Source organism: Pseudoalteromonas sp. NSLLW218, assembly GCF_015864775.1.
In the GTDB taxonomy this organism is placed as follows: Bacteria; Pseudomonadota; Gammaproteobacteria; order Enterobacterales; family Alteromonadaceae; genus Pseudoalteromonas.
On record NZ_JADYWO010000009.1, the window covers coordinates 1 to 57,671 of the forward strand.

General features: G+C 40.1%; 58 protein-coding genes (1 of these 58 running past the window's edge). 34 read left to right on the forward strand and 24 right to left on the reverse strand.

Going from position 1 to position 57,671, the window contains the following annotated elements; genetic code table 11:
- Positions 1–353: 353 nt before the first annotated feature.
- The 24 genes from rimP (at position 354) to I6E80_RS14610 (ending at position 25,095) form a co-directional block, all read left to right on the forward strand.
- Positions 354–809: a ribosome maturation factor RimP gene (gene rimP, locus I6E80_RS14495; protein ID WP_024598198.1), complete on the forward strand. Its 456-nt coding sequence runs from the start codon at positions 354–356 to the stop codon at positions 807–809.
- 39 nt (positions 810–848) lie between these two features.
- Positions 849–2,348 carry a transcription termination factor NusA gene (gene nusA / locus I6E80_RS14500; protein ID WP_007585502.1) on the forward strand — a complete coding sequence of 500 codons (1,500 nt, stop codon included), beginning with the start codon at positions 849–851 and terminating at the stop codon, positions 2,346–2,348.
- Between the two features lie 25 nt (positions 2,349–2,373).
- A complete protein-coding gene (infB, locus tag I6E80_RS14505) occupies positions 2,374–5,034 on the forward strand; it encodes a translation initiation factor IF-2 (RefSeq protein ID WP_024598199.1) in 2,661 nt (886 codons plus the stop codon).
- A gap of 157 nt (positions 5,035–5,191) precedes the next feature.
- Positions 5,192–5,677 (forward strand): 30S ribosome-binding factor RbfA, encoded by a 486-nt coding sequence (gene rbfA / locus I6E80_RS14510; RefSeq protein WP_024598200.1) that lies wholly within the window; start codon positions 5,192–5,194, stop codon positions 5,675–5,677.
- The gene (gene truB / locus I6E80_RS14515; RefSeq protein ID WP_076924798.1) at positions 5,661–6,620 is read left to right on the forward strand and encodes a tRNA pseudouridine(55) synthase TruB; all 960 of its coding nucleotides are present in this window, start codon (positions 5,661–5,663) and stop codon (positions 6,618–6,620) included. Before rbfA ends, truB begins: the two co-directional genes overlap by 17 nt.
- Positions 6,621–6,773: 153 nt before the next feature.
- Complete coding sequence (rpsO, locus tag I6E80_RS14520) at positions 6,774–7,043, forward strand: 30S ribosomal protein S15 (protein WP_002958490.1); 270 nt, start codon at positions 6,774–6,776, stop codon at positions 7,041–7,043.
- Positions 7,044–7,438: 395 nt separating this feature from the next.
- Positions 7,439–9,565, forward strand: a complete 2,127-nt coding sequence (pnp, locus tag I6E80_RS14525; protein ID WP_197185852.1) for a polyribonucleotide nucleotidyltransferase — start codon at positions 7,439–7,441, stop codon at positions 9,563–9,565.
- Between the two features lie 141 nt (positions 9,566–9,706).
- Positions 9,707–10,585 (forward strand): lipoprotein NlpI, encoded by an 879-nt coding sequence (gene nlpI, locus I6E80_RS14530; protein ID WP_024598203.1) that lies wholly within the window; start codon positions 9,707–9,709, stop codon positions 10,583–10,585.
- The gene (locus tag I6E80_RS14535; protein ID WP_197185853.1) at positions 10,572–11,747 is read left to right on the forward strand and encodes a hypothetical protein; all 1,176 of its coding nucleotides are present in this window, start codon (positions 10,572–10,574) and stop codon (positions 11,745–11,747) included. Before nlpI ends, I6E80_RS14535 begins: the two co-directional genes overlap by 14 nt.
- Positions 11,748–11,963: 216 nt before the next feature.
- Positions 11,964–14,756, forward strand: a complete 2,793-nt coding sequence (locus tag I6E80_RS14540) for a monovalent cation/H+ antiporter subunit A (protein WP_024598205.1) — start codon at positions 11,964–11,966, stop codon at positions 14,754–14,756.
- Entirely contained in the window at positions 14,756–15,109 is a 354-nt protein-coding gene (locus tag I6E80_RS14545; protein WP_024598206.1) for a Na+/H+ antiporter subunit C, read from the forward strand. Before I6E80_RS14540 ends, I6E80_RS14545 begins: the two co-directional genes overlap by 1 nt.
- Entirely contained in the window at positions 15,106–16,623 is a 1,518-nt protein-coding gene (locus I6E80_RS14550) for a monovalent cation/H+ antiporter subunit D (protein ID WP_170072132.1), read from the forward strand. The genes I6E80_RS14545 and I6E80_RS14550 overlap by 4 nt, the downstream gene beginning before the upstream one ends.
- Complete coding sequence (locus I6E80_RS14555; protein ID WP_024598208.1) at positions 16,623–17,159, forward strand: Na+/H+ antiporter subunit E; 537 nt, start codon at positions 16,623–16,625, stop codon at positions 17,157–17,159. The genes I6E80_RS14550 and I6E80_RS14555 overlap by 1 nt, the downstream gene beginning before the upstream one ends.
- Positions 17,153–17,422 carry a K+/H+ antiporter subunit F gene (locus I6E80_RS14560; protein WP_007378493.1) on the forward strand — a complete coding sequence of 90 codons (270 nt, stop codon included), beginning with the start codon at positions 17,153–17,155 and terminating at the stop codon, positions 17,420–17,422. The genes I6E80_RS14555 and I6E80_RS14560 overlap by 7 nt, the downstream gene beginning before the upstream one ends.
- 9 nt (positions 17,423–17,431) lie before the next feature.
- Positions 17,432–17,764: a Na+/H+ antiporter subunit G gene (locus tag I6E80_RS14565; protein ID WP_182712231.1), complete on the forward strand. Its 333-nt coding sequence runs from the start codon at positions 17,432–17,434 to the stop codon at positions 17,762–17,764.
- A 129-nt stretch (positions 17,765–17,893) separates the two neighbouring features.
- The gene (locus I6E80_RS14570; protein WP_197185854.1) at positions 17,894–18,391 is read left to right on the forward strand and encodes a DUF2059 domain-containing protein; all 498 of its coding nucleotides are present in this window, start codon (positions 17,894–17,896) and stop codon (positions 18,389–18,391) included.
- A 682-nt stretch (positions 18,392–19,073) separates the two neighbouring features.
- Entirely contained in the window at positions 19,074–19,517 is a 444-nt protein-coding gene (locus I6E80_RS14575; protein WP_076924803.1) for a MerR family transcriptional regulator, read from the forward strand.
- Positions 19,507–21,753: a heavy metal translocating P-type ATPase gene (locus I6E80_RS14580; RefSeq protein ID WP_197185855.1), complete on the forward strand. Its 2,247-nt coding sequence runs from the start codon at positions 19,507–19,509 to the stop codon at positions 21,751–21,753. Before I6E80_RS14575 ends, I6E80_RS14580 begins: the two co-directional genes overlap by 11 nt.
- Positions 21,754–21,773: 20 nt before the next feature.
- Complete coding sequence (locus I6E80_RS14585) at positions 21,774–22,127, forward strand: cupredoxin domain-containing protein (protein WP_197185856.1); 354 nt, start codon at positions 21,774–21,776, stop codon at positions 22,125–22,127.
- A gap of 70 nt (positions 22,128–22,197) precedes the next feature.
- Positions 22,198–22,413 carry a TIGR02450 family Trp-rich protein gene (locus I6E80_RS14590; RefSeq protein WP_007585532.1) on the forward strand — a complete coding sequence of 72 codons (216 nt, stop codon included), beginning with the start codon at positions 22,198–22,200 and terminating at the stop codon, positions 22,411–22,413.
- 616 nt (positions 22,414–23,029) lie between these two features.
- Positions 23,030–23,242: a calmodulin gene (locus I6E80_RS14595; RefSeq protein WP_024605574.1), complete on the forward strand. Its 213-nt coding sequence runs from the start codon at positions 23,030–23,032 to the stop codon at positions 23,240–23,242.
- A 170-nt stretch (positions 23,243–23,412) separates the two neighbouring features.
- Positions 23,413–23,619, forward strand: coding sequence for a calmodulin (locus I6E80_RS14600; protein ID WP_076924806.1), 207 nt, complete (start codon positions 23,413–23,415; stop codon positions 23,617–23,619).
- A gap of 80 nt (positions 23,620–23,699) precedes the next feature.
- A complete protein-coding gene (locus I6E80_RS14605; RefSeq protein WP_076924807.1) occupies positions 23,700–23,915 on the forward strand; it encodes an EF-hand domain-containing protein in 216 nt (71 codons plus the stop codon).
- Between the two features lie 232 nt (positions 23,916–24,147).
- Positions 24,148–25,095: a PDC sensor domain-containing protein gene (locus tag I6E80_RS14610; protein WP_197185857.1), complete on the forward strand. Its 948-nt coding sequence runs from the start codon at positions 24,148–24,150 to the stop codon at positions 25,093–25,095.
- 35 nt (positions 25,096–25,130) lie between these two features.
- Here the strand turns inward: I6E80_RS14610 and I6E80_RS14615 are convergent, their stop codons facing one another.
- Complete coding sequence (locus I6E80_RS14615) at positions 25,131–26,750, reverse strand: M28 family metallopeptidase (protein ID WP_197185858.1); 1,620 nt, start codon at positions 26,748–26,750, stop codon at positions 25,131–25,133.
- A 142-nt stretch (positions 26,751–26,892) separates the two neighbouring features.
- Here I6E80_RS14615 and I6E80_RS14620 point away from each other — a divergent pair, with 142 nt between their 5' ends.
- Complete coding sequence (locus I6E80_RS14620) at positions 26,893–27,042, forward strand: hypothetical protein (RefSeq protein ID WP_007585545.1); 150 nt, start codon at positions 26,893–26,895, stop codon at positions 27,040–27,042.
- A gap of 106 nt (positions 27,043–27,148) precedes the next feature.
- Here the strand turns inward: I6E80_RS14620 and I6E80_RS14625 are convergent, their stop codons facing one another.
- A complete protein-coding gene (locus I6E80_RS14625) occupies positions 27,149–27,388 on the reverse strand; it encodes an RNA-binding protein (RefSeq protein WP_007585551.1) in 240 nt (79 codons plus the stop codon).
- A 256-nt stretch (positions 27,389–27,644) separates the two neighbouring features.
- Here I6E80_RS14625 and I6E80_RS14630 point away from each other — a divergent pair, with 256 nt between their 5' ends.
- A complete protein-coding gene (locus I6E80_RS14630; RefSeq protein WP_197185859.1) occupies positions 27,645–28,931 on the forward strand; it encodes a VCBS domain-containing protein in 1,287 nt (428 codons plus the stop codon).
- A gap of 80 nt (positions 28,932–29,011) precedes the next feature.
- On the opposite strand, the gene lipA is transcribed toward I6E80_RS14630, so the two are convergent.
- From lipA to leuS, 13 genes are all read right to left on the reverse strand, one after another.
- Positions 29,012–29,977 carry a lipoyl synthase gene (lipA, locus tag I6E80_RS14635; RefSeq protein WP_002958515.1) on the reverse strand — a complete coding sequence of 322 codons (966 nt, stop codon included), beginning with the start codon at positions 29,975–29,977 and terminating at the stop codon, positions 29,012–29,014.
- Complete coding sequence (gene lipB / locus I6E80_RS14640; RefSeq protein ID WP_010554695.1) at positions 29,974–30,627, reverse strand: lipoyl(octanoyl) transferase LipB; 654 nt, start codon at positions 30,625–30,627, stop codon at positions 29,974–29,976. Before lipB ends, lipA begins: the two co-directional genes overlap by 4 nt.
- A gap of 19 nt (positions 30,628–30,646) precedes the next feature.
- A complete protein-coding gene (ybeD, locus tag I6E80_RS14645; RefSeq protein WP_002958517.1) occupies positions 30,647–30,925 on the reverse strand; it encodes a DUF493 family protein YbeD in 279 nt (92 codons plus the stop codon).
- Positions 30,926–31,100: 175 nt separating this feature from the next.
- Positions 31,101–32,264 carry a serine hydrolase gene (locus I6E80_RS14650; RefSeq protein WP_024598218.1) on the reverse strand — a complete coding sequence of 388 codons (1,164 nt, stop codon included), beginning with the start codon at positions 32,262–32,264 and terminating at the stop codon, positions 31,101–31,103.
- A gap of 53 nt (positions 32,265–32,317) precedes the next feature.
- Positions 32,318–33,082, reverse strand: a complete 765-nt coding sequence (locus I6E80_RS14655; RefSeq protein WP_197185860.1) for a septal ring lytic transglycosylase RlpA family protein — start codon at positions 33,080–33,082, stop codon at positions 32,318–32,320.
- On the reverse strand, positions 33,082–34,188 hold the full coding sequence (rodA, locus tag I6E80_RS14660; RefSeq protein ID WP_076924810.1) for a rod shape-determining protein RodA: 1,107 nt from the start codon (positions 34,186–34,188) through the stop codon (positions 33,082–33,084). The genes I6E80_RS14655 and rodA overlap by 1 nt, the downstream gene beginning before the upstream one ends.
- Entirely contained in the window at positions 34,185–36,053 is a 1,869-nt protein-coding gene (mrdA, locus tag I6E80_RS14665) for a penicillin-binding protein 2 (protein WP_197185861.1), read from the reverse strand. The genes rodA and mrdA overlap by 4 nt, the downstream gene beginning before the upstream one ends.
- A 9-nt stretch (positions 36,054–36,062) precedes the next feature.
- A complete protein-coding gene (gene rlmH / locus I6E80_RS14670) occupies positions 36,063–36,533 on the reverse strand; it encodes a 23S rRNA (pseudouridine(1915)-N(3))-methyltransferase RlmH (protein ID WP_007585562.1) in 471 nt (156 codons plus the stop codon).
- Positions 36,534–36,570: 37 nt separating this feature from the next.
- Entirely contained in the window at positions 36,571–36,888 is a 318-nt protein-coding gene (gene rsfS / locus I6E80_RS14675; protein ID WP_007585564.1) for a ribosome silencing factor, read from the reverse strand.
- Positions 36,889–36,943: 55 nt separating this feature from the next.
- Positions 36,944–37,579, reverse strand: a complete 636-nt coding sequence (gene nadD, locus I6E80_RS14680) for a nicotinate-nucleotide adenylyltransferase (protein ID WP_197185862.1) — start codon at positions 37,577–37,579, stop codon at positions 36,944–36,946.
- A 21-nt stretch (positions 37,580–37,600) separates the two neighbouring features.
- Positions 37,601–38,638: a DNA polymerase III subunit delta gene (gene holA / locus I6E80_RS14685; RefSeq protein WP_024598223.1), complete on the reverse strand. Its 1,038-nt coding sequence runs from the start codon at positions 38,636–38,638 to the stop codon at positions 37,601–37,603.
- Positions 38,638–39,129 (reverse strand): LPS assembly lipoprotein LptE, encoded by a 492-nt coding sequence (gene lptE / locus I6E80_RS14690; protein WP_010554703.1) that lies wholly within the window; start codon positions 39,127–39,129, stop codon positions 38,638–38,640. The genes holA and lptE overlap by 1 nt, the downstream gene beginning before the upstream one ends.
- 1 nt (position 39,130) lies before the next feature.
- Positions 39,131–41,719 (reverse strand): leucine--tRNA ligase, encoded by a 2,589-nt coding sequence (gene leuS / locus I6E80_RS14695; RefSeq protein ID WP_197185863.1) that lies wholly within the window; start codon positions 41,717–41,719, stop codon positions 39,131–39,133.
- A gap of 175 nt (positions 41,720–41,894) precedes the next feature.
- Here leuS and I6E80_RS14700 point away from each other — a divergent pair, with 175 nt between their 5' ends.
- From I6E80_RS14700 to I6E80_RS14720, 5 genes are all read left to right on the forward strand, one after another.
- The gene (locus tag I6E80_RS14700; protein WP_024598225.1) at positions 41,895–42,353 is read left to right on the forward strand and encodes a hypothetical protein; all 459 of its coding nucleotides are present in this window, start codon (positions 41,895–41,897) and stop codon (positions 42,351–42,353) included.
- A gap of 77 nt (positions 42,354–42,430) precedes the next feature.
- On the forward strand, positions 42,431–44,866 hold the full coding sequence (locus I6E80_RS14705; protein ID WP_231616802.1) for a Lon protease family protein: 2,436 nt from the start codon (positions 42,431–42,433) through the stop codon (positions 44,864–44,866).
- Between the two features lie 2 nt (positions 44,867–44,868).
- Positions 44,869–45,348, forward strand: coding sequence for an FKBP-type peptidyl-prolyl cis-trans isomerase (locus tag I6E80_RS14710; protein ID WP_024598227.1), 480 nt, complete (start codon positions 44,869–44,871; stop codon positions 45,346–45,348).
- A 27-nt stretch (positions 45,349–45,375) separates the two neighbouring features.
- A complete protein-coding gene (locus I6E80_RS14715; protein ID WP_076924816.1) occupies positions 45,376–45,630 on the forward strand; it encodes a hypothetical protein in 255 nt (84 codons plus the stop codon).
- 146 nt (positions 45,631–45,776) lie between these two features.
- Positions 45,777–46,226 carry a hypothetical protein gene (locus I6E80_RS14720; RefSeq protein ID WP_231616803.1) on the forward strand — a complete coding sequence of 150 codons (450 nt, stop codon included), beginning with the start codon at positions 45,777–45,779 and terminating at the stop codon, positions 46,224–46,226.
- 374 nt (positions 46,227–46,600) lie between these two features.
- On the opposite strand, the gene I6E80_RS14725 is transcribed toward I6E80_RS14720, so the two are convergent.
- Positions 46,601–47,125, reverse strand: a complete 525-nt coding sequence (locus tag I6E80_RS14725) for a CIA30 family protein (RefSeq protein ID WP_197185865.1) — start codon at positions 47,123–47,125, stop codon at positions 46,601–46,603.
- Positions 47,126–47,207: 82 nt separating this feature from the next.
- Positions 47,208–47,975, reverse strand: a complete 768-nt coding sequence (locus I6E80_RS14730; protein WP_197185866.1) for a hypothetical protein — start codon at positions 47,973–47,975, stop codon at positions 47,208–47,210.
- Positions 47,976–48,155: 180 nt separating this feature from the next.
- On the opposite strand from I6E80_RS14730, the gene I6E80_RS14735 reads away from it, so the two are divergent.
- Entirely contained in the window at positions 48,156–49,244 is a 1,089-nt protein-coding gene (locus I6E80_RS14735) for an alkene reductase (RefSeq protein ID WP_197185867.1), read from the forward strand.
- Positions 49,245–49,309: 65 nt separating this feature from the next.
- Here I6E80_RS14735 and I6E80_RS14740 read toward each other — a convergent pair whose 3' ends face one another.
- Positions 49,310–49,858, reverse strand: a complete 549-nt coding sequence (locus tag I6E80_RS14740; RefSeq protein ID WP_170072155.1) for a hypothetical protein — start codon at positions 49,856–49,858, stop codon at positions 49,310–49,312.
- 17 nt (positions 49,859–49,875) lie between these two features.
- Positions 49,876–50,451, reverse strand: coding sequence for a hypothetical protein (locus I6E80_RS14745; RefSeq protein ID WP_101164097.1), 576 nt, complete (start codon positions 50,449–50,451; stop codon positions 49,876–49,878).
- Positions 50,452–50,675: 224 nt separating this feature from the next.
- Here I6E80_RS14745 and I6E80_RS14750 point away from each other — a divergent pair, with 224 nt between their 5' ends.
- Together I6E80_RS14750 and I6E80_RS14755 are read left to right on the forward strand one after the other, a co-directional pair.
- Positions 50,676–51,686 carry an RDD family protein gene (locus I6E80_RS14750; RefSeq protein ID WP_197185868.1) on the forward strand — a complete coding sequence of 337 codons (1,011 nt, stop codon included), beginning with the start codon at positions 50,676–50,678 and terminating at the stop codon, positions 51,684–51,686.
- A 41-nt stretch (positions 51,687–51,727) separates the two neighbouring features.
- Positions 51,728–52,993: a hypothetical protein gene (locus tag I6E80_RS14755; protein WP_197185869.1), complete on the forward strand. Its 1,266-nt coding sequence runs from the start codon at positions 51,728–51,730 to the stop codon at positions 52,991–52,993.
- Positions 52,994–53,048: 55 nt separating this feature from the next.
- On the opposite strand, the gene lnt is transcribed toward I6E80_RS14755, so the two are convergent.
- The 5 genes in view from lnt to miaB are tightly spaced (at most 51 nt apart) and all read right to left on the reverse strand, a layout consistent with a single transcriptional unit that may run on beyond the window.
- Positions 53,049–54,599 (reverse strand): apolipoprotein N-acyltransferase, encoded by a 1,551-nt coding sequence (gene lnt, locus I6E80_RS14760; protein WP_197185870.1) that lies wholly within the window; start codon positions 54,597–54,599, stop codon positions 53,049–53,051.
- Positions 54,580–55,464: a CNNM family magnesium/cobalt transport protein CorC gene (gene corC, locus I6E80_RS14765; protein ID WP_007585597.1), complete on the reverse strand. Its 885-nt coding sequence runs from the start codon at positions 55,462–55,464 to the stop codon at positions 54,580–54,582. Before corC ends, lnt begins: the two co-directional genes overlap by 20 nt.
- Before the next feature lie 22 nt (positions 55,465–55,486).
- Complete coding sequence (gene ybeY, locus I6E80_RS14770; RefSeq protein ID WP_002958542.1) at positions 55,487–55,945, reverse strand: rRNA maturation RNase YbeY; 459 nt, start codon at positions 55,943–55,945, stop codon at positions 55,487–55,489.
- A 4-nt stretch (positions 55,946–55,949) separates the two neighbouring features.
- Entirely contained in the window at positions 55,950–57,008 is a 1,059-nt protein-coding gene (locus tag I6E80_RS14775) for a PhoH family protein (RefSeq protein ID WP_197185871.1), read from the reverse strand.
- Between the two features lie 51 nt (positions 57,009–57,059).
- A protein-coding gene (gene miaB, locus I6E80_RS14780) for a tRNA (N6-isopentenyl adenosine(37)-C2)-methylthiotransferase MiaB (RefSeq protein WP_024598305.1) crosses the window boundary here: on the reverse strand, positions 57,060–57,671 show its 3' end. It continues 837 nt past the right edge of the window; the window shows 612 of its 1,449 coding nt (coding positions 838–1,449); its start codon lies beyond the right edge, outside the window — the gene reads right to left on this strand; the stop codon is at positions 57,060–57,062.

Sequence of the window (57,671 nt, forward strand, 5' to 3'; positions counted from 1 at the left end):
GATGGAGCAGTCTGGTAGCTCGTCGGGCTCATAACCCGAAGGTCGTCGGTTCAAATCCGGCTCCCGCAACCAATTCTACTAGTAGGTATTACCTTACTAATTTATATCGCGCATTCTAAGTAATGCGCGTTTTGCGTTTTAGGCTATGTAGTTTAATTAGGTCAGTTTACTGACTCGCAACCAAGCTTGGCCCTAGGCCACACAGTTTTATGCTTTATTGGTGTGACGCCCCGCTTGGTTCGGGGCGTTGTTGTATCTGCACCTTATGATTTGTGGCAATTGTCATCAAATTAAAATTTAAACTCAGTATTTTAGGGCTATAAGCCCTTTTTTTGTTTGTATGGAGGATTTTCGTGACAAAACTTGAACAAGATTTAGTAACCATGTTAACGCCTGCGGTAGAAATGTTAGGCTTTGAGTTGCATGGTCTTGAATTTGTGCAAGCGGGTCGCCATTCTACCTTAAGAGTATATATTGCTCATGAGGATGGGATCTCAGTTGATAACTGTGCGGATGCAAGTCGCCAAATTAGTGCGATTTTAGACGTCGAAGACCCAATTACAAATGAATATGATTTGGAAGTATCGTCTCCTGGTGTTGATCGTCTATTATTCAAACAAGATCACTACGAGCAGGCGCAAGGAGAGGAAGTACGCGTGCGTACCAAACTTCCACAGGATGGTCGTCGTAATTTTAAAGGCGACTTAGTAGCAGTTAGCAGCGATATGATCACACTATCTAGCGATGGTGAAGAGCATCTGATCATGCTTAGTAACATCGAACGTGCGAATTTAATCGCGAAGTTTTAAATTCGAGTGCGAAGGAATAGGGCAAGCGAGGCATTACCCATGGCAAAAGAGATATTATTGGTTGCTGAAGCCGTTTCCAATGAGAAAGCGGTTCCAAAAGAAAAGATTTTTGAAGCTCTAGAGTTCGCTTTAGCGACAGCGACAAAGAAAAAACACGATGGCGAAATTGAAGTGCGTGTAGCAATTGACCGTAAAACCGGTGATTACGACACGTTCCGTCGTTGGCAGATTGCCGCTGTATTAGAAGACGGTTCTTTAGAGAATCCTTACAGCGAAATCACTCTAGAAGCAGCGCAGGTTGAAGAACCTGATTTGCAAATGGGTGATTATGTTGAAGAGCAAATCGACTCAATCAAATTTGACCGTATTACAACACAAATGGCCAAGCAAGTTATCGTACAGAAAGTACGTGAAGCTGAGCGCGCTTTAGTTGTTGAAGCATACAAAGATCAAGAAGGCGAGCTAGTAACGGGTGTTGTTAAAAAAGCAACTCGCGATGCAATCGTACTTGATTTAGGTAACAACGCAGAAGCGGTAATTTACCGTGATGACATGTTACCACGTGAAAACTTCCGCCCGGGTGACCGTATCCGTGGTCTTTTATATGAAGTTAAGCCAGAAGCACGCGGTGCACAATTATTTGTAACGCGCTCTAAACCTGAAATGCTAATGGAATTATTCCGCATTGAGGTGCCAGAAATTGGCGAAGAGATGATTGAATTACGTGCCGCTGCACGTGATCCAGGTTCACGCGCTAAAATTGCCGTTAAATCTAACGACAAACGCATTGATCCAATTGGTGCATGTGTTGGTATGCGTGGCGCACGAGTTCAGGCTGTATCGTCAGAGCTTGGTGGTGAACGTGTTGATATCGTACTTTACGATGACAACCCAGCACAATTTGTTATTAACGCAATGGCACCAGCAGAAGTTGCTTCAATCGTAATGGATGAAGACACTCACTCAATGGATATCGCTGTAGAAGCTGATAACCTAGCGCAAGCAATTGGTCGTAATGGTCAAAACGTTCGTTTAGCAAGCCAGTTAACTGGCTGGGAACTAAACGTAATGACTGTTGAAGACATGCGTACTAAAAATGAAGCTGAATCTGATAAGTTACTTAACTTATTCACTGAAAATTTAGAAATTGATGATGAGTTTGCATCATTACTTATCAACGAAGGTTTCTCGACACTTGAAGAAGTGGCGTATGTGCCAGCGTCTGAATTTTTAGAAATTGATGGTCTTGATGAAGAGACTGTGGATTTACTGCGCTCACGCGCAAAAGATGCATTGACAACTAAAGCACTTAAAACGGAAGAAAGCTTAGATGGCGCAGAGCCAGCTGAAGACTTACTTGCGCTTGAAGGCTTAGAACGTCACTTAGCATTTGTTATGGCAAGCAAGGGTGTTGTTACACTTGAAGACTTGGCAGAGCAAGGTATTGACGAATTAGTTGATATCACAGAACTTTCATCTGAAAAAGCAGGTGAACTGATTATGGCTGCACGAAACATTTGTTGGTTTGCAGACGAGTAATTTATTAACGGAGGTATTACACACTATGGCAGAAGTAAATGTTGAAAAACTAGCCGGCGATATAGGTACAACTGTTGATAAATTGCTACAGCAGTTTTCACAAGCAGGTATCACTAAGCAAGCAACTGATAACGTAACAGAAGCTGAAAAAGCAACGTTACTTGATCATTTAAGCAAGCATCATGGCGGCGCAGGTTCAGATGGCCCAGCGCGCATGACTTTGCAACGTAAGAGCAAAAGCACTTTAAGTGTAACGGGTTCTACGGGTAAAGCTAAAGACGTTCAAGTTGAAGTTCGCAAAACACGTACATACGTGAAAAAAAGCGCAATGGAACAAGAACAAGAGCAAGCACGCTTAGCTGCAGAAGAAAAAGTGCGTCTTGAACAGCAGCAAAAAGCTGACCAAGAAGCTGCAGAATTAAAGGCGAAACAAGAGGCAGAGCGCAAAGCGAAAGAAGAAGCTGACCGTAAAGCCAAAGAAGAAGCTAAACGCAAAGCTGATGCAGAGCGTAAAGCGAAACAAAAGCAGATGACCCCAGAGCAAAGTGCTAAGTCTGAGAAAGATCGCATAGAAGCTGAGCGTCTGCAAAAAGAAGCAGAAGAGGCCGCATTGAAGAAAGCTGAAGAAGAAGCGAAACGTCAAGCAGAAGAAGCAAGAAAGCTAGCTGAAGAGAACTCGGCACGCTGGAAGAAAGAAGAAGAAGAACGTAAGAAACGCGAAGAAACAGCGGATCACCATCTTACGACTTCTACTTATGCACGTGAAGCAGAAGATGTTGCCGATGCTCGTGATGAGCAAGGTACTCGCCGTGCTAAGAAAAAGAAGAAAGCGCCAGCAAAAGATAAATTTGCAGCGTCAAGAGGCCGTAACAAGTCTAAGTTAAAAGCACCAGCATCATTACAACATGGTTTCCAAAAACCAACTGTTGATGTTAAAAATGAAGTGCGTATTAGCGAAACAATTACAGTAGCTGAGCTTGCATCACGCATGGCAGTTAAAGGCGCTGAAGTTGTTAAAACAATGATGAAAATGGGTGACATGGTTACTATTAACCAAGTGATCGACCAAGAAGCTGCACAACTAGTTGCAGAAGAAATGGGTCACAAGGTTATCATTGTTAAAGAAAACGAATTAGAGCAAACAGTACTTAATGACCGCCATGAAGATGGTAAGTCAGAGCCGCGTGCTCCAGTAGTAACTGTAATGGGTCACGTTGACCACGGTAAAACATCGACTCTTGATTACATTCGTTCTGCGAAAGTTGCTTCTGGCGAAGCTGGTGGTATTACACAGCATATTGGTGCATACCACGTAGACGTAAATGGTCACATGATCACGTTTTTAGACACACCAGGACATGCTGCATTTACTTCAATGCGTGCTCGTGGTGCTAAAGCGACAGATATTGTAATCCTAGTGGTTGCAGCAGATGATGGTGTAATGCCACAAACTAAAGAAGCGGTACAGCACGCACGTGCAGCTGGCGTTCCTTTAATCATTGCTGTAAACAAAATGGATAAAGAAGGCGCAGATCCAGATCGCGTTAAAAACGAACTTGCTGTACTTGACGTTATTCCAGAAGAATGGGGCGGCGATACGCAGTACGTTCATATCTCAGCTAAAACTGGCTTAGGTATTGATGACCTTCTTGAAGCAGTATTGAACCAATCTGAACTTTTAGAACTTTCTGCACCTACTGAAGGTATGGCTGCGGGTGTTGTTATTGAATCTCGTCTTGATAAAGGCCGTGGTCCAGTAGCATCAGTACTTGTTCAATCTGGTACGCTTAACCAAGGTGACATTGTATTATGTGGTCTTGAGTATGGCCGTGTTCGTGCAATGCGCGATGAAAACGGTAAAGACATTAAGTCAGCTGGTCCATCTATTCCAGTTGAGATTTTAGGTCTTTCTGGTATTCCAGCTGCAGGCGACGAAGCGACTGTAGTTAAAGATGAGCGTAAAGCGCGTGAAGTTGCTTTATACCGTCAAGGTAAGTTCCGCGATGTTAAACTAGCACGTCAACAAAAAGCTAAGCTTGAAAACATGTTTACTAACATGACTGAAGGCGATGTTTCTGAAGTTAACGTGGTACTTAAAGCAGACGTTCAAGGTTCTATCGAAGCAATCTCTGATTCACTAACTAAACTTTCTACTGATGAAGTGAAAGTGAAGATTGTTGGTTCAGGTGTTGGTGGTATTACCGAAACTGATGCAACACTAGCTGCAGCGTCTAACGCAATTGTAGTTGGCTTTAACGTTCGTGCTGATGCTTCAGCTCGTAAAGTTATTGAGACTGAAAACTTAGACCTACGTTACTACAGCGTAATCTACAGCTTGATTGACGAAGTTAAACAAGCAATGTCAGGTATGTTAGCGCCAGAGTTTAAGCAAGAAATTATTGGTCTTGCTCAAGTTCGTGACGTATTCAAGTCTCCAAAAATTGGCGCAATCGCTGGTTGTATGGTTACTGAAGGTGTTATCAAACGTAGCGCTCCAATCCGTGTATTACGTGAAAACGTTGTTATCTATGAAGGTGAACTTGAGTCACTTCGTCGCTTTAAAGACGATGTTGCTGATGTTCGTAACGGCATGGAATGTGGTATCGGCGTTAAGAACTACAATGACGTACGTGTTGGTGACCAAATCGAAGTATTTGAAACAGTTGAAGTACAACGTACTCTATAATTGTTACTAGGGAGTATTGAACGCTCAGGTTAACGCCCGAACGTTCTACACACCCTACGCTAAGATTTTAAATGGGGGCTTAGCCCCCATTTGCATATCCATTATTTAGTTAACTTATTATTTAATTTCAATAAGTTATTATTTTAGGACAAGTATAATGAGAGAATTTTCTCGCACTGATCGTGTTGCACAGCAAATCCAAAAAGAGATTGCTGTAATTTTACAACGCGAAATTAAAGATCCACGCTTAGGTATGGTGACAGTGTCAGCGGTAGAAGTATCGCGCGATTTATCTTATGCCAAGATTTTCATCACGGTGTTTAACACGCAAGATGAAGATGCAGCAAAGCAAAGCGCAAAAGTACTTAATGAAGCAACGGGCTATATTCGCTCGTTACTTGGTAAGCGTATTCGTGCACGTATAATGCCTGAGTTAAAGTTTGTCGTTGATAACTCATTAATGGAAGGTATGCGTATTTCTAACTTAGTGGATTCTATTATCCGCGAAGATAACGCAAAGCATGTTGATGAAGACGTAGAAAGTGTTGATGCTGCTGATATTTCAGATAGCGAAGAAGGTACTGAGCACGTAGACGATACAGATAGCGAAGAAGGCACTGATACAGATGGCAAAGCGCAGTAAAGGCCGTGCAGTTGACGGTATTTTGTTGTTAAACAAACCTGAAGGCATTTCATCAAATAAAGCATTACAGCAAGCAAAGAGCGTCTATTTTGCGCAAAAAGCAGGGCATACAGGTGCTTTAGATCCACTTGCTACAGGTATGCTGCCAATTTGCTTTGGTGAGGCGACTAAGTTTACGCAGTTTCTACTTGATACAGATAAAACTTATATCGTTCGTGCACAACTGGGTGAGCGTACAACAACATCAGATTCTGATGGCGAAATTGTTAGTACTAAAGATGTGAACGTAACGCGTGAACAGCTAACAAAAGAAATAGCTGCTTTTGTTGGTGAGTCTGATCAATATCCGTCAATGTACTCGGCACTTAAGTACCAAGGTAGACCGTTATATAAGTACGCACGCGAAGGTATTGAAGTACCTCGAAAATGCAGAAAAATAAACGTGTTTAGCTTATCGTTTGACGAATTTGATGAAGAAAGTAACGTATTACAGATGACGGCCCATGTATCTAAAGGGACGTACATTCGTACAATCGTTGATGATTTAGGCGAAAACCTAGGGTGTGGCGCACACGTTATAATGCTTCACAGAACTGCTGTTGGTCAGTACCCGGCAGATAAAATGGTCTCGCTTGATGAAATTGAAGCATTACTTGCTAAAGCGAAAGAAGAAGAGCTTGCACCTTCTACTTATTTAGACTCGCTGCTACTACCAATTGATACTGCTTTAACTGACTTACCTGTCATTGAAATTTCAAAAGACGAAGGCTGGGTATTTAGCCACGGACAAGCAGTTGAGTTACCAAAACCTTTGCCTGAAGGTGCTATTAAAGTAGTTGCTGATGGTGTGTTTATTGGAACCGGTGAGCGTAACTCAAATGGTCATTTAAAGGTTAAACGTGGTCTTGCTAGTCAGCAAGACGATTACGTGAAACCGGAATAAGCAACTAATGTGCCTAACAATGGCTTAATAGTTGTAGATGGGGATAATTAACTTGTAGTTATTCCCACAGTTGGTAGAATACGCCCGCTTAATCGTTTTGGCTGAATTAGTGATCGGCTAAGACACCTTTTAAATTTAATTTTTGGAGTTACTATGTCACTAAGCAATCAAGAAAAAATCGATATCATTGCTAAATTTGCACGTGCAGAAGGCGATACAGGTTCATCAGAAGTACAAGTAGCATTACTTACTTATGATATCAACAAGCTTCAAGGTCACTTTGCTGATCACAAGCATGACTTCCACTCACGTCGTGGTCTGCTTCGTAAAGTAAGCACTCGCCGTAAACTACTTGATTACCTTAAAGGTAAAGACATCACTAGTTATACTGCGTTAATCAAAGAACTTGGCCTACGTCGCTAAGAACTAGATTATAGAAAAAGGAGCTTTTTAGCTCCTTTTTTTGTGCCTAAAATTTGTGTTTTCAAATTAAGAAAATTCTTAAACCTATTGAATTGCAATATAAAACCCCCATTTCATAGCTTACCAAGAGCTTTTGTATTTAACCGCTAAATAAGCCCAGCTGAAATCTAGTCGTTAGATTGAACAAATTTCAACCCGCAAAGATCAACACACCCTAGACTCGCATTTTGAAGTAGCTTTGGTATATACTATGCGCGTAGATAAAAAGGTTTATCTACGCTTATTCACATCATTGCCAATTGTAGTACTTAATTGATTTCCAACTGAATACAATTATGTACTGTAATTGGTACTTTGATGACAACTTATTAGAATACATTTAAGGAATATTTTAAGTGCAAGCAATTATTAAAGAATTCAAACTAGGTCAACATACAGTGACTCTAGAAACTGGTGCAATCGCTCGTCAAGCAGACGGCGCTGTACTTGCAAGCATTGGCGACACTTCAGTTTTAGTAACTGTTGTTGGTAAGCGTGAAGCACAACCTGGTCAAGACTTTTTCCCACTAACAGTTAACTACCAAGAGCGTATGTACGCTGCTGGTCGTATCCCAGGTGGTTTCTTAAAGCGTGAAGGTCGTCCTAACGATGGCGAAACTCTTATTGCACGTCTTATTGACCGTCCAATTCGTCCACTTTTCCCAAGCGGTTTTGTAAACGAAGTACAAGTTATTGCGACTGTTGTTTCTGTTAACCCTGAAATCCAACCTGATATGGTTGCAATGATTGGTACTTCAGCAGCACTTGCTATCTCAGGTATCCCGTTCAGTGGTCCAATTGGTGCATCTCGCGTTGGTTACATCAACGGCGAATACGTACTTAACCCTACATTGAAAGAGCTTGAAGAAAGCCAACTTGATTTAGTAGTAGCCGGTACTGATAAAGCGGTACTTATGGTTGAATCAGAAGCTAACGTACTTGCAGAAGACGTAATGCTTGGCGCTGTTGTATATGGTCATGAGCAATCTCAAGCGATCATCACTGCAATCGAAGAATTTAAAGCAGAAGCAGGCAAGCCTACTTGGGATTGGACTGCACCAGCTAAAAACGTTGCACTAGAAGATAAAGTAGCAGCAATTGCTGCTGATAAAGTAGGCACAGCTTACTTAATCACTGATAAAGTAGCGCGTAAAGAAGCACTTGGCGAAGCGAAGGACGAAGTTGTTGCAGTATTAACAGCTGAACTTGCTGAAGGCGAGTCTTTAGACAAGCAAGAAGTTGGTAAAATCTTCGGTTCACTTGAGAAGAAAATCGTTCGTGGCCGTATCGCTGCTGGCGAAAAACGTATCGATGGTCGTGAACCAGATATGATTCGTGCACTAGATGTAATGACTGGCGTATTACCGCGTACTCACGGTTCTGCTATATTTACTCGTGGCGAAACTCAAGCGTTAGTAACAGCTACTCTTGGTACAGAACGTGATTCACAGTTAATCGACGATTTAACTGGTACTCATAAAAACCACTTTATGCTTAACTATAACTTCCCTCCATTCTGTGTAGGTGAAACTGGTTTTGTTGGTTCTCCTAAGCGTCGTGAAATCGGCCATGGTAACCTTGCTAAGCGTGGTATTGCTGCTGTAATGCCAACACTGACTGAATTCCCATATTCAATCCGTGTAGTATCGGAAATTACTGAATCAAACGGTTCATCTTCAATGGCTTCTGTGTGTGGTACTTCACTTGCACTTATGAATGCTGGCGTTCCAATTAAAGCATCTGTTGCGGGTATTGCGATGGGTCTAGTTAAAGAAGACGAAAAATTCGTTGTTCTTTCTGACATCTTAGGTGATGAAGATCACTTAGGTGACATGGACTTTAAAGTTGCGGGTACTGCTGCGGGTATTACTGCACTTCAAATGGATATCAAAATTGAAGGTATCACTCAAGAAATCATGCAAATTGCGCTTAAACAAGCTAAAGCTGCACGTTTACACATTCTAGAAGTGATGGACGAAGCGATTTCTGCTCCTTCTGAAGAGCTATCAATGTTTGCTCCTCGTATCTACACGATGAAAATCCCACAGAAGAAAATCGCTGAAGTTATTGGTAAAGGTGGCGCAACTATTCGTCAACTTACTGAAGAAACTGGTACAACGATTGAAATCGGTGACGACGGTACAATTAAAATTGCCGCTACAGATGGCGAAAGTGCAGCTAATGCCATTAGCCGTATTGAGCAATTAACAGCTGAACTAGAAGTAGGTACTATCTACGAAGGTAAAGTTGTACGTATTGTTGACTTCGGTGCATTTGTAAACATTCTTCCAGGTAAAGATGGTCTAGTACATATTTCTCAAATTAGTACTGAGCGCGTTAACAACGTGGCTGATCACCTTTCTGAAGGTCAAGAAGTTAAAGTTAAAGTACTAGAAGTAGATCGCCAAGGCCGTGTACGTCTAAGTATTAAAGAAGCAATGGAATCTGCAGCACCAGCTGTTGACGCGCCAACTGACGCGTAATTGCTAACTTATTAATCTAGTTATATTAGCTAGATGATAAAAAAGGGGCTGTTTAGCCCCTTTTTTTATGCTTTAATGAAACCTTATTGGACAAGGTCTGTCTTATATTAATCGCGATATATCTTGGTATTAAGGATTTTAATGATACTCAAACATTTAGCTTTGGCATCTTTTGCTATTTTGTCTTTAAGCGCTTGCCAAACTACAACCGAATCAGAACCAACCCCGATTGTTAATGTGCCATTTACTGCACCTTTAGCTTCTGACTTTAGAAGTGAAATTGCCATTGCACGCTACTCAGAGTTATTGAATAGAGCTGACTTAAGCGAAGAGCAACAAGCTAAGCTTTATTATGACCGTGGTGTACTTTTTGATAGTTTAGGTATGACCACTCTTTCGCGTATTGATTTTAACCGCGCAGTAAAGCTTAAACCTGATTTAGCTGAAGTATATAACTTTCTAGGTATTCAACATACGCTTATGCAGCAATACGAAAAAGCCTATGAGTTTTTTGATTCAGCCCTTGAGCTTGATGAAGAGCATGAATATGCTTATTTAAATAGAGGCATAGCCCTTTATTACGGTGATAGAGCAGGTCTTGCTAAAAACGACTTTGATGAGTTTTTAGCCCGCTCTCCAAATGATCCATACCGTGTTTTATGGGTTTACTTAGCCAGTGCACAAGAAGATAAAGCAGCAGCGCTTGAATCACTTAAAACTAATGCAACAGCACTTGATGAATCGCAATGGGCGTATCAGTTAATTTCTCTTTATACGGGGGATATGACTGAGTATGCATTTTTATCTGGCATTAGTGATGGTGTTAGAACCGAGCAAGAATATGCGCAGCGTTTATGTGAAGCTTATTTTTACTTAGCCAAAATGCATCAAGCAGCTGGTGAGCTGTATTTAGCATCAGACTATTTTAGGCTTGCGCTAGCAACCAATGTACACGAGTTTATTGAGTACAAGTATGCGCGTTTAGAACTTGAGTTGATGGAAGGTGTTGACGCAAGTTAAGCGTTTTAAGTTAATAGGTGTATTACTATGTTGTTTGTTAATTACAGGCTCGAGTAATCACCTTGGCGCTATTGGCTTTTGGCATGTTTTAAATACAAAAGCCAATGTTCTACAAAGTTATTGGAATTCACCTGCTTACTTTTCTGACCACCTAGAGCAGTTACCAAAGACCTCTTTAGCTATACTCGCTCGCAATCAAATTTCTTCAGCGCAATATATGTATTCTCTTAAGCTTATTAAAAGCAGTCAGAGTGATACTGCAAAACCATTTTGGCTCTCAGCTATAAATGGCTTAACAATCCCAGAGCGTAAAATATTAGCAACAAAGTTACTTGAGAAATTACGTTGGAGCGATTTAGAGTTACTCGCTAGTAAAAACAAATTACCAGCAGGGGATGTGCTAAATCATCTAAAACTTCAGTTAAAAACACCACAGAGTAAAGTATCTACAGCGTTTATCCATAATCTTGGTTTTTCATCTTTAAGAAATATAAGCAAACCTAATAAGCAATGTATGTTTAACGTACTGACTATGAGCGATCATCGTAGTGGCTTATATAAACTTATAGAGTTTATTAATACTTATAATAAACAGCCAGAGCCCCGTGAAAATATTTTTTGCTTTTCAAAACCAGTTTACGTTGCGGGTATGCTTGAGTGCAAAAGTAGCACTAGTAAAATAGCAAACTGTGACTGGCAATTATCTAAACTTAATAACCAGCTTCCTAACAATTATGATTTTATAGTGATGATGCCTAAAGACGGTACGGCTAATGTCACGAAGGGAACAATGCTAATAAACTCAAAAGCAAAATACAGTGTATTTTTGCACGAGCTGATGCATTTTAACGGTTTTGAGGATGAATACGCTTTGCCTAAAACTAAGCAAGCATGGTTGTGTGCAAAAACAGGTTTTGTTGCGCCTAACCTATTTATTTCTCATGGTGAGCCGCCGCCAACAGATTGGCATAAGGCAAAGAGTTGTCAGCAAGGAGGCATTGCTTATAAGCCCAGTGAAAATTGGTCCATTATGCAATATCAGCAGTTAGGTCTCTCAGCGCAGTATAGGCAACTTTGGTTGAAACATTTAGATACGACCAATGGTAAGTTTCATCGTCACTCTAGCGCGCTTACATTTGCAAATAAGACTATATTAAACTAACAATTATCACTATTAATTAATTGTTTTTTTAGGCTTAATAAATTGTTAGTTATTGTTTGAAAAATGTCCATATAGAACCGCTTTTTATAGACAAAATAAGTGTTTTTCAGTATAACTATAGTCATTAATGTCGTTTAAAAACAGGCAGTAAAAGCATCACTTAGTATTAAAAAAGAGATGCCCTGATAAACTTATGATTATAAAAGGCCCTACATTATGACTTTGCTCTGGATACCCTTGTTATCCTTAATTGGCAGTGTTATTTCTGCATGCACAGGTAAGTTATCCCGTAATTTAAGCACTAGTTTAACGGCTCTTGCGCCTTTGACTGCTTTGGGGATTACTCTATACCATGCACCTGCAGTTTTAGCGGGCGAAACAATTCGTTATTCTTTAGCTTGGATCCCGTCAATAGGACTCGACTTATCTCTGCGGTTAGACGGTCTTAGTTTATTGTTTATGTTTATGATTTTAGGCATAGGCCTGCTCGTTATCCTCTACACGCGTTACTACCTCAGTGCTAACGATTCAATGGCTAAGTTATATAGTTACTTAATGCTATTTATGACCGCAATGCTTGGCATTGTTATGTCTAATAATGTTATCCAATTGTGGCTGTTTTGGGAATTAACGAGTATAAGTTCATTTTTATTAATTAGTTTTTGGTGGCATAAGTCAGAAGCGCGTAAGGGCGCACGCATGGCGCTTGCAGTAACAGGGGCGGGTGGCTTAGCACTACTTGCTGGCTTAATGTTATTAGGAGACATTGTTGGTAGTTACGACCTAGATGTTATTTTAGCAAGCAAAGCAATCATTCAATCTCACGATTTATACGAAGTAGCATTGGTATTGGTACTATTAGGTGCGTTTACCAAATCGGCACAATTTCCATTTCATTTTTGGCTTCCTCATGCAATGGCAGCACCTACTCCAGTAAGTGCGTATTTACATTCTGCAACTATGGTAAAAGCCGGTATATTTTTGTTAGCGCGTTTTCATCCTGCTTTAGCTGGCACGGATACTTGGTTTTTACTTGTAGGGTTAACAGGTTTAGCAACGCTATTGTTTGGTGCATACATAGCATTATTCAAACACGATTTAAAAGGATTGTTAGCCTATTCAACAATAAGCCACTTAGGTTTAATAACGCTGCTATTAGGACTTGATACTGAGCTTGCGACCGTTGCTGCTATTTTCCATATAATTAATCATGCAACCTTTAAGGCATCGTTATTTATGGCAGTTGGTATTATTGATCATGAAACGGGCACGCGTGATATGCGTAAATTAAATGGCATGTGGCGATACTTACCTTACACAGCAACACTTGCAATGGTCGCGGCAGCGGCAATGGCTGGCGTTCCGCTACTTAATGGTTTCTTATCGAAAGAAATGTTCTTTGCAGAAACACTGCATCAACAAGTGCTTGGTTCTATGTCGTGGTTAATTCCAGTATTGGCAACTGTTGCAGGTGCTTTCGCTGTAGCGTACTCAGCCCGCTTTATTCACGACGTATTTTTTAATGGCGACCCGATTGATTTACCTCGAACGCCTCATGAACCACCACGTTATATGCGTGTACCAATAGAAATACTCGTTGTGATTTGTTTATTAGTGGGCATGTTCCCGCACTTTACAATTGACGGTATTTTATCTGCGGCATCTTTAGCTGTACTTGGAAAAGAAATGCCAGTGTACGAATTAGCTATCTGGCATGGGTTTAACTTACCTCTACTTATGAGTGCAATGGCGATTGCTGGCGGCTTATTTATTTACATTAATCGTAAATATCTATTTCAATTTCAAGCATCACTACCACCTCTCAATGCTAAAAAAACCTTTGAACGTGTAATTTTAAGTATCGTTGCTTGGTGTCAATCAAAGGTAAATAGTACAGAAAATGGTTCCCTACAGCGCTATCTTGTAATTATGTTAGCAGTAGTACTACTGTGTGCGGGTTGGCCATTATTTGAAATGCAACAGCTTGCCGGTAGCATGCCACTTACGCCGGTTGATGTGCACAATGCAATTGGAGCTGGCTTGTTGATTATTGGTGCACTTGCTACCGTTATTTGGCATCGCTCTCGAATGGTATCGTTGTTAATGCTCTCAATTGTAGGGTTAATGGTGTCGGTTGTATTTACACGTTTTTCTGCACCTGATTTAGCACTTACACAACTAACCGTTGAGGTTGTTACTATTATTTTACTTATGCTGGCATTGTTTTTTTTACCGCAGCATACGCCAAAAGAATCAAGTTCGTTACGCGTACTTCGAGACTTAGGCATAGCCTCTACGCTAGGTGTAGTTATAGCGAGTATTTGTTATGCATTACTTACACGTCCATTAGATTCAATTTCAGACTTCTTTATTGCTAACGCTAAGATTGGTGGCGGTGGTACTAACGTAGTTAACGTTATTTTGGTCGACTTTAGGGGCTTTGATACGCTTGGCGAAATTACCGTATTAGGTATTGCCGCATTAGGTATATTTAAAGTACTTTCTCGAATCCCATTATTTATGCCTGCAAGTGACAGTGAAGGGCGCCCATGGGCTAAAGAGCGTCACCCAATATTACTGGCGAGTATTTCACAAAGTTTATTGCCGCTTGCCTTATTGGTTTCTGCGTATATTTTCTTACGTGGGCATAACTTACCTGGTGGTGGTTTTATTGCTGGGTTAGTAACATCAATCGCGTTTATTTTGCAATACATGGCGCATGGTACGGCATGGATTAACGAACGTTTTGATGTTAATTATCGCAAAATTATAGCTTCAGGCATTGGTATTTCTTTGTTTACAGGTGTGGGTAGTTGGTTCTTTGATAAGCCATTTTTAACAACTTGGTTTGACTACTTTGATATTCCGTTTGTCGGTAAAACAGAGCTTGCCAGCGCGATTGCATTTGACCTAGGTGTTTACTTAACAGTTGTAGGCGCTACGTTAATGATTTTAGCAAGCTTAGGTAATATGACAGCAGATACCCAGAAAAAAGAGGTAAATATTTAATGGAATTATTGTACGCATCTTGCGTTGGAGTATTGGTCAGTTGCGGTGTGTTTTTATTGCTGAGAGCTCGTACATTCCCTGTAGTACTTGGGCTTACTATGATTTCATACGCTGTTAACTTATTTTTGTTTTCAGCAGGTCGTCTCACTATTAATAAAGCAGTAGTGCTTGGCACAGGATCAGATTATGCAGATCCTCTACCTCAAGCTTTAGTGCTTACCGCTATTGTAATCGGCTTTGCGATGACCGCATTTGTGGTTATTTTGGCAATACGTGGGCGCGCCGATTTAGGTAGTGACCATGTTGATGGTTATGTGCCTAATACCTCTGCAGATAATAAGGAGCAAAAATGATCCAACATTTAGCTTCGCTACCTATTTTATTACCTATGCTGACGGCAGTTATTTTATTACTGCCGCCGTGTGGTAAAAGCGTCAAAATTCGCCGCTTAGTTTCAATTGTAATGGCAATAGCTACTTTTGCCATTAGTGTGCTTTTACTGGTACATATTAATAATACGGGTATTAATGTTTACGCTATTGGTAATTGGTCTGCACCATTTGGGATAGTCTTAGTTGCTGATATGTTATCTACCTTATTAGTTACGTTAACTTCACTTTTAGGTTTGGGCGCTATTTTATATGGTAGTGCTGGCGATGATGAAAAGGGCAGCTTTTATCATCCACTTGTCCACTTTTTAATATTGGGTGTAAATGGCGCGTTTTTAACGGGCGATTTATTTAACCTATTTGTATTTTTTGAAGTGTTACTGATTGCATCCTATGCATTGTTAATGCATGCAGGTGATAAACAAAACACTCGTGCTGCACTGCAATATGTAATATTGAATTTAGTTGGCTCAAGCGTGTTTTTAATCGGTTTGGGTATCTTGTACGGTGTACTTGGTACGCTTAATATTGCAGATATGGCGCAAAAAGTATCCGAGCTTACGGGCGATGATGTATACCTAGCAAAGGCTGGTGGTTTATTACTACTCATTGTATTTGCATTAAAGGGCGCATTATTACCTCTGCATTTATGGCTTCCAAATACGTATTCAAGCGCTAAACCTGTGGTTGCTGCATTATTTGCGATTATGACCAAAGTAGGCGTTTACGCTATGCTTCGTGTTTACACTGTGATATTTGGCGAACAAGCAGGGGCGCTTGAACATATGGCGCAGCCTTGGCTTTGGGGCTTAGCAATTGCCACGATTATAGTGGGTGCTATTGGTGTTATGGCAGCGCAAGACTTACGTAAACTCACTTCTAACTTAGTATTGGTATCAGTGGGAACGTTGGTTGCGCTAATCGCATTACAAAATGTAAATGCCACTGCTGCACTTTTATATTATTTAGTTCATTCAACACTTGTTAGTGCCGCACTATTTTTATTAGCAGATTTAGTTTCAATCCAGCGCGGTAAAGTTGGCGACAGGCTAGTAGCAGGTCGCTGCGTTAAACAACCATTTTTATTAGGTGTGTGCTTTATTGTTGCGGCTTTAACAGTAGTTGGTATGCCGCCACTATCAGGCTTTGTAGGTAAAATTTGGATACTTAAAGCCACATTAAATAGTGAGCAAGCTTTACTATTTTGGCCTGTATATTTAGTAACAAGCTTTGCGTTATTAGTAGCGCTTTCGCGTGCTGGCACGACCTTATTTTGGGAGCATAAAAGTAAAAAAAGCGAAAACGCAGATAGTGCAAATGCACACCCGTTGCAGGTAACTGTAATTATAGGTTTACTTGCTTGTTCGCCATTGCTAGTTATTTTTGGCGGGCCAATAAGTGACTACATGCTAGGTGCTGCTACTCAGTTACATGATATAAGCGGCGGTATTAATGCTGTACTTAAAGGAGGCATGTGATGAGATTACAAGCCCGTTTTCGTTGGTTACCAACACCATTTCGTAGCCTGTTTTTGTTTATGGTATGGTTATTGTTAAATAATAGCGTGTCGGTAGGACACTTAGTGCTAGCGACTATTTTTGCTATATTTATACCCCTATTAAGCTTTTCACTTCGCGAACCTCAACCGCTTATTTTAAGGCCTGGACTAGCATTAAAGCAGTTACTTATAGTGCTTTACGATATTATTGTTGCGAATCTACAGGTGGCTTTGCTTATACTTGGGCCATCTAAAAACTTACGCCCGGCCTTTATAAAAGTACCGATTGATTTAACTCATGATATGCCAATTACTATATTGGCCAGTAGTGTATCGCTTACACCCGGTACAGTGAGCGCAGAGGTTTATCCAATTGCAGAATCGTTACCTGAAGGTGAAGAGCCAACACAACGTTACTTACTAATACATGTGCTTGACCTTAAAGATGAAGAAGCACTTATCAAACAAATAAAACAACGCTACGAAGCTCCACTGAAGGAGATATTTCAATGTTAGACACCGTATTACTCATTGTTTTTTCGATGATTGGCTTATCATTATTGCTTAATTTATGGCGATTGATTATTGGTCCGTCAGTGCCTGACCGTGTTTTAGCGCTCGATACAATGTACATAAATGTTATTGCACTGATTATTTTATACAGTATAAGTATGGACACAGGGCTTTACTTTGAAGCAGCACTGCTTATTGCCATGCTTGGTTTTATAAGTACAGTTGCAGTGTGTAAGTATTTACTACGCGGCGATATAATTGAATAAGGTGAAAACATGATCAGCGAATGGGTTGTATCAATACTATTGTTATTTGGTGGTACGTTTATTTTAATTGGCTCGATAGGCTTAATTAAACTGCCTGACTTTTTTATGCGTTTGCATGGACCAACGAAGGCAACAACGTTGGGTATGGCAAGTATGTTAATCGCAGCTATGGTTTATTTTGTAAATTCAGGCCATGGACTCAGTGTTAGAGAAATACTCATTACTATATTTTTACTAATTACGGCGCCGATTAGTGGTTACATGCTAATAAAATCAGCTATTCATCATAAGCTAAAAGCTAAAGAAGGCACTAAAGGTCTCGGTAATGTAGAGGACGATTAACGCAAATGCGCACTAATAAAAGGCCGAATAAACGCGATTTATTCGGCTTTTTAATGATTACCTGTCCCCTTTACAATACTAATTAATCATGTGACTATAAAACAATTATTTATATTAAAGGATATTATTATGGGTAAGGTACTACTTTTATCATTACTGATTTTTTCTAGCAGTTTATATGCTGAGAAAAATACAAAACAGCAAAAAATAGATGAACTTATTAGTGTAATGAACTTAGATTCAATGGTTGATTCTATGTACGGCCAGGTTGAAGGTATGATGAAAGGTATGTCTGATCAAATGGGTGTTAAGCCTTCTGAACAGGCAATTTTTGATAAATACTATGGTGACATGACGACGGTATTAAAAACCGAAATGAGCTGGGCCAAAATGCAGCCGATGATGATTAGCGTGTACGACAAACATTTTAGTGAGCAAGAGATTGCTGATATGTTAGCATTTTATAAGACAGATACCGGGCAAAAAATACTTGAAAAAATGCCTGTTGTAATGCAAGAGTCTATGCAAATGTCTCAAAGCTTAATGAAAGATGCCATGCCTAAAATACAAACTTTAGCGCAGCAGCTAAGCGACGAATTAGAGCAAAGCCGTAGCGAATCAAACTAGGGCATGTAGATCTTTGTGGATTGAATTTATTCAATCCAAGGAAGATTAAATTGCGGCGCGAGGTTTGTAACCTAGTGGGCTCGGTAACTGCTCCTGCGTTATACATCCATGTAAGAATAAGCAAAAACCGAGCAAAGCTTCCGCGTCCTGCTCACGCCCCTGATCTTCATCCATGTAGGCAACAAAGAGTTAATCGTCCCTAGAGGGAACCCAAAGGGCAGCGCATGTTTGGTATTAATGCTGCGTTATCGCCTACTTATGGGGAATAACCACATAAATAGGCTCTGCCTTGCCTAAAGACCAAACAGTCTGCTGTAAGTTAAACCACTAATGTTCAACAGGCCCTTAGATTAATACGCGCCTTACTTAGGCGCTTCTCTCCTGAATTCACCCCTCCTGATAATACGCGCCGGTATCAGCTTAAGTTAATTCTGTTTGTGTCATTATGCCGATGATCAATAATACTTAATCATTTTGATATACGAGTGCGTGGAAGCAAGGCAATTAGTGATAACAACTAAATAATAAAATCTTTGCCTTGTTATCAACACGATTTTATTCTCTCAAACAGGTCACTTAATTAAGTGAATTGGTATTATTTTATTAGCTTTAAAATAGTCATTGACCTATGTGTTGCACCTAGGTTTATTATGAAGCCACTGAAACACGACGGAGCCAAATTATGTATGTTAAACAACTCGCCAAGTTAATGGGCGTGACTGCCGATACTGTTCGTCATTACACGCGTGTTGGGTTACTTAATCCAATACGCAGTGAAGAAAATGGCTATCAAGAATATACAAAGCAAGACCAGCAGCGTTTAAAGTTTATTATTAGCTCTCGTCAACTTGGTTTTTCACTCAAAGATATTCAACACATTATAGGCGAGTCAGAGCAGGGAAATTGTCCTTGTCCTTTAACACGCAAACTCATTACTAAACGCCTAGAAGAAACCGAAGCACTATTTCAAGAAACATTAAAGCTACGAAACAGAATGCATGCAGCCCTTGAGCAATGGGATACATCAGCCGATGGTGCAAATGCCAGTGACGTGTGTAGTTTAATAGAATCTTTTGTTGATCCAATAAACGATTCCGTAAATAAGGAGCAGCGTAATGACGACTAATACAAAAGACACCGCGCAAAACTTTATTATTGAAGGCGCTAATTGCGGCAGTTGTGTAGCCAAAATTGAAAAAGCCCTTAATAGCGTGCAAGGTGCGCAAAACGTGGAAATGAACTTTGCTGAGCGTACTGTACGCGTAGAAGGTAAAGCCGACGAAAGTACGCTTATTAAAGCAGTCGAAAACATTGGTTATTCAGCCAAACCGATGAGTAACGAGTCTGATCAAGATGCACTTGATGAAAAAGCAAAGTCGGACGATGCACATTACAAAAAGCTAATGCGTAATATGATATTAGCGTTAGGAGTCGGTGCGCCGTTAATGATATACGGGCTTATTTTTGACATGAGTGTGACCACCGACACACAACGAATAGCATGGTTTTTAGTGGGTATAGTCACGCTTGTGGTTATGGCTATATCAGGTAAACAATTTTACAACGGTGCATGGCAGGCATTCAAAAACCATGCTGCCAATATGGATACATTAATAGCGCTTGGTACAGGTACTGCGTGGTTGTATTCAATGTTTGTGGTAATAGCACCAAACTTATTACCACAAGTCGCAAGACACGTATATTTTGAAGCATCATCGATGATCATCGGTTTAATTAGTTTAGGGCTCGCTTTTGAAGTAAAAGCACGTGGGCGCACCTCACAAGCAATTAAACGCTTAATTGGCCTGCAACCAAAAACTGCACGCGTAATTCGTGGTGGCGAAGAGCAAGACATCGACATTAGTGATGTTGTAAAAAATGATGAAGTACGCGTACGCCCGGGTGAAAAAATCCCTGTGGATGGCGATGTTATTGAAGGCAGTAGTACAGTTGATGAGTCAATGCTTACTGGTGAGCCAATGGCCGTCCGCAAAAAAACGGGCGATAAAGTTGTTGCCGGAAGTATAAATAAAAGTGGTACTTTATTATTTAAAGCCACTCACATTGGTAGCGAAACCACACTTGCCAATATTATCAATATGGTAAAGCGTGCACAAAACTCTAAGCCATCAATAGGGCGCTTAGCTGATGTTATATCAGGAATATTTGTACCAACAGTTATGATTATTGCGGTACTTGCAGGGCTTGCATGGTTAAACTTTGGACCTGAGCCATCAATTGCTTATGCCGTTGTTGCAGTAACTACGGTACTTATTATTGCTTGTCCTTGTGCGTTAGGACTCGCAACCCCTATGTCGGTTATGGTGGGGATTGGTAAAGCCGCTGAGTCAGGAATATTAATTCGAAATGGTGAGTCGCTACAAACGACATCTAAAATCACCACCATGATTTTAGATAAAACAGGCACCATTACTCAAGGCACACCGCAAGTTACCGATGTAGTTACCTTTAACAACAGTGATGAAAATACAGTCATGCAACTTGTTGCAAGCCTGGAAAGTAGCTCAGAGCATCCACTGGCTGAAGCAATTACTGCATACGCTAAAAAGCAGGGCTTAACTTTAAGTAAAGTAGCCGATTTTGATGCAATTACAGGTAAAGGTGTAATTGGCAGTGTTGACGGGCAAACATTGTTGTTTGGTAATAAAGCGCTAATGGATAAATACGATGTAGCCGTTGATGATGCAACCGAGCAAGCTCAAACACTTGCCAGTGATGCTAAAACGCCCATGTATTTTGCAGGTAATAATAAGCTCCAAGCTATTATTGCAGTAGCAGATCCTATCAAGGAGGATTCAGTTGAAGCTATTAAACGCCTGCAAGATAAAGGAATCCACTTAGTTATGCTAACAGGTGACAACAAAGCCACTGCACAAGCCGTTGCTAAGCAAGTTGGTATTGATGACTTTATTGCAGAAGTAATGCCCGGTGACAAAGTAAACGAAGTAACAAAGCGCCAAGCAAACGGTGAAATAGTGGGTATGACAGGTGACGGTATTAACGATGCCCCCGCACTTGCGCAAGCCGATGTAGGGTTTGCAATTGGCACAGGTACCGATGTTGCAATAGAAAGTGCAGACATTACCTTAATGCGTGGTTCGTTACATGGTCTTGCTGATGCAATTGCAGTGAGTAATGCAACTATTTCAAATATTAAACAAAACCTATTTGGTGCCTTTATTTATAACGTGGCGGGTATTCCTATTGCAGCCGGCGTGTTGTATCCATTTTTTGGAATACTACTAAACCCTGTTGTTGCAGGTGCAGCTATGGCACTTTCATCGCTTACAGTGGTAAGTAACGCTAATCGCTTACGTTTTTTCAAACCAAATAAATCGTAATTTAAGCTAAGGAGTACATTATGTTGATGATTAATATAGGTGGTGCACTGTTAATAGCCGCAATTATTTATTGGTTTTGGCTATACAAACCAGAGCAAACACAAAGTGATGACAACAAAGTAACGATAGTTGTTGATAACGGTGTTTATAAGCCAGGACACATTAAAGTGGCAGTCAACAAAGAGGTTGTACTTACCTTTGATAGAAAAGACAGCGCACCGTGCGCCGAAACAGTGGTATTTCCCCAGCTTGATATAAGTAAAACTCTAGCAATGGGTGATGGCAATACAGTTAAACTACCTGCGCTTGAAGCCGGTGAGTATGACTTTCATTGCCAAATGCAAATGTATAAGGGCAAGCTAGTTGCTCAGTAACCTGAACTAAGTGGGTGTTGGGGTCGTATAGTTGCCTTATAAAAGTTACTAGTAAGAGTCGCTATATTAAATGAATAAATTAAACCCTAAAAAATTATTGAATAGTAAATGGACCGCAACACCTTCTATAAATAAAGAAAAACACTTCATTATTGTTGAGGTGGAATTTGATGAAGACGGTAATGTAATTGAATGTATTACTGAGGCTGTTATGTCAAAAAATCAATATCCAATTAGTTGGCGAGATTTAAAAGATAACCAAAAGTGGCTACAAGGGTGGAAGTAGTTTAAATCTATGTAATTTTACCTCTCTCTAATAGCGGCACTTTTGCAGATAGCTGATACACGATGTAGGTTTGCTTAACTCAAGCGAACCTATATTTTACGGCGCATTAAGTTATGAACTCAATGCTATAACTTAGCTCATATGGCACATTCTTCCTGAGAAATTCGCCATTTGGCAACAAAACAGTTAATTTCAAAATATCCTTTCAAAGTTTTTATAATAAATCTCAAAATTAATGTAACTAACTAGTTATAAAGGAATTAATTTTTTAATAGATGTGAATAAATCCTAAGCTACTTCCATGTTCATATTCAGTTTATTTTGAGGGCTAACCCAAACGCCCCCCTTATTGGCTTTTTAGCAAAAATGTGTCTTTTTAATTAAACTTAACCAATTGATTTATAGTGGTTTATTTTTTTTAGTTAAATGGCTGTTGCTAAATAGCAACAATAACACCTCCCCAAATTAAGCTTCTTTCGTTTTATATCGTTTAACTCATTGTTTTCAAATAATAAATAAAAAGTGGCACCGAAGTTGTAATACCTAGAGTGTATTAAGCAAAACGTGATGAAAGCCAAAGGCCTTAATCGCAACAACCCAATGAAGGAATACTATTATGAAAACATTTCAATCAACACTAGTACTAATGGCGCTAGCTTCTTCATCAGCGGCTTTTGCAGCAACAGATTTTGATACGCTAGACGTAGACGGTAATGGCGCAATTAGCCAAGCCGAAGCATCAGTAGATGCTGAGCTTTTAAGCAAATTTGAAGAACTCGATACAAACCAAGATGGTGAGTTATCAGAAGACGAGTTCTCTGAGGCCTAATTTCAGAGCCTTAAGTAGTTAATGCTCTGTGATGTAATCTAAATTCTGAGTTGCCAAAGACAACCTAAATAGGCAAGGGAGCCTATTAAAAAGAATAACAAGGATGTGCCTAGAGAGCACTATAGAGCAAATTTATATCAGGACATCGCATACTATTGAAGGATTATATTATGAAAAAGCTACAATCAACACTTGTACTTATGGCTATTGTTTCTTCATCAGTCGTATTTGCAAACACAAACTTTGAAACTCTAGACACAACCGACAATGCCCCAGATAGTCAGGCTGTAGAGTCGGTGCAAGTGAAAGAGCAATTTGACGAGCTAAATGTTCAAAGTAGCGGTGGTCCGACAGAAAATGATTTTTTTGAATATTAATTTATAAACACTTTACTCCTAAAGGATCTTTGAAAAGGACTTCTTACCTCCAATCAGGCTCAAAGCCTAAGGAAACGATTATGAAAACATTACACAAAACTCTAGCACTTGTAGCCCTAGCTTCTTCTTCAGCAGCGTTTGCTGCGGTAGATTTTGATTCTTTTGATGCTGATGGCGACGGCGTAATTAGTAAAACAGAAGCTCAAGTCAACTCGCAGCTAGTACAGCTTTTTGATCAATTAGATGCAGACGGAAATGGCGAGCTATCTAAAGAAGAGTTTTCGAAGGTTCAGTAACAGGCTCTAGATTTGAGTCGGGTTTAAACCTTATTAATCATACTCACAAAGCAGCTAAGTAATTAATACTTAGCTGCTTTTTTGTGCATTTAATTTAATATTTTATTATTTATTCACCAAAGTAGTGCAAAACACGAGTTTGAATATCATTAAGTTGCTGATTGTTAAGTTATTTTATTATTGGTTTTAAACTTGCAAATCTATTGATAACTTAGGTTAATGAGTGTTTAAAATGGCACGGATGAGTTATATCAGTAGTGTTGAGCGCTACCACGAATATGAGCATGTAATACACAGTTTACTTGAATCTATCTTGATGAGTATTGAGGATGGGTTAACTAAAGAGCGTGATACTCGCTACCTGGTTAAGCAGTACCCATTTCTAGAATTACAATATTGTTTAAATGCAGAAGGTTTGCAGCAGGGTAATAATGTCTGCTTTAAACGGGCATATAGCAAACAACTGGGTGAAAGTGGTAATCAACAAGACTTAAGCGAGCGACCCTATTTTTTGAACGCTAAAACAAGTGATAGAGTGTGCTTTACTGATCCCTACATTTCTATAGCGACTAACCATTTATGTATATCGGCGATTAAAGAACTAAAAAAACCAATTAACAATCAACATTACTTGGTCGTTGATGTGAGCTTAACGCAGCTTATTGAGTTTGTAATGGGTGATACTGCGCGCGCTAATATGTCGCCTTACTTTAAAGCGGGTTACGGTATTATTGTTGCGTGCTTATTTTGCTTAGTATTATTTTTACTGAATATCGTTTTTAGTGATATATACGCGCTATTAACCCATGTAGATACCTCATCAGACCCACTTGAACCCTTTAGTATCATTATTTACATCACCCTAGCATTAGCAGTATTCGATTTAGGTAAAACAATACTCGAAGAAGAAATCCTTATGCATAAGGATATTTTTAGGCACTCATCTACGCGGCGCACTATTACACGGTTTATATCTACCGTGTTAATTGCTATATCAATTGAGGCGCTGTTAACTATGTTTAAAGCGGCGCTGGGGCAATCGGAATATTTAATGCCTGCAATAGCGATGATGCTTGCAGTAGTGGGGCTTTTAATTGCACTGGCTATTTATGTTTATTTAGGAGCAAAGGCCGAAACGCTATTAATGCGGGCTCGTTTAAAGCAAAAATCCTCCAAGTAGGAGGATTTTTATATTACATAACTATTAATAGTTATTTATTGCTTATCTTGCGCGCGTTTGGCTTTAAAGTCAGACTCGCTCGTCCACTTTGGCCAATCGCCATTGTTTGCAAGCTGTGTGGCTATATCAACAATAAGATCTATATCTTGCTTAACACCACCTAACGACCAATCAGCTGAGTAGTCGTCTGCTTCTTTATGATACTTATGCGCAATGTACTCAGGATCGGTATCGCCCAGGCTCATAAATAATAAACTAGGCACGCCTTGCTTAGAAAGCGAGAAATGATCTGATCTAAAAAACAAGCCATTTTGCGGGCGAGGATCCATTTTAACAACACGGCCTTGTGATTTTGCAGCCTTTGCTAAATAGTTTTCCATTGTCGATAAATCTTTACCGTATTGTAAAATGTAGTCAGTGCCATCAAGCACGTTCATGCCATCAATATTTAAAAGACCGACCATTTGTTTTGTAGGTACTACCGCACCCGATGCAAATTCTTCAGAACCAATTAACCCCGTTTCTTCTGCTGTAAAGTTAGCAAAAATAATTGAGCGTCTAAATGGTTTTTGCTTGTTCATTTTGCTCATGATGCGTGCTATTTCAAGCGTGGCTGCAGTGCCTGAAGCGTTATCTACTGCGCCGTTATAAATCTTAGGGCCAGTATCAGTTTGTTTAGTACCAAAGTGGTCCCAATGCGCGCTAATAACAACGTATTCGTCAGGTGATTCGCTACCTGTAATTTGTGCAACTACGTTATGCGATTTTGCATGAGATACTTCGTTTTTAAAGGCAAGGTTTGCTTTTAAGTTAAGTGGCGTCGCTATAAAGTCATCATTTAATGCTGCTTGTTTTAAATCTTGATAGTTTAGCTTTGCGGCGTTAAACATTTTCTCAGTCGCATCAAGTGTTAGCCAGCCCATAACCGGTAATTTAGACGCGTTTAAATTGTTATCCATTAACGTGTATTTGGTGCCGGTGTTTGAACTTTCAACTACGCCCCAAGGGTATGCTGCAGGTGCGGTTTCATGAACAATAAATACAGCCTTTGCACCTTGGCGAGCGGCTTCTTCATACTTATAAGTCCAGCGACCGTAGTAGGTCATTGCATTACCAGTAAAAAGGGCATCGTTTTGAGTAGCAAAGCCTGGGTCGTTAACTAGCACAACCACTGTTTTACCTGTTACATCAATATTTTTATAGTCATTCCAGTTATATTCTGGCGCATTAATACCGTAGCCCGCAAATACAACGTCAGAGCTTCTTACATCAATTAATGGCTGAAGTTGCTCGGTACGTGCGGTAAAGTCTTTACCTGATTCAAAGCTCAAATCACCTACCTTTAACTGCATATCCTGATCAGCTGTCACCATTGCCATTTTTACAGGCTGTAAGTATTTGCCTTTATAAGCGCCTGTTAAACCCAGCGCTTTATATTGCTCGCTTAAGTAGCCTACAGTTTTCACTTCACCATGAGTAAGCGGGCCTCGGCCTTGAAAATCATCAGAGGCTAGCGTTTTAATATGCTGCTTAATATTGCTAAGGCTTACACCGGCTGTATTTTCTAATGGGGTGTGTTCGCTTGCAGGCTCCGAGCAGCCAAATAGTGCAACTAGCAGGCTTAGGCTAGCGCTTTTTAAAAGAGTAGATGCCATAGTCTTCATATTGTTATTTAATTAGGCTTTCAATATAAAGGAAGCACCGCAGCGATGTCGAATTTTTATAGAGAACTTTTCATTCAATTGCAGATTGATTTTATAAGGTGTATAAATAACGAACAACCTAAAGGAGCACATAATGAGCCAATGTAAAAAAAGTGGGTATTTATTTATAGCTAGTGGCATTGCATTTTTTGCTGCTGCAATATTAGCTGAGCAGGAGACATTTTTTGTGTTGTCTGCTTCTTTTATAATATTGGGCACTATAAGTATAAAAAAAGCGGCTTAATAACCGCTTAGTTTTTTTAGTTAAATATAAAGCTTAAATACAATACTTGGCACTAAAAGCAAAAAACCAGCATTAGCTGGTTTTTTAGTATAAGTTGCAGTTAGCTTTATGCGTCTGCAAGCTTTACGCGGATCTTACTTTTATCAACAGTAGATTGGTTAAGTGCTTTAATGGCGCTTTTACTTTCTATGTCGTTTGGCATTTCTAAAAAGGCAAAGCCTTTAGATTGGCCAGTTTCTTTATCAAGTACTAAGTTACAGGTAGTCACTTTACCGTGCTCTGCAAATAAAGTACGAAGCTCATGCTCAGTGGTAGCACGAGACAAGTTACGAACTAATAGTTTCATAATGAACCTAAATAATTATGTCAGTACTAATTATCTCAAGTAACTCAGCTTTAACCTAATTTTATTTTAAAACATATATAAATAAACGTTCTATAGGAATAATTGTTTGTATCGCACTGAAAAAACATAGCTTTTATAATTTTAAATAGATTGCCATCAAATTGGTCATGTTAATTGGTAATTGAGTTGTGGTTATTTGCATAGTTAATTGGTAAGTTTATGTTTTATTAACTTACTATTAACCATAAAGCTAACAATGCCTAAATATAATCTTAAACTGTGTAATGTAATTACAACCGCACTTCTATATTGTTTAGTTGTTGGTTGTGGCAGCTCGGGCTCTGATTCTACGATAAAAAATAATGAAGCGATTACTTTACAAACTCCTGCAATAATTGGTGGCAATAGCCGAGGCGAAGTTATTAGTAATAGTAATGATGCAATAACAGGTTCATTAACTATTACTGATCAACAACTCGGCGAGGCTGCTTTTAAAGCACAAGAAAATAGCGCTACAATCTATGGTTTTTTTAGCTTAAATGCTGGTGGAGATTGGTCATACACACTTGATGATTTAAATACTTCAATAACATCTCTCAATGAGGGGGAAACACTGCAAGACACAATAACAGTAAACTCTGTAGATGGTACTAGCGCACAAATTATCATAACAGTTGTAGGTGCACCAATAGCTCAAGCTGATGGCTTTGAGAACATTTCGAACGTGTTATTACAATCAGATGGTGTAGATTCGGGACTTGGCGCATATACACTTATTGAAAATGCATTCGGCGAAGGGTCAATTGAATCTCCAGACTTATACGTTGGCAATCATGAAAGTGTTGTCCATATTATCGAAGATACCGATACGATAATTGGTAATCATTTTGTATTTTTAGCCCACCGAGATGATGACCAAGATAAAGACAAAGGTGCAAGTGACAGACAACGTAATGAAATAAAAACCTACGATAAATCACCACAAAAAACACTGGCGTTGAAGGGCGAGACATTTCAATACAGCTGGAAATTTAAAGTAAGTAGCGAGCTTGAGCTTACGAGTAAGTTTAGCCATTTTTTTCAAATAAAAGCCCGTAACGAGAGTAACGACAACACCAATGGTAATGACGATCAGCCTATTATCACTCTCTCAGGTGCACAAAAAAATAGTACAGGTAATCAACTACAGGTTCGATATAGCGCGGGGTTTGATGAAAACGGCAACAGTACGGGTCTCGATAGAAACTTAATTGAAACCGACTGGTCTTTAATTACAGATGAATGGGTCGAGGTGTTTGTACAAGCTACATTTAGTGAAAGTGGTAAGCTTGATATGACATTAACGCGCTTAAGCGACAACGCAGTGATATTTAATATAAGCGAGCAAAACATAGATATGTGGCGCGGCTTTAGTGATGATGATTTTGCTCGTCCTAAGTGGGGAATATACCGCTCAATTGTTGAAACCGACAGTCTTCGAATTGATGAAGAACGTGTTAGGTTTGCTGATTTTTCTATCACTAAAGGTAAGTTAGCGCAGTAAGCTATTTGATCAATTAGCATGAAAAAGCCGTTAATAATTATGCATTATTAACGGCTTTTTTTGTTCTTTGATAAAAGTAGTTATTTTACTTCTTTACCCGCTGCTTGTTGATCAGCATGGTAGCTTGAGCGTACAAACGGACCTGAAGCCGCGTGAGTAAAGCCAATTTCGTCTGCATACGCTTTTAAGCCGTCAAACTCTACTGGTGGCACGTAGCGTTTAACCGGTAAGTGATGCTTAGAAGGTTGTAGATATTGGCCTACAGTTAGCATGTCAACGTTGTGTGCACGTAAATCGCGAAGTACTTCTTCAATCTCGCTAATTTCTTCACCTAAACCTACCATTAAGCCTGATTTAGTTTTAACTTCTGGGTGAGCTTCTTTAAAGCGACGAAGTAATTCTAATGACCATTTGTAGTCAGCACCTGGGCGAGCTAGTTTGTATAAACGTGGCGCAGTTTCAAGATTGTGGTTAAACACATCTGGTGGCGTCTCGATTAATATCTCTAGTGCGCGGTCCATACGACCACGAAAATCAGGTACTAAAATTTCTATAGTAATAGTTGGATTGTGCTTACGAATTTCGCGAATACAATCGGCAAAGTGCTGTGCACCACCATCGCGTAAATCATCACGGTCAACCGAAGTGATTACAACGTAGCTTAGCTTCATATCTTTAATAGTTAGTGCTAGCTTTTCAGGTTCAGTGGCATCAGGTTTTAATGGGCGACCATGAGCAACATCACAAAATGGGCAACGACGAGTACAAATAGCACCTAAAATCATAAAGGTGGCTGTACCGTGGTTAAAGCATTCAGATAGGTTAGGGCACGAAGCCTCTTCACATACCGAGTGTAAGCCATGCTTACGTAGCGCTTTTTTAATGCCGTCAATGCGATCGGTTGATTTAGGTAAGCGAATTTTTAACCATTCTGGCTTACGCAACATTTCAGTTTTTTCTGTAGGTAAAACTTTTACTGGGATCAACGCCATTTTTTCTGCGTCGCGTAGTTTTACACCTGGTTCCATTTTGACTGGTTTATTCATTCGTTTTCAAACCCTTCAGTATGCTTAACCTGTGTTGCATTAAGCTTCTTGATCATGTGTTTTACCAATCCTTCACCTGCACTTTCTAGGTTTTGAGGACCATCTAATTCTTTAGTTTGCACCATATTCATGCCCGCATAACCACATGGGTTAATGCGTAAAAATGGACTTAGGTCCATGTTAACATTTAATGCTAAGCCATGAAACGAGCAACCACGACGAACCCTTAACCCAAGGGATGCAATTTTGCTGTCGTTAACGTATACACCTGGTGCATCAGCTTTAGCGTAAGCTTCAATACCATACTCGGCGAGTGACTCAATAATGCACTCTTCAAGCCATGTAACCAGTTCACGTACACCAATCTTTAAACGACGTAGATTAAATAATACATACATCATTTGTTGGCCAGGGCCGTGATAAGTTACTTGTCCGCCACGGTCAACTTTAATCACCTCAATGTCGCCAGGAGCCAGTAAGTGTTCGTCCTTACCAGCCTGACCTTGAGTGAATACACTCTCGTGCTCTACAAGCCAAATTTCATCTGGCGTATTTTCATCACGGGTGTCGGTAAAATCCTGCATTTTTTGCCAAATTGGCATATAACGCTGACGACCCAGTTGGCGTACGATCAAAGTGTTTTCGTTCACAACAAATCTCAACTATGGCTTAAAGCATATGGCGTACGTCATCAATATTGCTGATCACGTTGTAAATTTCTTCAATGTGTTTGCCACTAGTAACCGTTGCTACAAGGCTTACTGACTCGTAATTACCTTTGCTGCTTGGTTTTACTTTAGGGGCGTAATCGCCAGGTGCTATTGGTTGTAACTTAGCTAAAATTTGATCAGTTAAGTTTACATTAGCTAAACCCATTATTCTGAATGTAAATGGGCAAGGGTACTCTAGGTACTCATCAAATTTAGTATCTTTAACAGGTTGAACCACGACGGTGACTCCTCATACAAAAGTGTGGACTCTATGCAAGCTTGAAGCTTAATACAGATAGGCAATTAGCAGTCTTGCTTATATGGGGCGCATTCTAACATTTTTCAAGCAAAAAAAAACGCCTCACAGTGGAGACGTTTAAATTAGTTACCCTAGTTAATAGGGGAGCTATAAATTACTGCATTATCTGTAAGCGTAAGTAATCATAAATTTTGCTAAAGAAGCTGCCTTCTTCCACTTCTTCAAGTGTGACTAGTGGGTATTGAGCAATATCTTCACCCTCTAGTTGTAAGAATAACGTACCTACTTTAGTACCTTTAGCAAGGGGTGCTTCAAGCGTGTTATCTAGCTCAAAGTTAGCTTTAAGGTTTTTGTGCTGACCACGTGGGATAGTAATTGGTGTATCTTCTAAAATACCTAAAGATACGTTCTCTTTGTTACCCATCCAAATACGTTGCTCTGCAAAGCTATCGCCTGCCTTGTACGGAGTAATTGTTTCATAAAAGCGAAAACCATAGTTAAGTAGTTTTTTGCTTTCTACTTTACGAGCGCGTTCGCTTGAAGTACCCATAACAACAGCAATTAAACGCATATCGTTCTTAGTTGCTGAGGTAACTAGGCTGTAGCCTGCTTCTGATGTATGGCCAGTTTTAATGCCATCAACATCTAAGCTTTCGTCCCACAATAATGAATTACGGTTATATTGCTTAATACCGTTATAAGTAAATGATTTTTGCTTATAAAGTGCGTATTCGTCTGGCACATCACGAATAAGTGCAGCACCGAGTGTCGCCATATCGCGAGGAGTTGTGAAGTGCTCGTCAGTATCAAGGCCGTGGCTGTTGATAAAGTGACTGTTGCTCATACCTAATTTAGCAGCATGGGCATTCATTAAATCAGCAAATGCGCTTTCGCTTCCAGCGATATGCTCAGCCATTGCAACACATGCATCATTACCTGATTGGATAATAATACCGTGGTTAAGCTGATCAACACTAATTTGCTTACCTACTTCAATAAACATCTTTGAAGATTCTGGGAAGTTTTTAGCCCATGCTTTTTCGCTTACCGTTACCATATCGGTAGTGGCAATATTACCCGCTTTAATTTCAGTACCAATTACATAACTGGTCATCATTTTAGTTAAACTTGCAGGTGCTAGCTGTGTGTCAGCTTCACCTTCAGCAATTACTTTACCAGTTGTAAAGTCGACTAAAAAATAACCTTTTGCATTAACTTGAGGTGGTGCCGGAATAATTTGGGCGCTGGCTGAGAATACGGCGGCTGTACAAACTAGGCCGCATACACCTTTGAGGATTTTTTGTTTAATAGATTTCATCATACTCATTAATGGTTAAAGTTAAAGATTCGCGTTACGCCATTCTAAAGGTCTTACTGAGTGTAAAGCAAGAACGCGTTTTGAAATTGATTTTGTTTTAATTTTTTTAATACTTCGTCTGCATGAGGGGTGTCTTTTATTGGCCCTAAATGCAATCTGTAAATATCGTCTTTTTGAACGATATTTGTTGGTAATTTGTATTGCTCTCGCAATGTGCTGGCAAGTGCTTCAATGTTAGCAAGTGTACTACCTGCAGCTACCTGAATATAGGTTTGACGCGCAGTTGCGCCCGCAAGCGTAACGGCCTCTAGCTTAACCTTTGCTGTACCATGGGTGTAATAGCCAAGCTTATAAGCGGCTGCGTACGAAAGGTCAATTATTCTATCGTCATGAAACGGGCCCCGGTCGTTTACGCGCACAATTACCGATTTACCATTTGCTGTATTGGTTACTTTAACAAAGCTAGGTAGTGGCAGCGTTTTATGCGCAGCGGTCATGGCAAACATATCGTACGTTTCACCATTTGAGGTGTGGTAACCATGAAACTTACGACCATACCAAGAGGCCACACCTTCCTCGCTAAAGCCTGTCTCATCAAGCATGGGCGAATAACTTTTACCAAGCACTGTATACGGACGGCTAGCGCTGGCACTTTTAGTAACTTCGGTAACTATAGCGTCTTGCATCTCAAGTGTGGTCGGTGCTCTAAGTGGTGCTGCATCATGGCGCATGCTATAACGGCTACTAGAGCCGCTACTACATGCACTTAAAAGCACAATTAATAACGTGGTAAATATAAGCTGATTAGTGTGTCGCATTATTTTAAAAGCATCCTTTTATCTGTTGCGATTGACATAATAATGCCAAATCCTGCCATTAACGTCACCATCGATGTACCACCATAACTAATCAGTGGTAAAGGTACGCCTACAACAGGTAATAAACCCGAGACCATGCCTATGTTTACAAATACATACACAAAAAAGGTGAGGGTGAGCGCGCCTGCGAGCAATTTACCAAATGCATCTTGTGCATTAACAGCAATATATAAACCACGGCCAATAATAAATAAGTACAGGCTAAGTAAAACACATACGCCAAATAAACCAAATTCTTCGCTTAAAACTGAAAATATAAAATCGGTGTGGCGCTCTGGCAAAAATTCTAGTTGCGATTGTGTGCCAAGTAGCCAGCCTTTACCTTCTATACCGCCTGAACCAATAGCAATTTTAGATTGAATAATATGATAACCAGAACCAAGCGGATCGCTCTCAGGGTCCAAAAAGGTGAGTACACGCTGCTTTTGATAATCGTGCATACCGTAGTGCCAAAATGGCCATGCGGCAAGCGCTACAATAGAGCTTAAAAAACCGATTAAGCGCCAACTTAAACCAGACAAAAACAAGACAAATATACCTGAACTTGCAATAAGTATAGCGGTGCCTAAATCGGGTTGTTCTTTAATTAATAATGTAGGGAGCATTACAATCATAAAACCAATAATTAAGTGCATTGGCCGAGGAGGTAAGTGATTACGTCCTATATACCAAGCTACCATCATCGGTACTGCCAGCTTCATTAGTTCTGCAGGCTGAAACCGTGTAACACCTAAATCAAGCCAGCGCTGCGCGCCTTTTGAGCTTACGCCAAACAAAAGTACACCGACTAACATTAATAAACCAACGCAATAAAGGGGGATCACTAAACGCTTTAATGTGGCAGGCGAAAACTGAGCTAAAACAACCATAGCAACAATCGCGCCGCCCATACGGGTCATATGTCTAATCATCATTGAGGATTCTTGACCACTGGCGCTGTATACAACCATTATGCTACCAGCCATCATTATAAGTAATGCAATAAGCAATGGTAAATCTAGATGCATACGCATCCAAATAGAGCGTTTATCGTGCAAAGCGGTCATGGTGTATCGTTCCTTGCAAGATTAACTGGATTGGCTGCAAAGTAGTAATCCATAAGTTGGCGGGCAATTTGAATACCGCCGTGGTTGTTTTCTAATACAACAGAAACCACAATTTTTGGATCGTTGTAAGGTGCAAAACCTACATAAATCGTATTATCGCGTTGGCGTTCTTTAAGTGATTTGGCATCGTAACGCTCACCTTGGGCAATACTGACTATTTGCGCAGTACCTGTTTTACCAGCCGAGTCGTAGTTAGTGCCTTTAAATGCTTTGTGTGCTGTACCTGATATTTTTTTAACCGTGTTATGCATTGCATCTAACGATACCTGCCAATGGCGGGGATCTTTTAAAATAACAGGGGGTTTTTCTTCATTATTTATTTGCGTTACGTCGTTATCTTTTTTTACCACTTGCACCAAATGGGGTGGGTGGTTAATACCACGATTAACTAGTATGTTAGTTGCGTTTGCTATTTGAATTGGTGTGGCAGTCCAGTAACCTTGACCGATACCTACCGAAATTGTATCGCCGCGCCACCAAGACTCTTTAAAACGACCTTCTTTCCATTCTTTTGAAGGGAGAATCGCTGTGGTTTCTTCGTGAATATCAATTCCTGATAAATCACCGTAGCCAAAGCGCGCCATAAAGTCGCTTATTTTAGTAATGCCTAATCGATAAGCTGCATCGTAAAAGTAGGTATCGCAGGATTCTTCAATCGCTTTGTATACATCAACGTGGCCATGTCCCCAGCGTTTCCAATCTCGCCATTTGTGCTCGACGTTTGGAATTTGAAAAAAGCCCGGGTCCCACATCGATGTTGTTTCATTTACTATGTTTTCTTCAAGCGCTAATACTGCCATTAAAGGTTTTACAGTAGAGGCTGGTGCATAACGACCTTGCGTAGTACGGTTTATTAACGGACGGTCTTGGTTAAGTAACGCTTTATAATTTTTGCTGCTAATGCCATGCACAAATAAATTAGGGTCGTAACTTGGGTTTGAATAAAGCGCAAGCACGCCACCATCTTTTGCATCCATAACGACAACAGCGCCACGCATATCTTTAAGGCCATGCTGTGCAATTTGTTGCAAGCCAATGTCTAAGGTAAGTACTAAATCGCTACCAGGTTGTGGCTGGGTCATGCTTAGAGTGCGAATTACACGGCCACGGTTATTAACTTCTACTCGTTGTGAGCCCACTTTACCGTGCAATGTTTCTTCATAGTATTTTTCTAATCCGAGCTTGCCAATATCATATGTAGCACGGTAATTGGTTGCACGGTCTTCTTGTTCTAATTGGTTTAGCTCTTTTCTATTAAGCTTGGCAACATATCCAAGCGCATGCGTTAGCGTGTCGCCAAATGGGTAGTAACGAGCCAGACGTGCCTCAATACTAAAACCAGGGAATTTATGTTGATTAACCGAAAATTTCGCCACTTCTGTTTCGTCTAAGCGGGCTTTTAATACTTGTGATTTAAAACGACGGGTGTGTTTTATATCTTTTAAAAAGTCTTGTTTATCTTGCTCTGTAATCGCAATTATTTTACTTATTTGATCAAGCGATTCGTCAAGGTCATCTACCTCTTCGGGGATGACTTCAAGGTTGTAAACAGGTTTGTTTTCAGCAAGTAGTACACCATTACGGTCGTAAATTAAACCACGGTTGGGTGCAATAGGAATAACTTTAATGCGGTTATCATTGGAGCGAGTTTGGTAGTCTTGGTGATCTTCTACCTGAATAGTATAAAGATTAGAAAGCAATACTGCGACTAATCCTAATACAAAAACAAAACCCACGAATGCTCGCCTAGCAAATAAGTTTGCTTCTGCGGAGTGGTCACGAATAGTGGGTCTATGTTTTAGCATGGCAAGGCGTTACTCGCGATGATAAGGATGGTTGTTATTTAAGCTCCAGCCTCGGTAAAGGCTCTCTGCAACAATTATACGCACCAAAGGGTGCGGCAATGTTAAATTAGACAACGACCATTTTTGCTCAGAAGCCGCAATGCACTCTGGAGCAAGTCCTTCAGGTCCGCCAATAAGTAAACTTACATCGCGGCCATCGAGTTGCCATTTTTCCATATTTTTAGCAAGTTGGTGAGTATCCAGCGCTTTCCCTGTTACCTCTAACGTTACAATACGATTGCCTTTTGGAATAGCCGCTAATGTTTTTTCACCTTCAATGTGTAAAATACGTTTGATATCCGCATTTTTACCACGTTTTCCGGCTTGAATTTCAATTAACTCTAGGGCCATATCTTTAGGGAAACGGCGCTGATATTCTGCAAATCCCGTTTCTACCCATGCTGGCATTTTGGTACCAACAGCAATCATTTGTATTTTCACGTATTACTTCCAAGCATTGTCTAAAATGAGTGAGCGTTTAGCCCCACAGTTTTTCTAGATCGTAATAGCTACGTGCTTCGTTTTGCATCACGTGTACAACCACATCACCTAAATCAACCAGTGCCCATTCGCCGTCGCCTTCACCTTCATAACCTAATGGTTCTGAATCTGCGTGACGTGCTTCTTTTGCTAAATGATCTGCAATTGACTGTACGTGGCGTTTAGAAGTACCAGAACAAATTACCATGTAATCTGTGATATCTGATGTTCCAGTTACGTCAATATGAACGATGTCACGCGCTTTCATATCGTCAATTTTGTCCATAGCAAAGGCGAGTAGTTGTTTTGAATCCAAGGTTTTGTCTCAATTTAAAAATTTAATGGCGCGCATTTTAACACGCTAGGAGTTTTTAAGCATCAATTTGATAGAGCTGATGCACTTCTATGTAATGACTCACTGCATCGGGTAATAGTTCATTCTTTTTATTACTTTTTTTCAGCTGCTTACGAATTGTACTTGAGGCCGCATCGAGCATTTCGCCCGGTAAAAAATAAAGTTTACCTGCAAGTGAGTGTTTAAGTGTTGCTACTTCGCTGGCATTTGCGTGTTGCATATAGCTTTTAAGCTCACCTTTTACAGTGCAATTTTGAGCAGGGCGTTGATACACCACAATATGGCAAAGCTGCGTTATTGCCTTCCACTCAAACCACTTATCTAGGTTGTTAAATGAGTCCATACCAATTAAAAATAAAATAGGTGTAGTGGGGTGCTCTTTACGAAGTTCTTGTAAGCTCAGCAACGAATACGATGGACCGGTTCGATTAAGTTCTCTTAAATCGAGTTCAAAATGAGGATAAGGTGCAATGGCTGCGTTGAGCATATTAATTCGGTGCTGTGTACTAATACCCGGAGCTGCTTTATGAGCAGGGAGTGCACAGGGCATAAAGTAAAGCGTATCTAAATTAAACGCATTTACGCATTGCTGCGCCATATTTAGATGGCCTAAATGGACTGGGTCGAAAGTGCCACCAAAAATTGCGATCATTTAACACCCATTAGTTATTTATTAATTAACCGCGTGGCACGGCATAGGAATGTTGAGCGGCTGGCAAAACTTAATACAAATATGAGCAAGCGCTTGGTAAGGTGCAATTAAATTACCTTGCTTGTAACTGGCATCAAACAACGCTACATCACTGTTTATTTGCTCAAGCGTGTGCATATTTAAACGGTTAATTGCGTTTTGAACTGGACCTTGTTGGTTTTTCCAAATTGCTTTTTGTTTAAATAAATTAGCGATAGGTTCGCCATTTAATAAACCAAGTTGCACACTTATAAGTGTATTAAGCTCTTTGGTTATAGCCCACAATATGCTCACGACTTCAGTGTTATCGCTGGCAAGTTTATTTAATACTTTTATAGCTTGTTTGGCGTGGCCATTTAACAGTGCATCACTTAAATCAAAAATATCAAATTTGGCTTGATTTAACAGTCCTTGCATTACTAATTGCTGAGTAATTAATGCATTGCCGTGCAGTAGCGAGAGCTTTTCAAGCTCCTGGAAACACGCTAATAAGTTGCCTTCAGTGGCATTAATTAAGCTTACCTTGGCGTCGTTTTGTACATTAAGCGATAAACGTTGGCATTGATCGTCAAGCCATCGTTTTACATGCGTGCCTGTAAGCGGGTAACAAGGAACAAATACGCCTTGCTTATCAAGGGCTTTAAACCATGCTCCACGTTGTACTTCTTGGCTAGCTTTAGCGCCTTTAACAATTAAAATAGTATCGGGGTTAACGAGTTCAACCACTTTTTTAAAGGTATTGCTGCCAATAACGCCTGGCTTTTGTTGGTTTAAATCAAGCTCAATAATAGTGCGCGCGCTAAACAACGACATGCTTTGGTACTGGGCTATGATTTCTTGCCAATCGAATCCTTGCATTAAAGTAAACTTAATTACTTCATCAAAACCTTGTTGCTTAGCACTGTCGCGAATTTGTTGTACGCACTGTGCTTCTTGAAAAGGCTCTTCTCCAAATACTAAATAAAAGGGCTTTAGCCCTTTATTTAATTCACTCGGTAGTTGATTAGCGTAGCAGCGCATTATAGTTGCGACAGCTCTCTAACAATACGACGACTGGCCTGCTCACGAATTTCGCTAATAAGTAGTTCAAGCTCTTTTGCTTTTGCTAATGCATGATCCGGATCGTCTTGGTAATTACGATAAAGCTCAAAACGTTTTTCTATCGCTTTTTCACCTGGGCGTTTAACTACATACGATACGCCATAAGCGAGCTCGTATTCAGCAACCTGGCCGTTTTGGAACAGCGAAAGTGTTTGGCGTTCAATGCTTTCTTTACGTAAATACAATTGGGCTTTATCTTTAGCTGACGATACTAACTCTACGTTACTCGCTTTAAGCTCTTTTTTAAGCTCAGTGAATAAAGTCGATTTTTCGTCATCGCCTACAAGTGTTAGCTGTTTTAAGTTATCAGGCAGGCTAGAGGCTTTTTTTAAATGAAAGCCACAGCTTGATAACAAAAAACAGACTAGCACTAAGGCTAGTCCATTTTTAATGGCGTTAAATGCAGCCATATTAGTTAGCTACCACGTTAAGTAGCTTGCCTGGTACGTAAATGATTTTACGAATGGTTGAGCCATCAGTAAATTTAGTTACGTTAGATTCTGCAAACGCAAGGGCTTCTACTTGCTCTTGAGTTGCATCAGCTGCCACAGTTAACTTAGCGCGAAGCTTGCCGTTTACTTGCACGATGATTAATTTTTCATCTTCAACAAGAGCCGAATCGTCAACTTTTGGCCATGGCGCATCTAAAATTTCACCTTCTTTACCAAGCTCTTTCCAAAGCTCATGCGATAAATGCGGAGTAATAGGTGCAAGCATAATGATTAATGCTTCAAGTGCTTCGTTGGCAATGGCTACATCTTGCTTGTCGCTCAGTGGTGCTTTTAATAACTTATTAGAAAGCTCCATAATAGCGGCAATAGCGGTGTTAAAGGTTTGACGACGTTCAACATCGTCAGTCACTTTAGCAATGGCTTTGTGTAAGTCACGACGTAATACTTTTTGTGGGTTAGTTAGCGCCGATTTATCAAGTGCTTGGTAACCTACTGTTTTAACGTCTACCGCGTATTTCCATACACGTTTTAAGAAACGATGCGCGCCTTCAACACCCGAGTCTGACCATTCAAGCGTTTGCTCTGGTGGTGCTGTAAACATCATGAATAAACGCACTGTATCTGCACCATACTGGGCAATTACATGTTGTGGGTCTATACCATTGTTTTTAGACTTAGACATTTTGCTCATGCCTGATGAGAATACCGGCTCGCCGTCTTCCTTATGCCATGCTTTAGTTACGCGGCCTTTATCGTCGGTTTCGGTGTTTACATCGCTTGGCGAAATCCAAATGTCGCCGCCTTTTTCATCTTTACGATAAAATGTTTCAGCAAGTACCATACCTTGACAAAGTAAGCGGTCAAACGGCTCGTCTGAGTTTACTAAACCAAAGTCACGTAATAATTTATGGAAAAAGCGCGAGTACAATAAATGTAAAATTGCATGCTCAATACCACCAATGTATTGGTTTACTGGTAACCAGTAGTTAGCAGCCGCAGGGTCTAGCATGCCTTCGTCGTAGCGTGGGCTACAGTAGCGTGCGTAGTACCAAGACGATTCCATAAAGGTGTCAAACGTATCAGTCTCGTGAAACGCAGGTGCGCCATTTACTGTTGTTTTAGCCCATTCTGGGTCTGCTTTAAGTGGTGACGTTACACCGTTCATTACCACATCTTCTGGTAAGCGAACTGGTAGCATATCTTCAGTAGCCGCAAGTTCTTTACCATCTTCATCGCTAAGCATTGGAATTGGAGAACCCCAATAGCGCTGACGGCTCACACCCCAGTCACGCAGGCGGAAGTTTACCTTACGCTCACCAACACCGAGTGCTTCTAATTTATCGGCAATCGCTTTAAAACCAGCTTCAAAATCTAGACCGTTAAATTCACCCGAGTTTACAAGTACGCCTTTATCGGTAAATGCTGATTCTTTTAGGTTTACTTCAAGATCTGAACCCTCAGCAGGCGCAATAACTTGTTTTATATCTAGGCCGTACGCTGTTGCAAACTCAAAGTCGCGTTGGTCGTGTGCAGGTACTGCCATAACAGCGCCTGAGCCGTAATGCATTAATACAAAGTTAGCGACCCAAATTGGTACTTGCTCGCCCGTTAATGGGTGAGTGGCGTAAAAGCCTGTTGCAATGCCTTTTTTCTCCATTGTTGCCATGTCTGCTTCGGCAACTTTGGTGTTTTTGCATTCTTCAACAAACATTGCAATAGCGTCGCTATTTTTAGCGGCTTCTTGCGCAATAGGGTGACCACCGGCAACAGCAACATACGTAACACCCATAAAGGTATCTGGACGTGTTGTGTATACGCTAAATGTTTCGTCGTTATCGGTGCGTTTAAATTCAATATCACACCCTTCAGAGCGGCCAATCCAGTTGCGCTGCATTGTTTTAACTTGCTCTGGCCAATCTTCTAACTTGTCTAAATCGTCAAGTAGCTCTTGTGCGTAGTCGGTTATTTTAATAAACCACTGTGGAATTTCTTTTTGCTCAACCACAGCGCCTGAACGCCAACCGCGACCGTCAATAACTTGCTCGTTAGCTAATACGGTTTGATCCACTGGATCCCAGTTAACTGTCGACATTTTTTTATACACTAGGCCTTTTTCGTAAAGCTTAGTGAAAAACCACTGCTCCCACTTGTAGTATTCTGGATGACATGTCGCAATTTCGCGATCCCAGTCATAACCAAAACCTAATTGCTTAAGTTGGGTACGCATGTAATCAATATTTTCGTATGTCCACTTAGCTGGTGCTGTTTTGTTTTTAATAGCAGCGTTTTCTGCAGGTAAACCAAACGCATCCCAACCCATAGGTTGCATTACGTTTTTGCCTTGCAGGCGCTGGAAACGAGAAACAACATCACCAATGGTGTAGTTGCGCACATGACCCATATGCAGTCGACCACTCGGATAAGGGAACATAGAAAGGCAGTAATACTTTTCTTTGCTCTCATCTTCAGTGACTTTAAATACCTGGTTTTCTTCCCAGTAGCTTTGTACTTTTGACTCTATATCTTGCGGGTTATATTGCTCTTGCATCTATGGTTCCAGACTTCTTGCAAACTAATAAAAAATTGCCATTAGGATACCCCAAATAAAGTGCTATTCACAGCGTCAAAAACGCGGTTTTGATAAATTATAACCTTCAGTTCAGGTTAACCTATACTTATCTAAGTTATAGGGTGATTTAACAGCAATTTTGAAGGAGTATAAAATGGCAGATTATAAAGCATGGCTCAGCGATTTAACCAACTGGCTAAAAGATGTAAAAGATCACGAAGTAAAAGATACAGTTACTCGGTTTGTTGAATCTGAGCAGGCACTTAAAGATTTAGGACAAGAAAAGTACGGGTTATACAAAAGTTACTTACAGCGCGATATAGAACATGTCCAAGAAAACGAATCACACTATAATTCGCTTGCATGGCAAGAGCTTAAAGAGTCTCTTTGGTTTGAACTTTCGCACATAGAAGATAAAACTCAACTTGAGTGGCAATCTCTTAGTCAAGATTTTAAGCACAATGGTGTGTATCACGCAGGCGAATGGATAGCCATGGGCACATTAGTATGTAAGAATTGCACCCATAGTTACGATGTTTATCACGCTACACAAATTACACCGTGTATTGAGTGTGATGGAATCTATTTTAGTCGTAAGGCACTGCACCCTTAAATATAAGTATTAAGTGGCTGCGGGCCACTTAATACGCCCAAAGGCCAGCGAATATGCTGGTAAAAAAAGAAGTTAGAATGACGAAAAAATTGCTGCCACTATCTGTTTCAAAGCTCGCACCGAGTATTTCTACTAATCACGTAAACACGTGTATGAGCAATCCATACCCAGAGCAACTTACGTTTATAGGCCAACAACGCGCCCAAAGTGCTTTAGATTTTTCATTAGGGATGGAACTGCCGGGTTACAACGTTTATGTAATGGGCGAGGCCGCTCACGGGCGCTTTACGCTTGTTAAAGACAAACTTAAACAACACGCAAAAGACCGCTCAACGCCAAACGAATGGTTATACGTAAATAATTACGATGACCACAGAGAACCTATTGCGCTGTTTATGCAACCGGGCCAAAGTAAGCAACTTAGTGACGACATAGATTCATTTTTAGATGAAGTACTCGACACCTTTCCTGCTGCATTTGATAACCCAGCGTATCAGCGTAAGAAAAAATCAATCGATCGTGAGTTTAACGATGCCTACGATAGTGCTATTACCGCAGTAGAAATTGCCGCACTTGAACAAAGCGTTGCGTTAGTCGAAGAAAAAAATTCTGTAGGGTTTGCACCACTTGTTGATGGTAAACAGTTAAGCGACAGTGAATTTGGCGAACTTGAAGAAACATTGCGTGAAGAATTTTTTGAAAAAATAGAAAAACTCGAAGATGCATTAATAGAAGCGTTAATAGAGCTGCCACGTTGGAAACGAGAATCAAAAGAAAAACAACGCAATCTTAAAAAGTCGACTGCAGAGCAAGCCACTAAACCACTTTTAAAAGACTTAGAACATAAATACGCAACTCACATTGGCGTACTGCGTTATTTAAAAGATATACGCGTTGAAATTATAGACGCGGTACTTGAATGGCTCGATGACGAAGATGAAAGTGAAGAAAGCAAAGAAGACTTTGATCGCAAAGGCATGCTTACCGACTTTTTTGCACCTAATATTTTAGTTGAGTTTAAAGAGGACGACGCCGCACCGGTTGTGTACGAGCCTAACCCAACATTTGGCAATATATTTGGCAAAATTGAGTACTCAACTTCGCAAGGCTCTTTAATTACCTGTTATCGCTCAATTCAGGCCGGTGCATTGCACCGTGCTAATGGCGGTTATTTAATTATGGACGCTGAAAAAATCATGGCAAACCCACAAGTGTGGGATGGTTTAAAACTTGCGTTAAAAACACATCAAATTAAAAACGATTTACCGTATCAAGACAGCACAGTAGGGACGAGCTTTACACTTCGCCCGCAGCTTATACCGCTTGACGTTAAAATTATTTTATTAGGTTCGCGTGAGTTGTACTACACCATAGGTGAATACGATGAAGAATTTGCAGAGCTATTTAGAGTATTAGCCGACTTTGATTATTACTTGCCAAGTAGCGATAAATTGCAATATCAGTTTATTACTAAAGTAACCGAGTATTGCGAGCAAACATTAAAGTGCACTGCAACCCAGGCTGCTATGGTGCGTTTACTTAAATTTAGTTACCGCCAAGCTGAGCATCAAAATAAATTATCAGCGCGTTTTGCTGATGTGCTTGAACTTATTGCAGAAGCCAGTTACTACGCAAAACAAGACAAATTAGCCGTTATTGACGCGCACCATATTGACGAGGCCATTGAAGGCAAGCAATACCGTACCGGCCAAATTAGCGAAAATATGCTCAGTGATATAAAAGAAGGTCACACACTTATTGCAACCGACGGCCAAGCCATTGGTAAAGTAAATGGCTTAACCGTATTACACATTGGCGATACCTCATTTGGTACTCCTGCGCGTATTACGGCAACGGTTTATGCGGGCGCCGATGGCGTAATAGATGTTGAACGCGAAGCTGAGCTTGGTAAAGCAATTCACTCAAAAGGTGTTATGTTGCTTACCGGTTATTTAGGTAATAAATATGCGCAGCACTTTAGCTTAACGCTTAGCGCTAATATTGCTATTGAGCAAAGCTATGGCTACATAGATGGTGATAGCGCATCTTTAGCAGAGTTGTGTGCGCTTATTTCGTCTATTACAAGCCTACCTATTAGCCAATCAATTGCGCTTACAGGCTCTATTAACCAACATGGTGATGTACAAGCCATTGGCGGCGTAAACGAAAAAATAGAAGGCTTTTTTAAACTGTGTAAAATGCGTGGTTTAACAGGTTCGCAAGGCGTTATCATTCCTAAATCAAACCAAGTTAACTTAGTGCTTGATGATGAAATACTTAATGCGGTTGATGCGGGTAAATTTAATATTTACGCAGTTGAAACCGTAGACCAAGCGCTTAACTTATTAATGGATATAGAAGCTGGCGATATTATTGATGACCAGTATCCAGAAATCTCAGTAAACGGTATTGCGCTTGCTCGTCTTAAAGAGATTGCCGACATAGTAAACGGCGATGATGACGAAAAAGACGAAGAGCCAGATAATGAAAAGCTAGACAACGAAAAAGGTTAATGATGATTAATATAATTTTGGCGGTAGTTATCGCCATTTTTTGTTTTTTAATATTTCAAAATAGTAAAAAAGCAAAACAACAAGCAGGCATAAATGCACAAATAGGTGCAGACTATTTAGCCGCTAACGCAAAGGTAGAGGGTGTAGTCGAAACCACATCAGGCTTACAGTACAAAATAGTGCATAAAGGTGAGAGTGAGAACACACCGAGCCCAACAAGTATGGTTAACGTGCATTACCACGGCACACTAATCGACGGCACTGTGTTTGACAGTTCAGTAGAGCGTAAAACACCTATTAGCTTTGGTTTGCACCAAGTTATTAAAGGTTGGACTGAGGGCTTACAACTTATGAGCCCGGGCGATAAATACACGTTATATGTACCGCACCAATTAGCGTACGGCGAAAAGCGTGTAGGGAGTATTCCTCCTGCCTCAGTACTTATTTTTGAAGTAGAGTTACTGGCAATTGAGTCTGAGTGATTAAATTAAATAACAAGGAAGTAAGTTATGAATAAAGACGAATTACTTAAAATAGCCAAGGGTGATATTAATTTTACCTTTCAATCTATTATTTATGCATTAGCGCTGTGCTTACTCGTTGCAGCTGTTTTTTTACTAGAGATGAGCGTTAACTTACAAATGGGTTTAATGGTTTGTATTATTGGTGTGTTTGGCATGACTATTTATAATAATTTAAATACCCGCCTAAATGCGGCACTTGCACTTATTGCGCTCTCACAAGATAACCAAAGCACTAAGTAAGCAACGAGTTAGTTTAATAAATTGGTATAAGCCCTACTTTAATAAAGTGGGGCTTTTTGCTTTTAGCTAACAATAAAATTTACTCAAGGATTTTAATACGAGGTCGATACCTATAAAAGAGGCAAAGCTATTTTAGGGACAAAATAATGAAGGTTTCAGCGGCTCCCATTCCATACCAAGTACACAGCTCAAATACTCAACCTTTAGCGCAATCAGATAAACTAGCTGTTGAAAAAGCGAGTGAAGAAAAGAGCGAGGAAGAAAATGAGGAAGAGCCAAAATATGTGTTATCAAAGTTTCTAGATACTAAAGCGCAGCAATACAGTGAAGATAATGCAACGTTTGGCAATCAATATAAAAACCTTAAAAAAGTATATAAACACTTCACTGGACGAGTTATTGCGCTGCAAGAACAAATTAACAAACTTAAACAAAGTCCCGTACAACGCAGTTTAACTATAAATACTTCTGCAAGTGAGCTAAATAAAAGTGATACGAGTTTAACTTTAGATGCAGAGCATCTAGGGCGTGTTGACCCTTCGTGGTTGAATTTGCAGCAGTATGTTTGGTATTTAGGCAAGGCAGAGCCTATGTAGTGTGGTTACTCCCCATAAATAGGCGATAACGCAGCATAAATACCAAACATGCGCTGCCCGAAGGGTTCTGCCTAGGGGCAATTTACTCTTTGTTGCTCGGTTTTTACTTAGCCCACTAGGTTACAAATCTCGCGCCGCAATTAAATCGCCCCTAGTTTGAACAAATTTCAATCCACAAAGGTCAACACGCCCTAAGTTCTAAAAAATATAAAAACACGCAACAGCAAGATCAAATAGATAGGCTTGAGCTGCAATTAGGTGAGCTAAAGTCAGAACAAGCAGCAATAAAACAACAAATGGTTGAGCTGGTTATTAGTGAAATGAAAAGGCGAGGCGACGACTATACTATTTAGCGCCACCAACATGCTGGTGGGTTAGCTTTTAAACTCAATTTTACCCACTTCAAGTTTAAACTTACCTTCTTGTTTGCCTGCAATCATAAAGCCTAGCTGTTTTATATCGTCAAGATCAATAATAACCTGCTGCTCAAGCACGCGACCGCGATACGTTAAAATAAAATCACTCGGAGCAAAGTTTATATCTACCCATTCATTTTTTACTGTTTTAAATGAGTGGGTGTACGCTGCGCCATCAAGGTAATTGGTAGTTCTGAGCCTAAGCTGATAGGTTTGTCCATCGCCTTTAACACGCAGCGCTATAGCTTTAGTATTTTGGCTTTGTGTATTTAGCTCTGTACGTATTGATGCAAAACCGCCGTTATTATCAAGCGAAACATTGCCTGTAAAAAGCAAACTTTCTTGAGTTTGTGTTACTTGGCTATTAGATACACCGCCCATTACTGAGTCGTTAACAACGTACCAGCGCTGGTTTGCATTCGCTTGTGCACTTACAACTAATAAATTAAATACAAAAAGTGATGATAGTTGCTTTGTTGTCATACGTGTTTCCTAATTGGCATTAAGTGAGTGGAGTACTTATAACCAATACGCTTTAATAACGTATTTGTTCACTAATTTAAAACTAATTATTTTTACGAGCCCACTTATCCATTATTTTATTAAATAATATTTCATCATCAGTTTGCTCACCAGGGCAGGTCTGCGCGCTACCTTGAGGCATGCCATTACTACCAAATACGGTTGAAGTATCAATTAAATAGCATTTACCGTTAAATTTTTCTAATCGTCGTGTGCCTATTGTATTTTGGCTAATAACTTCCGATTTTTGTGATTTAACCGGTGATTTAATTGTGGGCGTGGCAGCTATTGCATCATCAGTACTATCTGAGTTATCGGCTTCGCCAAACGTGACCATTTTTTTATGCGTTAAGTTATTTATAGGTGCGCCATAAATAGGCGCATACGGGTTAAGTTTTTTAAACGTTTGCGTGTTGGTATTAATGGTGTGGGCAGGGGGTTGAGGTTTATTTGTAATAGTGGACTTTGTTACTGTTGTTGTTTTTGGTTTTTCGTCACGTTGTTTGGGTGCTTTAGTAACTTGTGTTTGAGTTGTAGGTGTTTTATTAGTGCTTATAGATTCAGGTGCTTTTTTTACCTCTAACTTTGCAGGCTCAGCAATCGGTGCGTTAGTGGTGGTGTTAACGGTGCTTAACTTAGGTTGGGATGATAAGTTAACCATTACATAAGCGTTTATTACGGTGTCTTTTTTTGTTTGAGGTTCTTCAACCTTTATTTTTTGCGAAAGTAATTTATGTGAAAGTAATAAGTACAGCAACACGCCATGTATACATAACGAGATAACCCACGGCCACGCATTCCCTTTATTCACATCAAACCCTCAACTTAATAGTGCTGTTAAGAGTCAATAAAATACATTTAGTTCACCTAAAGTTAATGTGTTTTACTTTGTAGCTTTATTGCAGATACAACAAAACTATTTTGCAGTTTTTGTTGTTTTTGGATGTGCTTGGTTACGTTATTATGAGCGCAATCAAACTTAGGAGGCATTATGACATTACTTTTTGAACCAATAGAACTTGCAGGTAAAACATTAAAAAACCGTATTGTTATGCCCCCAATGACTCGCTCGCGTTCAACACAGCCTGGCGATATAGCTAACGACTTAATGGCAACATATTACGCACAGCGCGCAAGTGCCGGGCTAATTGTAAGCGAAGGCACACAAATTAGTGAACTTGGCAAAGGCTACGCTTGGACTCCGGGTATTTATTCAAATGAGCAAGTTGTAGGTTGGAGTAAAGTAACCAACGCATTACATAGCGCTGGTGGCGTGATGTTTGCTCAGCTTTGGCATGTTGGCCGTGTAACTCATAGTGACAACACCGGTGGCGTGCAGCCTATTTCAGCCTCAGGCATTGCTGCAAAAGACATAAAAGTATTTGTAGATACAAACGGCACACCGGGTTTTGTAGATACTCAGTTACCACGCGAGATGAGCAAACAAGATATTACGCAAGTCATAGGCGAATTTCGTCAAGCTGCTAAAAATGCAGTTAATGCAGGATTTGATGGCATAGAGCTTCATGCTGCAAATGGTTACCTTATCAACCAATTTTTAGACTCAGAGTCAAATGCTCGCACCGATGAATATGGTGGCAGCGTGCAAAACCGTATACGCTTTTTAATTGAAGTCGTAAATGCTGTTAGCGACGAAATTGGTAGCAGCAAAGTAGGCGTAAGACTAGCCCCGTTAACAACCCTTAATGGCACAGTAGACGAAAACCCTGAGGAAACTTATTTAGCGGTTTCTGAGGCATTAAATAAAGCCGGTGTAGGTTACATGCATATAGCCGAAGCCGATTGGGATGACGCACCTTTGATGAGTGTTGAGTTTAAACACGCCATTCGTAAAGCCTACAACGGTGTATTAATTTACGCAGGCAAGTACACCAAAGAACGTGCAGACAAAGCACTTAGCGAAGGTTGGGCCGACATGATTGGTTTTGGTCGCCCGTTTGTATCAAACCCAGACTTACCAGCACGCTTAAAGCAAGGCAAGCCTCTTAACAGCCACAACCCCGACACTTTGTTTGGTGGTGCAGAACAAGGCTACACCGATTATCCAGTTATAAATTAAATTTATATATAAATAAGGAGCTGTAGCATACAGCTCCTTATTTGTTTTAATTACACTGAGAGTACTTACTTAATTGCAGTAATAAACTCTTCGTCAGAATACAAGTTCTTAAGTAATTTTTGAACAAGCTCTACATAGCTTCGTTGACCATTTGGGATTGCAATTGCTCCAATAAATGAAGAGTCGAAATTATGTTCAGCTGAAATTACTTTCTCAAATAAAATTGCATCGTCTTCTGAAACAACAAAATTTACTTTTATAAATGAATTCCCCTCTGAGAACCCTGTTACATCAATATCTTGATCAATAACCTTGCCAGTCACTTGCTTTTTAGCAACGCCAGACCAAAGTTTAGCCAGTTTTAATTCTTGTATTAAAGCGCTCTCAATATATTCTCCATAGCTGTTGCCTACAGATGAAACAAGAGGAGAGCCTCGAAGTGATATCTTATTTAATTTTTTTTCAGATTCAATTGTTCCGACTGAGACGGGTGTATTAGACTCTTCTTTTAGTTTAGAAACGTTGCTGATATCTGCACTATAAGGTGGAACTTGAATGGTACATGCACTTAAAAATAAAGCCGCGATTAAACCTAGTGAACTTTTATACTTCATTTTATTTCTGTCCTTATTTATAAATTTGATTGATCAAGTTCTACAACTAGTTTGTTAAATGCTTCTTCCGTTGCACGTTTTGCAGATAAAGAAAAATCATTTTTAAACTCATCAAATTCAGCTTTGCCAAAACCTTTAACTTCACTATTCCATGCTATATCACCATTGTTATTTAAAGTTTTACAGTTTAGCGTGAAGGTAAATTCTGTAGGAGGCCATGTGAATAAGCTATCTGAGCTAGATTGCGTTGTTATTGTCGGTATGAATACATACTCAATTTTTTTATCTTTTAAAAATGTACTATCAGTTAATGATTCAAGCTTATAAACGTTTTCAAATTTATTAGAAAGCACAGTATACAGCGCTGCTTCTGTGTCTTTATAAGGTTTGTAACTAACATTATCGCCACCACCGCCAGGTGTTTTTACTTGTTTTTTTATATCATCTTCAGAAATATAATAACCCACAACTGATGCTGATTTATTTTCTGTAACCTGAAGTTTTTCAGTGTCTGGATTTAAACTTATCTGGTGGGCACAGCCACTCAAAATAAGGACCGAAAACAAGAAAAACACATTAGTTAATAACTTCAAAATATACTCCATATATTTAATTTTTAGTGTGAAAGCAGTTTCAGCATCAATATATGTTCAATAGTTACTTTTGTAAATTATGTTAACTTTATATTTGTAAACGGTTGTAACTTTTAGTGTTTGTGGGGGGCGGTTTTCCTAAAAATAAAGCAGAGTTAATCTTGAGCAAAAAATAAAAAACGCGTAAGTTAACCGGGTTACCTATTTTAATAACAAGAAAATAAATGAAAGCCAAAGAGATAGAACAATTAGAATTATCAAATTCTGAAACCCGAGAAGTTGTTACCCCCTACGCCTTTAAAATTGACAGTGCTTTACTGGGCTTGCCTTTAGCTACGCCAATTCGGCGTGCACTAGCGATTATTATTGATGTTGCACTGATATTTTTAGCGGCCAAGCTTAGCGCGGCTTTAATAGCATTTGTTGCTGCAATGGCTTTTTATAAAGGTACGGCTCAGCAATACCTTCCAAAAATGTCGAGTGTGTGGCGAAGAATCTTAAAAGTAACGGCAGCAAGTATTTTATTTGTAAGCGCACTTACTGTGCTTTCAATTGGCATAGATTACCTAGAAGACGATAACGCTGATCAAGGTTTGGCTGTTCAGGGCGTAAAAATACAAGATGAAATTCAGCTTACCGCCACAGAAAAACCACACGTAAACACTTATTTAGCGCAAACAGCCGATGACAGCTGTGATCAACCTTGCCAACAAACCGCGCTTGATAATTTAATAGGGGAAGTTCCCAAATTAGCAGAAATGGACGACCTACAAAACCCACAACTTGCTACCGTGTTTTTACAGTTATTAGTACTCAGTGAAAATAACGAAATAAAGCCTGCAGAGTTAATAGAAGAAAAACCAGCGCAAACAACTACAAATAGTATTTTGCAGTGGAGCAAAGGCATTATTCAAGACCTAGGCTTGGGTTTTGGCTGGGCTGCGGTTTACTTTACGTTGTTCTCGCTGCTTTGGCGCGGCCAAACACCGGGTAAAAAGGTTTGTAATATCCGTGTTGTCGCCCTAAGCGGTGAGCCATTAGGTTTATTAGACTGTTTTGGTCGCTACGGCGGCTACGGTGCAGGGTTTGCCACCGGGTTATTGGGGTTCCTGCAGATATATTGGGACCCAAACAGGCAAGCAATTCAAGATAAAATATCAGCGACGGTGGTTATTAAAGGTAACTTGAATCAAGTTGTAAATATGGAAACGGTAGAAGAAGCAGTGAAGGACTAACTCCAATTAACATAATTTAATTAAACTATAGGTATATCTATTTGGAAATCTTACTTGAAGGATTAAATAATGAAAATGAAAGTAATCATTTTTTGAGATCTTTATGGGCAAGTATTAGAGATCACTTTGGTAAGTGTGCTTGGCATTACTCTCCGTATAAAAAGCTAGGTTCTAAACAAATAATTTTAGGACGTATGAACTATAAAGCTAAAGGTTCTTTCGTGGTTTCGGTCAGGTATAAACAAAAAGGGAATTTAGTCGCGGTCATGTTCTCTGATTATATCGAAAGTGATGAAATTATAAGCGACCTAAAAGTTATTAGAGAGCTAGTTAAAAATAGTTTAGATTATAAAAAACTGATTTCTAAATTCAGATTTAGTACTTCTCTTGATGTTATTAGGGGTTCTATTGCCGCATACTCAGGTAAAAGTTTTGTTTTAAAACCAACAGGTAATAGCTCAATTAAATTGATAGTTGATATTAATGGTTATGATACTAAAGATGCAGAAGCTAAAGCAGCAGAAAAAATTAAAACGATTATTGAAATTTTAACTGTTAGTACAAACTGTTTGATTATTCGAGATACTCAAAGTGACAATGATTCATCTTTTTCTAGTATTGAAATTAATAAATACTCTAGAGATATAAGTTGGATTGATGCTAAACCAATAGCTGATGGCTTAGTTCAAATCTCAGAAAAAACCTATTTCCTTATTGATTACATACTGAGTAATGATATTTACTCTTATGAAATTCAATTACTCTTGAATTCTTATGCTCATTTTACATCAGGCAGATCTTTAGATTCATTTACTCTAGATACATTTTACCCAACTCCGAGAATAGGGGAGGCAAGTGATGAGGGTAATACTGACTTTCAGAGCGATTTAAGATTCTCTAATGCAGCTAAACTTCATCCATCATCAAGTGAAGATGCAATGATACTTTATATGTCTTCATTAGAAGTTGCGTCGTTGATTGGAGCTTCGAAGAGTGAAAAGTGTGATAGTTGTGGTCAACAAGTACATTCAATCTCAGATAGAGTGAGAAGTTATGTGGAAAAAGATAGCAATAATGACCCATTAGTTAAAATAATTAATTCATATTACGGTTTAAGATCAAGATACCTTCACCAAGGAATTAGGTTTGTCGATAATTCATATTCAGGCAGTGCGGTACCACTATTAGATAGCAATACAATGAGTAACGCTAGGGAGTACTACCAAGTTAGTCTGCTAAATTTAAGGGAATGGTGTAGCTACTTACTAAGATTATCTTTAGAAGAAATGGCTTTAGAAGCTAATTAAACACATTTAAAAATGTAGAGCTAAATATGTAGGCCCTACATCTTAAATAGCGAGCTTAACTTTTGAACCTAACCCCAAACCCGACAACACCCATCAACAACACAAATCCCCACACAAACATGTTGCCGTATTGGCTGTACACGCTGTCGCCTTTTATAAGCTTAATGTTGGCTCTCAATATGGTAGCTTCAAACTGAGGCATGGTTTGTTGTGTGTGGCTTATAGGGTCGTATACGGCGCTTACCCCATTGTTGGTAACGCGCACAAGAGGGCGTTGTAGTTCGAGCGCGCGCATGCGGGCTATTTGCATGTGTTGCAATGGCCCAATGGAGTCGCCAAACCAGGCATCGTTACTTACCGTAAAGAGTAGATCAGAATCACTTTTGTAATTTCCGCGTACTAAGTCGGCAAAAACAATTTCGTAGCAAATAGCGGGGAGTAAGTTATAGCCATTGGCGCGTAAGTTGTTTTGCACTTTGTCGCCACGCGTAAACGACGACATAGGTAAATCGAATAACGGAGCAATAGGGCGCAAAAAATCTTGAAAGGGTACAAATTCGCCAATAGGTAACAGCTGGTGTTTTTGATAGCGGTTTTTATCAAGGTAATGATAATGCCCGTGCTCGTCGCCGCGTTCTTTATTACCAACCACGATAAGCGTGTTGAATATATTTTTGGTGTCTCGCTGATAGTCAACAATACCGGTTACAAGGGCGGTTTTATTAAACGAGGCGGCACTGTCTAAATTGGCTAGGTAGGAATCGGCAAGCATTTCTATTTCAGGCACTGCGGCTTCGGGCCATACTATTAAGTCGGCATCCCAATGTGGGCGTGTCAGGTCTTGGTATTTGCTCATTGTGGTCCAAAACTCACTTGGCTCAAAGCGCAGGTGTTGCTGTATGTTGCCTTGTACGAGCAATACTGACATGTTTTTATCTGTGTAATGAATACTGCCTGTGGTGTTTGCACCTGCAAAAATAAGCGCAACAGCTGTAGCCGTAACCGCCGGGGTTTTAAAATCTTTTTGGATAAGTCTATACAGTGCAAAGCCAATAGCGACACAGGTAAGAGTTAAGCCAAACTCGCCAATATAAGGGGCAAGCAGCCTTAAAGGTCCGTCGGTTTGTGTGTAGCCAAAACTTAACCATGGGAAACCGGTAAGTACGGTGCCACGTAAATACTCACTAATTGCAAAGCAGGCAATTAGTAATGCGCCAAAGCTTTTAGGGCCAGTGGCAAAGCGTGTAGTTGCCCAAAAGGCAAGTGCGGGAAATAATGCTAAGTAGGCGCACAAAAATGCCATTAACGAGAGTGACGCAATAAGCGGCATACCGCCAAAGGTGGCAATAGAAACATGTACCCAGCTTATACCTGCACCAAACCAGCCTAAGCCAAATATAAAGCCATATTTAGCAGCGGTTTTTGCGTGTGCTTTACCGGTATTATTGGGATTAACGCAAAAAATTATGGCACCAAGGCTAATAAATACGATGGGCCAAATTTCAAAGGGGGCATAGCCAAAAGTTAAAACAAGGCCCGCAACGAGTGCGAGCCATGCTTTTTTATCTTTTGCTAATAAGGTAAGTCTAGTTAGCAGTTTCTTCACTGTCGTTATCATCAGCCTTAGGAACGGTGACTTGCAGTTGCAAAATACGACGATTGTCGGCGTTGGTTACTTTAAATTGGTAACCTTCTATGTCAATCGTTTCACCACGGCTTGGCATATGGCCAAATGCGTGCAGTACAGTTCCGCCAATAGTATCGGCTTCGTCTGTGCTGTAGCCTGTTTTAAAATGCTCGTTAAAGTCATCTACAGGTGTGAGTGCTTGCACTACGTGAACATGTTTCGCAAGTCGACGAATATCTTGATGTTCTTCTTCTTCGTCGTGCTCATCTTCGATTTCGCCAACAATTATTTCAAGAATATCTTCAATCGTTACCAAGCCCGATACGCCGCCGTATTCGTCAATAACAACAGCCATATGGTAGCGTTGCTGACGGAATTCGTTTAGCAATGTATCAACACGTTTGCTCTCAGGTACTACCATTGCTGGACGTAAATAATCGCGTATTGATGGTAAATGCTCGTCTTTATTTAAGATCAGTGGCAATAAATCTTTAGCGAGTAAAAAACCTTCTACATGGTCTTTGTCTTCAATCACCACTGGAAAACGTGAGTGAGTTGAGTCAACCATCATTGGAATTAGCTCTTCAAGCGGGCTGTCGATCTCAAGAGTGATCATTTGTGAGCGCGGAACCATTATGTCTCGCACTTTAAGCTCAGACACGCCAAGCACACCTTCTATCATCTCTTTTGTTTCAGGATCGATTACGTCTCGTTCTTGCGCATCGGCAATAACTTCGACCAGCTCTTCTCTATTCTGGGGTTCCCCTTGCAACATTTGGGCTATTCTGCCCAACCACGTTTTGCCAGAAGAACCCTGGCTAGATTGCGAGTTACCGTCGCTCATTGCGTCTAATTGCTCCGTTAATTTAAATATCGTCCCGGTATGGGTCTGCTATGTTTAGCTCTGCAAGTAATTGCTTTTCGATGCTTTCCATCTCTAAAGCATCGTCACTCTTTATATGGTCAAATCCAAGCAAATGCAAGCATCCGTGAATAACCATGTGAGCAAAGTGGTCATGAAATGACTTCTCTTGCTCAATTGCTTCAGCTAATACAATGGCTGGGCAAATAATTAAATCACCAACCAAGGGAATATCTATTCCTGGTGGTGCTTCAAATTCGAACGACAGTACGTTGGTCGGTTTATTTTTACCGCGATAGTCGTTATTAAGTTGTTGCGATTGCGCTTCGTCGCTAATAACGATACTGAGCTCAGACTCATCACGGTATTGGCTAAGGGCTTTGTCGGCCCACAGTGCAAATTGCTCTTCGCTTGGGAGGTTGTCAAACTCACAGGCTATTTGTAAATCAAGTTCGGTTGTCAAAGTATTACTCTTTAGTGGTAGGCTGTTGAAGAGCTGCAAGTGCGTCTTTTGCATTTTGCTTTTCAATGCGCTTTAGTCGCTCGCTTTCGTCGTTACGCTCGTAGGCTTCAACTATGCGTGCTACAACAGGGTGGCGTACTACGTCTTGGGCTTTAAAGTAGTTAAAGCTAATTTCGTTTACGCCATCAAGTACTTCCATTGCATGGCGAAGGCCTGAACGTGTGCCACGCGGTAAATCGACCTGTGTTATATCGCCTGTAATAACCGCTTTTGAGTTAAACCCTATACGGGTTAAAAACATTTTCATTTGCTCGGCGGTGGTATTTTGGCTTTCATCTAAAATAATAAAGGCATCGTTTAAAGTGCGTCCGCGCATATAAGCAAGCGGGGCGACTTCAATGATATTTTTTTCGATGAGTTTTTCTACTTTTTCAAAACCTAGCATTTCAAAAAGAGCGTCGTAAAGAGGACGTAGGTACGGGTCTATTTTTTGACTTAAATCACCGGGTAAAAAGCCAAGCTTTTCGCCCGCTTCTACAGCAGGACGCGTTAATAATATACGGCGTATTTCTTGGCGCTCAAGGGCGTCAACGGCGGCAGCAACTGCAAGGTAGGTTTTACCAGTACCAGCAGGGCCAATACCAAAGGTAATGTCGTGGTTTAAAATATTAGCCAAATAAACACCTTGGTTATCGTTACGTGGTTTAATAACACCACGGCGCATTTTAATCACCATTTCTTTGCCGTAAGCGCTGCTTGATGCATCTTGCTCTAGGGCTTTTGATTCGGTAATAGCTAAATGAACGGCTTCGGGTTCTATTTCGCCTAAAACACCACGAACTGGCTGAGTATCAACATAAAGGTTTTTTAAGATTTCTACAGCGCCGGCGCAGTTGTGTAGTTTACCGGTTACTTTAAAGAAGTTGTCACGGTGAATTATTTCAACAGCCAGGTGGCGCTCAATTTGTTTGATGTTTTCGTCAAACGGGCCACATAAAGAAGAAAGGCGTTTGTTATCGGCAGGTTCTAAATAAATCTCTAATGTTTTTAACTGATTACTCAAAATTGCTTCCTATAGTACTGCGCCAGCGTTAACTGGCGCTAATAATTTTGACTAAGGAACGAAAGTAGCTACGCCAATTTCGTTAACAGTGTCTGGTTTTGGCTCTGCAGCTGCAGCTTTAGTTAAAATAGCTGAAGGAGCGATTTCACGTCGTAAGTTCATTTCTGATTCTGTACGAATTAAGTCACCACGTAAAGAGTTAGGTAGTGCTTCGGTAATACGTACGTCAACAAACTGTCCGATCACTGTGTGCGGGCCAACAAAATTTACTACACGGTTATTTTCGGTACGGCCACGTAATTCCATTGGGTTCTTTTTAGAAGGACCTTCAACAAGTATACGTTGCTCTGTATCGAACATCTGACGGCTAATTTGCTGTGCCATTTGTGTAATACGGTTTTGTAGTAGGTATAAGCGTTCTTTTTTCTCTTGCTCTGTTACGTCATCTGGCAAATCTGCTGCTGGCGTACCTGGGCGTGCACTGTAAATAAAGCTAAAGCTCATATCAAAACCAATGTCGCTAATAAGCTTCATGGTTGCTTCAAAATCTTCTTTACTTTCGCCTGGGAAACCAATAATGAAATCTGACGACATGCTTAAGTTAGGGCGAATTTTGCGTAACTTACGAATTGTCGATTTATATTCAATTGCCGTATGGCCACG

Excerpts from the sequence above, each read along its gene's own strand:
- nusA (WP_007585502.1), top strand. The coding sequence starts at position 849 with ATGGCAAAAGAGATATTATTGGTTGCTGAAGCCGTTTCCAATGAGAAA.
- infB (WP_024598199.1), top strand. The coding sequence starts at position 2,374 with ATGGCAGAAGTAAATGTTGAAAAACTAGCCGGCGATATAGGTACAACT.
- rbfA (WP_024598200.1), top strand. The coding sequence starts at position 5,192 with ATGAGAGAATTTTCTCGCACTGATCGTGTTGCACAGCAAATCCAAAAA.
- truB (WP_076924798.1), top strand. The coding sequence starts at position 5,661 with ATGGCAAAGCGCAGTAAAGGCCGTGCAGTTGACGGTATTTTGTTGTTA.
- rpsO (WP_002958490.1), top strand. The coding sequence starts at position 6,774 with ATGTCACTAAGCAATCAAGAAAAAATCGATATCATTGCTAAATTTGCA.
- nlpI (WP_024598203.1), top strand. The coding sequence starts at position 9,707 with ATGATACTCAAACATTTAGCTTTGGCATCTTTTGCTATTTTGTCTTTA.
- I6E80_RS14540 (WP_024598205.1), top strand. The coding sequence starts at position 11,964 with ATGACTTTGCTCTGGATACCCTTGTTATCCTTAATTGGCAGTGTTATT.
- I6E80_RS14545 (WP_024598206.1), top strand. The coding sequence starts at position 14,756 with ATGGAATTATTGTACGCATCTTGCGTTGGAGTATTGGTCAGTTGCGGT.
- I6E80_RS14550 (WP_170072132.1), top strand. The coding sequence starts at position 15,106 with ATGATCCAACATTTAGCTTCGCTACCTATTTTATTACCTATGCTGACG.
- I6E80_RS14555 (WP_024598208.1), top strand. The coding sequence starts at position 16,623 with ATGAGATTACAAGCCCGTTTTCGTTGGTTACCAACACCATTTCGTAGC.
- I6E80_RS14560 (WP_007378493.1), top strand. The coding sequence starts at position 17,153 with ATGTTAGACACCGTATTACTCATTGTTTTTTCGATGATTGGCTTATCA.
- I6E80_RS14565 (WP_182712231.1), top strand. The coding sequence starts at position 17,432 with ATGATCAGCGAATGGGTTGTATCAATACTATTGTTATTTGGTGGTACG.
- I6E80_RS14570 (WP_197185854.1), top strand. The coding sequence starts at position 17,894 with ATGGGTAAGGTACTACTTTTATCATTACTGATTTTTTCTAGCAGTTTA.
- I6E80_RS14575 (WP_076924803.1), top strand. The coding sequence starts at position 19,074 with ATGTATGTTAAACAACTCGCCAAGTTAATGGGCGTGACTGCCGATACT.
- I6E80_RS14580 (WP_197185855.1), top strand. The coding sequence starts at position 19,507 with ATGACGACTAATACAAAAGACACCGCGCAAAACTTTATTATTGAAGGC.
- I6E80_RS14585 (WP_197185856.1), top strand. The coding sequence starts at position 21,774 with ATGTTGATGATTAATATAGGTGGTGCACTGTTAATAGCCGCAATTATT.
- I6E80_RS14590 (WP_007585532.1), top strand. The coding sequence starts at position 22,198 with ATGAATAAATTAAACCCTAAAAAATTATTGAATAGTAAATGGACCGCA.
- I6E80_RS14595 (WP_024605574.1), top strand. The coding sequence starts at position 23,030 with ATGAAAACATTTCAATCAACACTAGTACTAATGGCGCTAGCTTCTTCA.
- I6E80_RS14600 (WP_076924806.1), top strand. The coding sequence starts at position 23,413 with ATGAAAAAGCTACAATCAACACTTGTACTTATGGCTATTGTTTCTTCA.
- I6E80_RS14605 (WP_076924807.1), top strand. The coding sequence starts at position 23,700 with ATGAAAACATTACACAAAACTCTAGCACTTGTAGCCCTAGCTTCTTCT.
- I6E80_RS14610 (WP_197185857.1), top strand. The coding sequence starts at position 24,148 with ATGGCACGGATGAGTTATATCAGTAGTGTTGAGCGCTACCACGAATAT.
- I6E80_RS14615 (WP_197185858.1), bottom strand. The coding sequence starts at position 26,750 with ATGGCATCTACTCTTTTAAAAAGCGCTAGCCTAAGCCTGCTAGTTGCA.
- I6E80_RS14620 (WP_007585545.1), top strand. The coding sequence starts at position 26,893 with ATGAGCCAATGTAAAAAAAGTGGGTATTTATTTATAGCTAGTGGCATT.
- I6E80_RS14625 (WP_007585551.1), bottom strand. The coding sequence starts at position 27,388 with ATGAAACTATTAGTTCGTAACTTGTCTCGTGCTACCACTGAGCATGAG.
- I6E80_RS14630 (WP_197185859.1), top strand. The coding sequence starts at position 27,645 with ATGCCTAAATATAATCTTAAACTGTGTAATGTAATTACAACCGCACTT.
- lipA (WP_002958515.1), bottom strand. The coding sequence starts at position 29,977 with ATGAATAAACCAGTCAAAATGGAACCAGGTGTAAAACTACGCGACGCA.
- I6E80_RS14650 (WP_024598218.1), bottom strand. The coding sequence starts at position 32,264 with ATGAAATCTATTAAACAAAAAATCCTCAAAGGTGTATGCGGCCTAGTT.
- I6E80_RS14655 (WP_197185860.1), bottom strand. The coding sequence starts at position 33,082 with ATGCGACACACTAATCAGCTTATATTTACCACGTTATTAATTGTGCTT.
- rodA (WP_076924810.1), bottom strand. The coding sequence starts at position 34,188 with ATGACCGCTTTGCACGATAAACGCTCTATTTGGATGCGTATGCATCTA.
- mrdA (WP_197185861.1), bottom strand. The coding sequence starts at position 36,053 with ATGCTAAAACATAGACCCACTATTCGTGACCACTCCGCAGAAGCAAAC.
- nadD (WP_197185862.1), bottom strand. The coding sequence starts at position 37,579 with ATGATCGCAATTTTTGGTGGCACTTTCGACCCAGTCCATTTAGGCCAT.
- holA (WP_024598223.1), bottom strand. The coding sequence starts at position 38,638 with ATGCGCTGCTACGCTAATCAACTACCGAGTGAATTAAATAAAGGGCTA.
- lptE (WP_010554703.1), bottom strand. The coding sequence starts at position 39,129 with ATGGCTGCATTTAACGCCATTAAAAATGGACTAGCCTTAGTGCTAGTC.
- leuS (WP_197185863.1), bottom strand. The coding sequence starts at position 41,719 with ATGCAAGAGCAATATAACCCGCAAGATATAGAGTCAAAAGTACAAAGC.
- I6E80_RS14700 (WP_024598225.1), top strand. The coding sequence starts at position 41,895 with ATGGCAGATTATAAAGCATGGCTCAGCGATTTAACCAACTGGCTAAAA.
- I6E80_RS14705 (WP_231616802.1), top strand. The coding sequence starts at position 42,431 with ATGACGAAAAAATTGCTGCCACTATCTGTTTCAAAGCTCGCACCGAGT.
- I6E80_RS14710 (WP_024598227.1), top strand. The coding sequence starts at position 44,869 with ATGATTAATATAATTTTGGCGGTAGTTATCGCCATTTTTTGTTTTTTA.
- I6E80_RS14715 (WP_076924816.1), top strand. The coding sequence starts at position 45,376 with ATGAATAAAGACGAATTACTTAAAATAGCCAAGGGTGATATTAATTTT.
- I6E80_RS14720 (WP_231616803.1), top strand. The coding sequence starts at position 45,777 with ATGAAGGTTTCAGCGGCTCCCATTCCATACCAAGTACACAGCTCAAAT.
- I6E80_RS14725 (WP_197185865.1), bottom strand. The coding sequence starts at position 47,125 with ATGACAACAAAGCAACTATCATCACTTTTTGTATTTAATTTATTAGTT.
- I6E80_RS14735 (WP_197185867.1), top strand. The coding sequence starts at position 48,156 with ATGACATTACTTTTTGAACCAATAGAACTTGCAGGTAAAACATTAAAA.
- I6E80_RS14740 (WP_170072155.1), bottom strand. The coding sequence starts at position 49,858 with ATGAAGTATAAAAGTTCACTAGGTTTAATCGCGGCTTTATTTTTAAGT.
- I6E80_RS14750 (WP_197185868.1), top strand. The coding sequence starts at position 50,676 with ATGAAAGCCAAAGAGATAGAACAATTAGAATTATCAAATTCTGAAACC.
- corC (WP_007585597.1), bottom strand. The coding sequence starts at position 55,464 with ATGAGCGACGGTAACTCGCAATCTAGCCAGGGTTCTTCTGGCAAAACG.